The sequence below is a fragment of the Streptomyces sp. NPDC028314 genome (assembly GCF_055565795.1).
The window spans coordinates 171,312-228,982 of record NZ_JBVHTP010000005.1 but is presented as its reverse complement, the minus strand read 5'-3'; the positions used below and the strand labels follow the sequence as shown (position 1 = coordinate 228,982).

The 57,671-nt window shown below is 71.9% G+C and carries 47 protein-coding genes (2 of these 47 cut by a window edge); 29 read left to right on the top strand and 18 right to left on the bottom strand.

Translation table 11 applies throughout. The features are described 5' to 3' along the window. A protein-coding gene (locus ACZ4TG_RS14495) for a penicillin acylase family protein (RefSeq protein ID WP_468162344.1) crosses the window boundary here: on the bottom strand, positions 1-1,891 show its 5' portion. It extends 239 nt beyond the left edge of the window; only the first 1,891 of its 2,130 coding nucleotides appear in the window; the start codon lies at positions 1,889-1,891; its stop codon lies beyond the left edge, outside the window. An 85-nt stretch (positions 1,892-1,976) separates the two neighbouring features. Between ACZ4TG_RS14495 and ACZ4TG_RS14490 the strand changes: the two genes are divergently transcribed. Beyond that, on the top strand, positions 1,977-2,717 hold the full coding sequence (locus ACZ4TG_RS14490; protein WP_468162342.1) for a siderophore-interacting protein: 741 nt from the start codon (positions 1,977-1,979) through the stop codon (positions 2,715-2,717). A 25-nt stretch (positions 2,718-2,742) separates the two neighbouring features. Here the strand turns inward: ACZ4TG_RS14490 and ACZ4TG_RS14485 are convergent, their stop codons facing one another. Beyond that, a complete protein-coding gene (locus tag ACZ4TG_RS14485; RefSeq protein ID WP_468162340.1) occupies positions 2,743-3,249 on the bottom strand; it encodes a DinB family protein in 507 nt (168 codons plus the stop codon). A gap of 92 nt (positions 3,250-3,341) precedes the next feature. Next, positions 3,342-4,145, bottom strand: a complete 804-nt coding sequence (locus ACZ4TG_RS14480) for a GNAT family N-acetyltransferase (protein ID WP_468162710.1) — start codon at positions 4,143-4,145, stop codon at positions 3,342-3,344. Between the two features lie 59 nt (positions 4,146-4,204). On the opposite strand from ACZ4TG_RS14480, the gene ACZ4TG_RS14475 reads away from it, so the two are divergent. From ACZ4TG_RS14475 to ACZ4TG_RS14450, 6 genes are all read left to right on the top strand, one after another. Beyond that, positions 4,205-4,597 carry a cupin domain-containing protein gene (locus tag ACZ4TG_RS14475; RefSeq protein WP_468162338.1) on the top strand — a complete coding sequence of 131 codons (393 nt, stop codon included), beginning with the start codon at positions 4,205-4,207 and terminating at the stop codon, positions 4,595-4,597. 216 nt (positions 4,598-4,813) lie between these two features. Further along, positions 4,814-7,081 (top strand): MMPL family transporter, encoded by a 2,268-nt coding sequence (locus ACZ4TG_RS14470; protein ID WP_468162336.1) that lies wholly within the window; start codon positions 4,814-4,816, stop codon positions 7,079-7,081. Between the two features lie 47 nt (positions 7,082-7,128). After that, the gene (locus ACZ4TG_RS14465; RefSeq protein WP_468162334.1) at positions 7,129-7,683 is read left to right on the top strand and encodes a GNAT family N-acetyltransferase; all 555 of its coding nucleotides are present in this window, start codon (positions 7,129-7,131) and stop codon (positions 7,681-7,683) included. Between the two features lie 111 nt (positions 7,684-7,794). Next, positions 7,795-8,421: a hypothetical protein gene (locus ACZ4TG_RS14460; RefSeq protein WP_468162332.1), complete on the top strand. Its 627-nt coding sequence runs from the start codon at positions 7,795-7,797 to the stop codon at positions 8,419-8,421. 253 nt (positions 8,422-8,674) lie between these two features. After that, positions 8,675-8,842, top strand: coding sequence for a hypothetical protein (locus ACZ4TG_RS14455; protein WP_468162330.1), 168 nt, complete (start codon positions 8,675-8,677; stop codon positions 8,840-8,842). Between the two features lie 82 nt (positions 8,843-8,924). After that, entirely contained in the window at positions 8,925-11,987 is a 3,063-nt protein-coding gene (locus ACZ4TG_RS14450) for a helix-turn-helix transcriptional regulator (RefSeq protein ID WP_468162328.1), read from the top strand. Here ACZ4TG_RS14450 and ACZ4TG_RS14445 read toward each other — a convergent pair. From ACZ4TG_RS14445 to ACZ4TG_RS14435, 3 genes are all read right to left on the bottom strand, one after another. After that, complete coding sequence (locus ACZ4TG_RS14445; RefSeq protein WP_468162708.1) at positions 11,984-12,157, bottom strand: DUF6191 domain-containing protein; 174 nt, start codon at positions 12,155-12,157, stop codon at positions 11,984-11,986. The two genes, ACZ4TG_RS14450 and ACZ4TG_RS14445, sit on opposite strands and share 4 nt — an antisense overlap. Before the next feature lie 42 nt (positions 12,158-12,199). After that, the gene (locus tag ACZ4TG_RS14440; protein ID WP_468162325.1) at positions 12,200-13,411 is read right to left on the bottom strand and encodes a PQQ-dependent sugar dehydrogenase; all 1,212 of its coding nucleotides are present in this window, start codon (positions 13,409-13,411) and stop codon (positions 12,200-12,202) included. Between the two features lie 351 nt (positions 13,412-13,762). Then, a complete protein-coding gene (locus ACZ4TG_RS14435; protein ID WP_468162323.1) occupies positions 13,763-14,770 on the bottom strand; it encodes an aldo/keto reductase in 1,008 nt (335 codons plus the stop codon). 73 nt (positions 14,771-14,843) lie between these two features. Here ACZ4TG_RS14435 and ACZ4TG_RS14430 point away from each other — a divergent pair, with 73 nt between their 5' ends. From ACZ4TG_RS14430 to serA, 6 genes are all read left to right on the top strand, one after another. Next, on the top strand, positions 14,844-15,791 hold the full coding sequence (locus ACZ4TG_RS14430; RefSeq protein ID WP_468162321.1) for a 2-hydroxyacid dehydrogenase: 948 nt from the start codon (positions 14,844-14,846) through the stop codon (positions 15,789-15,791). 275 nt (positions 15,792-16,066) lie between these two features. Next, positions 16,067-18,946 carry a putative bifunctional diguanylate cyclase/phosphodiesterase gene (locus ACZ4TG_RS14425; protein ID WP_468162319.1) on the top strand — a complete coding sequence of 960 codons (2,880 nt, stop codon included), beginning with the start codon at positions 16,067-16,069 and terminating at the stop codon, positions 18,944-18,946. A gap of 227 nt (positions 18,947-19,173) precedes the next feature. Then, positions 19,174-21,060, top strand: a complete 1,887-nt coding sequence (locus ACZ4TG_RS14420) for an acetolactate synthase large subunit (RefSeq protein ID WP_468162317.1) — start codon at positions 19,174-19,176, stop codon at positions 21,058-21,060. A gap of 31 nt (positions 21,061-21,091) precedes the next feature. Further along, positions 21,092-21,616: an acetolactate synthase small subunit gene (gene ilvN, locus ACZ4TG_RS14415; RefSeq protein WP_468162315.1), complete on the top strand. Its 525-nt coding sequence runs from the start codon at positions 21,092-21,094 to the stop codon at positions 21,614-21,616. A gap of 148 nt (positions 21,617-21,764) precedes the next feature. After that, on the top strand, positions 21,765-22,766 hold the full coding sequence (gene ilvC, locus ACZ4TG_RS14410) for a ketol-acid reductoisomerase (RefSeq protein WP_468162313.1): 1,002 nt from the start codon (positions 21,765-21,767) through the stop codon (positions 22,764-22,766). 290 nt (positions 22,767-23,056) lie between these two features. Next, complete coding sequence (serA, locus tag ACZ4TG_RS14405; protein ID WP_468162311.1) at positions 23,057-24,646, top strand: phosphoglycerate dehydrogenase; 1,590 nt, start codon at positions 23,057-23,059, stop codon at positions 24,644-24,646. 66 nt (positions 24,647-24,712) lie between these two features. On the opposite strand, the gene ACZ4TG_RS14400 is transcribed toward serA, so the two are convergent. Next, positions 24,713-26,254, bottom strand: coding sequence for an MFS transporter (locus tag ACZ4TG_RS14400; protein WP_468162309.1), 1,542 nt, complete (start codon positions 26,252-26,254; stop codon positions 24,713-24,715). Positions 26,255-26,343: 89 nt separating this feature from the next. On the opposite strand from ACZ4TG_RS14400, the gene ACZ4TG_RS14395 reads away from it, so the two are divergent. Then, complete coding sequence (locus tag ACZ4TG_RS14395; protein WP_468162307.1) at positions 26,344-26,928, top strand: TetR/AcrR family transcriptional regulator; 585 nt, start codon at positions 26,344-26,346, stop codon at positions 26,926-26,928. Here ACZ4TG_RS14395 and ACZ4TG_RS14390 read toward each other — a convergent pair. Next, complete coding sequence (locus ACZ4TG_RS14390; protein WP_468162305.1) at positions 26,918-27,892, bottom strand: NAD(P)-dependent alcohol dehydrogenase; 975 nt, start codon at positions 27,890-27,892, stop codon at positions 26,918-26,920. The genes ACZ4TG_RS14395 and ACZ4TG_RS14390 overlap by 11 nt on opposite strands. 126 nt (positions 27,893-28,018) lie before the next feature. Next, complete coding sequence (locus ACZ4TG_RS14385; RefSeq protein WP_468162303.1) at positions 28,019-29,302, bottom strand: helix-turn-helix domain-containing protein; 1,284 nt, start codon at positions 29,300-29,302, stop codon at positions 28,019-28,021. Between the two features lie 199 nt (positions 29,303-29,501). Between ACZ4TG_RS14385 and ACZ4TG_RS14380 the strand changes: the two genes are divergently transcribed. Beyond that, positions 29,502-30,428 carry a proline dehydrogenase family protein gene (locus ACZ4TG_RS14380; RefSeq protein WP_468162301.1) on the top strand — a complete coding sequence of 309 codons (927 nt, stop codon included), beginning with the start codon at positions 29,502-29,504 and terminating at the stop codon, positions 30,426-30,428. A gap of 44 nt (positions 30,429-30,472) precedes the next feature. Then, positions 30,473-32,104, top strand: coding sequence for an L-glutamate gamma-semialdehyde dehydrogenase (pruA, locus tag ACZ4TG_RS14375; protein WP_468162299.1), 1,632 nt, complete (start codon positions 30,473-30,475; stop codon positions 32,102-32,104). 135 nt (positions 32,105-32,239) lie between these two features. On the opposite strand, the gene ACZ4TG_RS14370 is transcribed toward pruA, so the two are convergent. Next, positions 32,240-32,941 carry a nitroreductase family protein gene (locus ACZ4TG_RS14370; protein ID WP_468162297.1) on the bottom strand — a complete coding sequence of 234 codons (702 nt, stop codon included), beginning with the start codon at positions 32,939-32,941 and terminating at the stop codon, positions 32,240-32,242. 539 nt (positions 32,942-33,480) lie between these two features. Between ACZ4TG_RS14370 and ACZ4TG_RS14365 the strand changes: the two genes are divergently transcribed. Beyond that, on the top strand, positions 33,481-34,026 hold the full coding sequence (locus tag ACZ4TG_RS14365) for a GNAT family N-acetyltransferase (RefSeq protein ID WP_468162295.1): 546 nt from the start codon (positions 33,481-33,483) through the stop codon (positions 34,024-34,026). On the opposite strand, the gene ACZ4TG_RS14360 is transcribed toward ACZ4TG_RS14365, so the two are convergent. Both ACZ4TG_RS14360 and ACZ4TG_RS14355 read right to left on the bottom strand, forming a co-directional pair. After that, on the bottom strand, positions 34,023-36,053 hold the full coding sequence (locus ACZ4TG_RS14360) for a phosphocholine-specific phospholipase C (protein WP_468162293.1): 2,031 nt from the start codon (positions 36,051-36,053) through the stop codon (positions 34,023-34,025). The two genes, ACZ4TG_RS14365 and ACZ4TG_RS14360, sit on opposite strands and share 4 nt — an antisense overlap. Before the next feature lie 119 nt (positions 36,054-36,172). Further along, positions 36,173-37,186, bottom strand: coding sequence for an NADP-dependent oxidoreductase (locus ACZ4TG_RS14355; RefSeq protein WP_468162291.1), 1,014 nt, complete (start codon positions 37,184-37,186; stop codon positions 36,173-36,175). 101 nt (positions 37,187-37,287) lie between these two features. Between ACZ4TG_RS14355 and ACZ4TG_RS14350 the strand changes: the two genes are divergently transcribed. The 4 genes from ACZ4TG_RS14350 (at position 37,288) to ACZ4TG_RS14335 (ending at position 41,032) form a co-directional block, all read left to right on the top strand. After that, the gene (locus ACZ4TG_RS14350; RefSeq protein WP_468162289.1) at positions 37,288-38,178 is read left to right on the top strand and encodes a LysR family transcriptional regulator; all 891 of its coding nucleotides are present in this window, start codon (positions 37,288-37,290) and stop codon (positions 38,176-38,178) included. A 272-nt stretch (positions 38,179-38,450) separates the two neighbouring features. After that, positions 38,451-38,582 carry a hypothetical protein gene (locus ACZ4TG_RS14345; protein ID WP_468162287.1) on the top strand — a complete coding sequence of 44 codons (132 nt, stop codon included), beginning with the start codon at positions 38,451-38,453 and terminating at the stop codon, positions 38,580-38,582. Between the two features lie 93 nt (positions 38,583-38,675). Then, on the top strand, positions 38,676-39,716 hold the full coding sequence (locus tag ACZ4TG_RS14340) for a 3-isopropylmalate dehydrogenase (RefSeq protein ID WP_468162285.1): 1,041 nt from the start codon (positions 38,676-38,678) through the stop codon (positions 39,714-39,716). Positions 39,717-39,946: 230 nt separating this feature from the next. Then, a complete protein-coding gene (locus ACZ4TG_RS14335; RefSeq protein ID WP_468162283.1) occupies positions 39,947-41,032 on the top strand; it encodes a branched-chain amino acid aminotransferase in 1,086 nt (361 codons plus the stop codon). Positions 41,033-41,116: 84 nt separating this feature from the next. On the opposite strand, the gene ACZ4TG_RS14330 is transcribed toward ACZ4TG_RS14335, so the two are convergent. Further along, entirely contained in the window at positions 41,117-42,547 is a 1,431-nt protein-coding gene (locus ACZ4TG_RS14330) for a cytosine permease (RefSeq protein ID WP_468162281.1), read from the bottom strand. A 156-nt stretch (positions 42,548-42,703) separates the two neighbouring features. Between ACZ4TG_RS14330 and ureA the strand changes: the two genes are divergently transcribed. The 6 genes from ureA (at position 42,704) to ACZ4TG_RS14300 (ending at position 50,221) form a co-directional block, all read left to right on the top strand. Next, positions 42,704-43,414 (top strand): urease subunit gamma, encoded by a 711-nt coding sequence (gene ureA / locus ACZ4TG_RS14325; protein WP_468162279.1) that lies wholly within the window; start codon positions 42,704-42,706, stop codon positions 43,412-43,414. After that, positions 43,411-45,144, top strand: a complete 1,734-nt coding sequence (locus ACZ4TG_RS14320) for an urease subunit alpha (protein WP_468162277.1) — start codon at positions 43,411-43,413, stop codon at positions 45,142-45,144. Before ureA ends, ACZ4TG_RS14320 begins: the two co-directional genes overlap by 4 nt. A gap of 28 nt (positions 45,145-45,172) precedes the next feature. Next, entirely contained in the window at positions 45,173-46,207 is a 1,035-nt protein-coding gene (locus tag ACZ4TG_RS14315; RefSeq protein WP_468162275.1) for an agmatine deiminase family protein, read from the top strand. 15 nt (positions 46,208-46,222) lie between these two features. Further along, the gene (locus tag ACZ4TG_RS14310) at positions 46,223-46,852 is read left to right on the top strand and encodes a TetR/AcrR family transcriptional regulator (protein ID WP_468162273.1); all 630 of its coding nucleotides are present in this window, start codon (positions 46,223-46,225) and stop codon (positions 46,850-46,852) included. Between the two features lie 281 nt (positions 46,853-47,133). After that, positions 47,134-48,756, top strand: a complete 1,623-nt coding sequence (gene cimA / locus ACZ4TG_RS14305) for a citramalate synthase (protein ID WP_468162271.1) — start codon at positions 47,134-47,136, stop codon at positions 48,754-48,756. 118 nt (positions 48,757-48,874) lie between these two features. Continuing rightward, the gene (locus ACZ4TG_RS14300; protein WP_468162269.1) at positions 48,875-50,221 is read left to right on the top strand and encodes a hypothetical protein; all 1,347 of its coding nucleotides are present in this window, start codon (positions 48,875-48,877) and stop codon (positions 50,219-50,221) included. A gap of 51 nt (positions 50,222-50,272) precedes the next feature. Here ACZ4TG_RS14300 and ACZ4TG_RS14295 read toward each other — a convergent pair whose 3' ends face one another. Next, on the bottom strand, positions 50,273-50,896 hold the full coding sequence (locus ACZ4TG_RS14295) for a YceI family protein (protein ID WP_468162267.1): 624 nt from the start codon (positions 50,894-50,896) through the stop codon (positions 50,273-50,275). 265 nt (positions 50,897-51,161) lie between these two features. Between ACZ4TG_RS14295 and ACZ4TG_RS14290 the strand changes: the two genes are divergently transcribed. Together ACZ4TG_RS14290 and ACZ4TG_RS14285 are read left to right on the top strand one after the other, a co-directional pair. Beyond that, a complete protein-coding gene (locus tag ACZ4TG_RS14290) occupies positions 51,162-52,745 on the top strand; it encodes an acyl-CoA carboxylase subunit beta (RefSeq protein ID WP_468162265.1) in 1,584 nt (527 codons plus the stop codon). A 22-nt stretch (positions 52,746-52,767) separates the two neighbouring features. Continuing rightward, positions 52,768-52,968 carry an acyl-CoA carboxylase subunit epsilon gene (locus ACZ4TG_RS14285; RefSeq protein WP_468162263.1) on the top strand — a complete coding sequence of 67 codons (201 nt, stop codon included), beginning with the start codon at positions 52,768-52,770 and terminating at the stop codon, positions 52,966-52,968. Positions 52,969-53,143: 175 nt separating this feature from the next. On the opposite strand, the gene ACZ4TG_RS14280 is transcribed toward ACZ4TG_RS14285, so the two are convergent. The 4 genes from ACZ4TG_RS14280 to ACZ4TG_RS14265 all read right to left on the bottom strand — a co-directional run. Continuing rightward, complete coding sequence (locus tag ACZ4TG_RS14280; protein WP_037792108.1) at positions 53,144-53,725, bottom strand: GTP-binding protein; 582 nt, start codon at positions 53,723-53,725, stop codon at positions 53,144-53,146. Beyond that, a complete protein-coding gene (locus ACZ4TG_RS14275; RefSeq protein ID WP_468162261.1) occupies positions 53,706-54,263 on the bottom strand; it encodes a DUF742 domain-containing protein in 558 nt (185 codons plus the stop codon). Before ACZ4TG_RS14275 ends, ACZ4TG_RS14280 begins: the two co-directional genes overlap by 20 nt. A gap of 93 nt (positions 54,264-54,356) precedes the next feature. Further along, entirely contained in the window at positions 54,357-54,770 is a 414-nt protein-coding gene (locus tag ACZ4TG_RS14270) for a roadblock/LC7 domain-containing protein (RefSeq protein ID WP_030037347.1), read from the bottom strand. Between the two features lie 10 nt (positions 54,771-54,780). Then, a protein-coding gene (locus ACZ4TG_RS14265) for a sensor histidine kinase (RefSeq protein ID WP_468162259.1) crosses the window boundary here: on the bottom strand, positions 54,781-57,671 show its 3' portion. The gene runs 319 nt beyond the window's last position; 2,891 of the gene's 3,210 nt are visible here — the last part of the coding sequence; its start codon lies beyond the right edge, outside the window — the gene reads right to left on this strand; it ends in the stop codon at positions 54,781-54,783.

Below are 57,671 nucleotides of genomic sequence, written 5' to 3'. Positions count from 1 at the left end.
CGTGGTCGCCGCCGAGGCCGGGCCACTCGGCGTCCGGGTCCGGCAGCGCCGCCCAGGGGGCGAGCCGGTGGACCTGCGACCACGGGGTGTCGGGGGTCTGCGCGGCCGCGGTGTCCTCCAGGGCGGCCCGTACGTGGGCCACCCGGTCCAGGCCGGGCAGGAGAGCGGTGGTCAGCAGCCCTTCGAGGGCGTAGCCGACCCGCGGGACCAGGTACAGCCAGGGGTGGAACACCTCCGGACCGCCCGGCGCAGCCGCCAGCCCGGCGAGGGCGGGGTCCGCGGCGAAGCGGCGTACGGTCGCGGTCCGGAAGGCCGAGAAGACGGTGGCGTCGGTGCTGTCGGCCGCCATGTGGCGGTCCCACGCGAGCAGTCGGGCGCGCAGCGCCTCGGCGGCGGGGGAGAGGTCCGCGAGGCCGGGCAGCAGGTCGAGCAGGGGCGCGGCGGAAGCCAGATGCGTGTCCCCGTGTACGTCGGCCATCGCCTTCGGGGACCAGTCGGCGGACCCGGAGAGCAGCTCGCGGATCCGGTTGGCGCGGTGCGGGGGCGCGAACTCCACGCCGAGCGGGGAGGCGATGCCGCGGGCGTTGGCCATGACGGCGAAGCCCTGCACCGGCTCGACCGGGGTCTCGGCCCAGCCCTGCCAGGCGTGGCGCGGGTCCCACGCGGGCACGGGGCGCAGCCGGTTGGCGCGGTCGCGCAGCGGGACGGCGCCGGCCACGCGGTGCAGCAGGCCGCCCTGGGTGTCGGCGGCGTGGACGACGTTGACGGGCTCGGCCCAGCCGTCGAGCGCGCGGTCGATGTCGGCCACGGTCCGGGCGCGCAGCAGGGCGGGGAGGACGGCGAAGCCGAGGTCGCGCCGGACGCGGGGCGGGTAGCGCAGGGAGAGGGTCTGGTCCGCCGTGTCCGTGTGGGTGATCACCGGGCCGCGCGCGGTCTCCAGGACCTCGACGTCGACCGGGTCCGCGCCGGCGACGGTGATGGTCTCGGTGTGCCGGTGGACGGGCTCCCAGACGCCGTCCGGACCCAGGGCCTCCACGCCGTCGCCGTCCGCCGCGGGGCGCAACCGCTCGACGTACAGGTCCTGGTAGTCGGCCATCGCGTTGGTGATCGCCCAGGCGGCGCTGCCGGTGTGCCCGAAGTGGCCGAGGCCGGGGATGCCGGGGACGGCCAGGCCGAGCACGTCGTACTCGGGGCAGGAGAGACGTATCTGCTGGTAGACGCCCGGGTCCTCGATGAACCGGTGCGGGTCGCCCGCGATGATCGCCGCGCCGGTGCCGGTGCGGTCGCCGGGGACCAGCCAGCCGTTGCTGCCGGCGGTGCCGGGGCCGTCGGTGGCGAAGAGGGTGACCGCCTCCTCGCCGAGGGCGCGGGCGACGCGTTCGCGCCAGAGCTTGGTGGCGAAGCCGGCGAAGAGGATGTGGGTGGCGATCCAGATGGAGAGCGGGACCCACGGCTCCCAGGGGGCTGGGGCGTGCCCGGTGCGCGCGAAGCGCTCGTCGCGGAGGGCGCCTTCGGCCAGACCGTCGTTGACGCCGTCCACGTACGCCCGCACCCAGGCCGCCGTCTGCGGATCCAGGGCCTCGTGGCAGCGGCGGGCGGTGTCGTCGAGGCGGGCCTGGCGGGCGAACCGGTCCCAGGCCACGGCGTCCGCGCCGAGCACGGCGGCGCTGGAGCCCTGGGCGCGCAGGCGCTCGACCTCCAGCTGCCAGGCGCGGTCGAGGGCGGTCACGCGACCCTGGGCGTAGGAGAGTCGGAGTGCGTCGGACGCGCGGAGGTGGGGGATGCCCCAGCCGTCGCGGAAGACCGCATACTCGTCGGTGGCGTCCGCGCCGTCCGTGGCGTCCGTCGTGGTCCCGCTGTTCACACTGCTCACACTCTTCCCCAAGTGCATTAGGTTAGGCTGACCTAACTATAGGGCCGAAAATACACGCCGACGGCGGCGGGTGGCGCGCATTCAGGGGAAGGGGTGGCCGGGCATGGCCGTTGTGAAGGGCTGGGAGGGTGTCGTCCTCAAGCTCATGCGGGGCAAGGACTTCACGTTCACCGTGACGGGGGCGGAAGACGTCACGGCGAACTACCGGCGCGTGCACCTGTCCGACGGCGGGCTGCTGGCAGCGGTCGGGGATTCCCTCCACCCCACGATGTGGGTACGGCTGTGGTTCCAGGACGGCGGCAAGCCGCACCAGCGCGCCTACACCCTCGTCGACCCGGATCCGGCGGCGGGCACCTTCAGCCTGGAGTTCGCCCTGCACGACGGGGTGGCCAGCGACTGGGCGCGGGCCGCCGAGCCCGGCGCCACCGTCGAGGCCACCGTCCAGGGCACCGGCTTCACCGCCCCCGCCCCGGCTCCCGAACGCCTGCTGGTGATCGGCGACCCGGCCTCCCTGCCGGCCATCAACTCCCTGCTGGACGCCTACCCGCAGACCCCGGCCACCATCTGGTTCGAGACCCAGCACGGGTCCGACGCCGAGCTGCCCCTGCGCCTGGACACCGCCCGGCACGACATCCGCCGGGCCGAACGCGGAGCGGCCGGCGGGGCGACCCTGGTCGACCAGGTCAAGGCGCAGCTGCCGGAGCTGGTGGAGGACCCCGCCTCGGCCTACGTGTGGCTGGCCTGTGACGCGGCGACTACCCGCACCCTGACGGCGTACCTGCGCAAGGACCTGGCCCTGCCGAAGCAGCGGGTCAACGGCCTGGGGTACTGGCGCGCGGCCTGAGGCGGCTCGGGCGGCCGCCGGGCGGTCAGGCGCCCACGGTGCCGTCGATGGCCTCGCGGAGGAAGTCGGCGTGGCCGTTGTGGCGCGCGTACTCGTGGATCATGTGCAGCATCACGAAGCGGGCCGAGACCTCCTGCTCCCACCGGGGCACGTAAGCCGCGTCATCGAGGGACTCCAGCGCGGCCTCGATGCCGCGGGAGTGCTCGACCTCGGCCTGCCACGCCGCGAAGCCCTCCGCGGTGCTCGCGCCGGTGGTGTCGTAGGCGGCCTGGAAGTCCTGCCGGTCGGACCACACGTGCGGGACGTCCGCCCCGCCTCCGCCCAGGGTGCGGCGGAACCAGTGCCGCTCGACCTCGGCCATGTGCCGGACCAGGCCCAGCAGGGACAGGGTGGACGGCGGGGACGACCGCCGGTGCAGCTCCTCGTCGGTGAGGCCCTCGCACTTCATCGCGAGGGTGGCGCGGTGGAAGTCCAGGTAGGCGCGGAGGGTTTCGCGTTCGGCCCCGGTCGTGGGCGGTCCTGTGCGTTTCATGCACACGATCTTGCCCGCCCGTCCCCCCGGCCGGAAGACCCTCGCCGCCGCCCGGTTCCAGCCGGCGGCGGCCTGCGCGGACGGGCCCCGGGCTACCCCTGCCAGACGTACGGCACCGTCACCCCCAGCACCTCGAACCCCAGCCGCTCCAGGATCGGGCGGCTGTCGTCGCTCGCGTCGACCTGGAGGTAGTCGATGCCGCGGGCCGCCGCCACGCGGGCGCGGTGGGCGACCAGGAGGCGGTAGATGCCGCGCCCGCGCCACCGCGGGTCCGTGCCGCCGCCCCAGAGGCCGGCGAAGGAGGCTCCCCGGGGCATTTCCATCCGGGCCGCGCTGACCGGGGTGTCGCCCGCCATCGCCAGGACCGCCTCGATGGTGTCCGGGGCGTCCCTCAGCATGCTGAGCATCTGCTCCCGGATGCGCGGGCGCTCGGTGCCGAAGGCCCGCGCGTGGGCCTCCATCATCAGGTCCACCCCCGCCTCGTCCGTCACCACCCGCAGGGTGATCCCCTCCGGCGGTTCCACGGGCAGGGCCGCGAGGTCGGCCGTCCGCGCCACCAGGAGCGTCTCGGGCGGCTCCGGTACGAACCCCGCCGCGCGCAGCCGCTGTCCGAGGTCCGCCGGGCGGTCGTAGTCGTACAGCTTCCACTCGAAGTCCGCCGGCTCGCCGGCCGCCGCCCGCCCCGAGTAGTACGCGATCTGCGCCGCGATCTCCGCGTCCGCGGTCTCCTCGTCGAGGTCCGACCAGAGCACGCCGTTCCAGCCGAGGCCGGGCACGGTCTGCCGTACGACCGCGCCCACCTCCTCCACGCGCGCCTGGGCCGCGTCGGGCTGCGCGCCGCGGCGCATCTGGGCGTCGTAACGCGCCCGTACCCTCAGTCGTTCATCCGGTTCCATGCTCATCGGGCCAGCCCACCAGCGCCGACGGGCATGCACAACTGCATTAATCTCACCCCGTGAACGACGACTCCGCCATCTACACCGGCAAGGCCGGCCCCGACGCCGCGGCCGACCGCGGCTGGCTCCTCGGCCACTTCAAGAACCCCGGCGATCCCCGGCACAGCGAGGACGTGGAGATCAAGTGGGGCGTCCACCCCAAGGGCGACGAGCGGGCGCGGTGGGTGACCGGCGAGGAGCGGACCGCCCTCCAGGTGCTGATCAGCGGCCGCTTCCGGCTGGAGTTCCCCGGCCGCACCGTGGTCCTCGCCGAGCAGGGTGACTACGTGGTCTGGGGGCGCGGCGTCGACCACTCCTGGTTCGCGGAGGAGGACGCGGTGGTGCTCACCGTCCGCTGGCCCTCGATCCCCGGCTACCGCGCCGAGGGGACCTCCGACGGGCCGTCCGCCTGACGTGGGTCCCGAATTCCCGCGACCGCTGTGACGATGCACACGAAAGGGGCCAACGATCACGAATCGCTGAGATCGTGGTAGGTGCAGGAGTAGAGGTGTAGACCAATTGTCGGTCCGGGTGACCCCCAGGACACCGGCCGGTCCGCACGCGTTCAAGTGTTCTTTGCGACGGGCCGTCTCCCGGTAAAGATCCGAACCACCAGGGAGCACGTTCCGTTGGCAGCAATCGCACGGTGGTGCATGCGGCACCGACTCGTCACCGTCCTGATCTGGCTGCTGGCCCTCGGTGGCTCCGCCGCGGCCGCCGGCACGGCCGGATCGGCGTTCTCCAACGACTACGAGGTCCCCGGCACCGAGGCCGCCAAGGCCAACGCCCTCCTGCGCGAGGGCTTCCACGGCCAGGGCGGCGACACCGACACCGTCGTGTGGCGGACCCCCGAGCACCAGAGCGTCCGCACTCCCGCCGTGGAACAGCGCATGACCCGGGCGCTGGACGCGATGGCCGGGCTTCCCGGCGTCGGCTCGGTCAGCGGCCCCTACGGCCCCGCCCCCGAGAACCGCGCCCGCATCAGCCCCGACGGGCGCACCGCCTACGCCGTGATCACCTTCGACCGGCAGGCCGACTCCGTCCCCAAGGCCCAGGCCCAGGCGGTCGTCGACGCGGCGAAGAACCCCGCAACCGAGGCCGACGGCCTACAGGTCGAGCTCGGAGGCCGCGCGATCGGCCTGACCGAGACCCCCAGCGCCCACCTCGCCGAGGTCATCGGCGTCGCCATCGCCGCCGTGGTCCTCTTCCTCGCCTTCGGGTCGCTCGCCGCGAGCCTGCTGCCCATCGCGACCGCCCTGGTCAGCGTCGGCACCGCCTACTTCGGCATCACCCTGCTCGGACACGCCATGCCCGTCGCGGACTTCGCCCCGATGCTCGGCACCCTCGTGGGCCTCGGCGTCGGCATCGACTACGCGCTCTTCATCGTCACCCGGCACCGCAAGGGCCTCAAACGCGGCCTCCCGGTCGAACAGGCCGCGGCGGGGGCCGTCGCCACCACCGGCCGCGCCGTCGTCTTCGCCGGGGCCACCGTCTGCATCGCCCTGCTCGGCATGCTCGTGCTCAGGCTGAACTTCCTGGACGGCGTCGCGATCGCCGCCTCCCTCACCGTGGTCCTGACCGTCGCCGCCTCGGTCACCCTGCTCCCCGCCCTGCTCTCGTACATCGGCACGCGCGCCCTCTCGCGCCGAGAACGCCGCAAGCTCGCGCACGAGGGCCCACAGCCCGAGCCGCCCACCGGGTTCGCCGCCCGCTGGTCCGCCTTCGTCGAACGGCACCCCAAGCCGCTCGGCGTCGTCGCCGCCGCGGTGATGGCGGTACTGGCGCTGCCGACCTTCGCGCTCCACCTGGGCACCTCCGACCAGGGCAACAACCCCGCCGCCTCCACCACTCGCAAGGCCTACGACCTGCTCGCCGACGGCTTCGGGCCCGGCACGAACGGCCCGCTCGCGGTGGTCGCCCGACTGGACGGAGCCGGGGACCGGGTCGCCGTCGACCGGCTGGCCGAGGCCCTCCGTACGGCCGACGGCGTGACATCGGCCGGCCCGGCCGTCTTCAACCGGAGCGGGGACACCGCCGTACTGACCGTCGTACCGGACTCCGCCCCGCAGTCCCGGGCCACCAGCGAGCTCGTCGACAGGCTGCGCCAGGACGTCGTCCCGCACGCCGCGAAGGGCAGCTCGATGGAGGTGCACGTAGGCGGAGTGACGGCCGGCTACGACGACTTCGCCGAGGTGATCATCGGGAAGCTGCCGCTCTTCGTCGGGGTGGTCATCGCCCTCGGCTGCGTCCTCCTGCTGCTGGCCTTCCGGTCCATAGGGATCCCGGTCAAGGCCGCCGCCATGAACGTCGCGGCCGTCGCCTCCTCCTTCGGGGTGGTCGTCGCGATCTTCCAGTGGGGCTGGGGCAGCGAATCGATGGGCCTGGGCAGCGCCGGACCCATCGAGCCGTTCCTTCCCGTGATCATGGTCTCGGTGCTCTTCGGACTGTCCATGGACTACCAGGTCTTCCTCGTCAGCCGGATGTACGAGGAGTGGCTGGAGACCGGGGACAACAAGCGGGCCGTCCGCGTGGGCCTCGCCGAGACCAGCCGCGTGATCAACTCGGCCGCCGTCATCATGATCTCGGTCTTCCTCGCCTTCGTGCTCAGCGGCGACCGGATCATCGCGATGTTCGGCATCGCGCTCGCCGCGGCCGTCGCACTCGACGCCTTCGTCCTGCGCACCCTGCTGGTCCCGGCGCTCATGCACATGCTCGGCGGCGCGAACTGGTGGCTGCCCGCCTGGCTGGACCGCAGGCTCCCGCGCATCAGCATCGAACCCCCGGAATGCCGTACGCGTGGGGCACTTCCGGCCCCGCGGGCCGGTGCCGGTGCCGGCGCCGTCAGCGTCAGCGTCACCAGCGAGGATGTCGCCGAGCGCGCCACCGCGTCCCGGTGACCCGGCGTCCCGCCGTTCCGCCGTCCGACACCCAGGGAAGAAGCCGCATGTTCTCGACAGACCTCGCCGACGACGCCCAGCTGTTCCCGCTGGAGATCAGGCACGCCGAGGAGTTCCTGGCCCACATGGACCGCGGCCGCGAGTACATCGGAGAGCACATCGCCCTTCCCGACTTCGCCGCCGACCTCGACTCGGCGCGCGCCTACCTCACCGCCTACGCGCAGAAGACGGCCACCGACACCGGACGCCTCTACGGGATCCGGGTCGGCGGGAAGCTCGTCGGCGGGGTCCTCTTCCGCGTCTTCGGGGCCGACACCGGCAACTGCGAGCTCGGCTGCTGGCTGGAGCCGTCCGCGGCAGGCCGGGGCCTGATCACCAAGGCCTGCCGGATCCTGATCGACTGGGCGGTCCACGAGCGCGGCATGCACCGGGTGGAGTGGCACGCGTCCCGCGCCAACACGAGGAGCATCGCCGTCGCGGAGCGCCTCGGCATGACCCGTGAGGGCGTCATGCGGCAGAACTACCTGTACCGGGGCGTCCGTACGGACACCGAGGTCTGGGCCGTCCTCGCCCACGAGTGGCCCCCGGCCGCGCGGGCCTGATCCCCGCCGGGTGACCCGCCCGGGCCCGCGTCCCAGCTGGGCAGACGTCCCTGCGGGGGCCGCCCGGACCCTCTCAGGAACCTCTCAGAAACGCCGCCTACGGTGCCCCGCATGGACACCACGAAGACCCCCGCCCCCACCGCTCCCGAGGCGGACGCCGCCGAGGACAAGGCGGCAGCGAACACCCCGGCCGACACCGGGGCCGAGACCAAGGGGGCCGACTCCGCCGCCGAGCCGGCGGCCGAGCCGCTCGCCGGGTCCGGTGAGGACCGCGACGAGAACCGCGACGAGAACCGCGACGAGGAGCTCGACGGCGAGGACGGGGAGAGCTCCGAGCCGGTCGGCGCAGTCGGCGCGGCGGCCTCCGCGATCGTCGCCGCGGGACTGGGCGTCGTCGCCCTCAGCGGCAGCTGGGTCTCCCGCGTCGTCGCCGAGCGGCAGAACCTCGTGAACCAGCTCGACCTGACCTCCGGCGCCGACAACAACGCGAAGATCGCCGCCCTGTACAGCGCTCCCTGGCACGCGACGGCCTTCGTCAACGGGGTCTTCTCCGCCCTGTCCCTGCTCCTCGCCGTCTTCGTCCTGGCCCGCCCGGCCTTCGGGGTCCCCGGCCGCACGCTCCCGGCCTGGATCCGCTCCGTCGCCTGGGCCGCCGTGGCGCTCGGCGTCCTGGGCGCCCTGCTCTCCGCGCTCATGTACTTCGACCTCCTCCTCCCCGCGCCGACGACCGCCGGCTAGGCCCTCCACCCCCTGACGTACGGCCCCGCCTAGGCGCCCGGCCTGCCTCCGGCGCCCTGCCTAGGTACCCGGCCCGCCTCCGGCGCCCTGCCTAGGCACCGCCTTAGTCCGCCTCAGGGGCCCACGGCCCCGGACTAAGGCCCGCCGGCCCGCGCAGATGCGGCATGCGCCCGATGTGCCGACACCCCCTGGGAAGCGAATCTTGGATCACACCGAACGAGGTGCCCGAGAAAGCCCGACCAGGGAGTACGAGATGTTCGAGTACGAGATCGCCACCGCCCGCCGCGCCGACCTCATCCGCGAGGCCGCCGAGTACCGGCTGGTCCAGGAGGCCAAGAAGGCGCGCCGCAGCTCCTCGCGAAGCCAGGAACCGGAAAGGGCGGTGAGGAGCCACCGCAGCCGCTTCACCCGCGCCGCGTAAACGGCTCGGCGCGAGCCGCGTGGACCGGTACGTGATGAGAGGCGTACGCATAACCAGTGCCGTTGAGCAGGGCCTCTGTGCGATGCTCGGCGACGTGGAGACCAGATCTGTCAGCCCGGTGTTCGTCGGCCGAGCCGACGAACTGGCCATACTCGTCGATGCCCTGACCCGCGCTGCGGGCCAGGAGCCGCAGGCACTGCTCATCGGGGGCGAGGCCGGAGTCGGCAAGACCCGGCTCACGGAGGAGTTCCTTTGCGAGGCCGCCCGCCACGGCGCGGTGGTGGCCGTCGGGGGCTGCGTGGAGATAGGGGCGGAGGGGCTTCCCTTCGCCCCCTTCTCGACGGCGCTGCGCAGCCTGCGCCGTCAGCTCCCCGAGGAACTGGCCGCCGCGGCCGCCGGCCAGGAGGACGAACTCGCCCGGATCCTCCCCGAACTCGGCGACACCCCCAGGGGCCCGCACGACGAGGAGAGCACCGCCCGGCTCTTCGAGCTGACGGCCCGGATGCTGGAACGGCTCGCCGCGGACCGCACCGTCGTGCTCGTCCTGGAGGACCTGCACTGGGCCGACACCTCCACCCGGCACCTCCTCGCCTACCTCTTCCGCACCCTCGGCACCGGCCGCCTCGTCGTCGTGGCCACCTACCGGGCCGACGACATCCACCGCCGCCACCCGCTGCGCCCGCTCCTCGCCGAACTGGACCGGCTCCGTACCGTTCAGCGGATCGAACTGCCCCGCTTCAACCGGGCCGAGGTACGCCGCCAGCTCGCCGGCATCCTCGCCTCGCAGCCCGACGAGGCCTTCGTGGAAACGGTGTTCGACCGCTCCGACGGCAACGCCTTCTTCGTCGAGGAACTCGTCGCCTCCCGCGAGTGCGGCTGCCGCACCGGACTCACCGAATCCCTGCGCGACCTGCTGCTGGTGCGCGTCGAGGTGCTCCCGGAGGCCGCCCAGCGGGTGGTCCGGATCGTCGCCGAGGGCGGCTCCACCGTCGAGTACCCGCTGCTGCGCGCCGTCGCGCAGCTCAGCGAGGACGAGCTGATCGAGGCCCTGAGGGCTGCCGTCGGCGCCAACATCCTCCTCGCCACCCCCGACGGGGACGGCTACCGCTTCCGCCACTCGCTGGTGCGCGAGGCCGTCAGCGACGACCTGCTCCCCGGCGAGCGCGCCCGTGTCAACCGCCGCTACGCCGAAGCGATGGAGGCCGACGAGACGCTGGTCCGCGCCGCCGAGCGCGTCATCCGGCTGGCCAGCTACTGGTACTACGCCAACGACGTGGCCAAGGCCCTCCCGGCCGTCCTCGCCGCCTCGGTGACCGCCCGCCGCCGGCACGCCTACTCCGAACAGCTGAGCCTGCTGGAACGGGCCATCGACCTGTGGGACAGCGTCCCGGCGGAGATCCGCGAAGCCCTGCGCCCCGCGGACTACACCGACGTGTACCCGCCCTGCGGCTGCGACCCGCAGTCCACCCCGCTCCAGCGCCTCGACCTGCTGGCCGAGGCCACCGTCGCCGCCCGCTTCGGCGGCGAACGCGAACGCGCCCTGAAACTCACCAAGACCGCGCTGCGGATGCTGGAGGAGGACGAGGACCCGCTGCGGGCCGCCTGGTTCTGGACCGAGCGCTCCCGGCTCGTCTCCAGCCTCGCCCGCGGCGACGGCTGGGCGGAGATAGCCCGGGCCCAGGAACTCGTCCGGGGGCTGCCCCCGTCCCAGGTGCACGCCGAGGTACTGGTCCGGGTCGCGGACTGGGGCATGCTCCACAACCCCGGCCCCGACAACCTCGCCGCCGCCGAACGCGCCGTGGAGTACGCGCGCACGCTCGGCGTCGAGGACATCGAGCTCAACGCCCGCATCACGGTGGCCTGCCTGTGCATCGACTCCGGGGACATCGAGACCGGCCTCGCCGAGCTGAACACGGTCAAGCACCGGGCCATCGAACTCGGACTGGTCGTACTCGCCGGACGCGCCCACATCAACCTCTCCTCCCACCTGGAAGCTCTGGGCCGGTCCGGGGAAGCCGTGGACGTGGCCGAACGGGGCACCGAACTCGTCGGCAGATCAAGGCTGCTGGACTCCGAAGCCTGGGTCCGCGGCAATTTGGCGGAGAGCCTCTACAGCCTCGGCCGCTGGGACGAGGCCGCCGAGGAGGCCCGGCAGACCCTCCGGGTGGGCCAGAGCGCCGCCCCGCGTGCCGCCGCGGCCGCACGCCTGTCCTACCTGGCGCTGGCCCGCGGCGAACTGACCGAGGCCGCCAACCAGCTCGCCACCGCCCGCGGCTACTTCGGCACCCACGACGGCCAGCCCCAGCACCGCCTGCCGCTCTACCGGCTGGCGGTCGGCGTCGCCGCGGGCGAGGGCCGGATCAACGACGTCCGGAGCCACCTCGCCGAGGCCATCGCCTACGGGTTCCCGCCCGGCCAGCACCGCTACGCTTGGCCGCTGCTGCTCGCCGCGGCCACCGCCGAGGCCGACGCCCGGGGCCTGCCGGCAGCCGACACCGGCCGGGAGGCCGCCCTGCTGGCGATGCGCACCGCCGCCCGCGCCCTGGCGACCCCGGTACCGGTGTGGGCCGCGCACTCCGAGTACGTCCGGGCCGAGCTGCTGCGCGCCGAAGGCGCCGACACCGTCGCCGACTGGACCGCCGTCGAGCAGGCCGTCCGCCCGCTGGAGCGCCCGTACCTGCTGGCCCGGGCCCGGCACCGGCTCAGCGAGGCCCTGCTGGCGTCCGGCGGCGACCGGGACGCGGCCGCCTGCCTGCTCCGCGAGGCCCACGCCACCGCCGACCGGCTGGGCTCCCGCCGCCTGCGCGAGGACCTCGCCCTGCTGGCGCAGCGCGCCCGGCTCCCACTGGCGGCCGCCGAGCCGCACCGGGCCCCGCCCGTACCGGAGACCGACCCGGTCGAGGCGCTCGGCCTGACCAGCCGCGAACGGGACGTCCTGCGCCTGGTCGCGACGGGCAGCACCAACCGCCAGATCGCGGAGGAACTCTTCATCTCCCCGAAGACGGCCAGCGTGCACGTCTCGAACATCCTGGCCAAGCTGGGCGTGGCGGGCCGCGGCGAAGCGGCCGCCCTCGCCCACCGGCTAAGGCTGTTCGGCCCGGCCGCCCAGCCGGCCGCAACGGCCCCCGGGCACGCGACGCTCTAGTCCGGGGGCTGCTCGGCCGGGCGTATGAGGACCTTGCCGGAGTCGAGGTCTATGGGACCCCGTCCCGGATCGCCGTCGCCGACGTCGGTCCGGGACAGCTCCAGCCGCTTCAGCTCGTCGTCCGTGTGCTTGCGTCCCGGGTTGAACAGCTCCTCGATCATGTTGAACACAGCATCCACCGCGCCTTTCGCCCCCATCCGGGGGGTCGCCGGTTACTGCACCGTAAGTGTCAGGATCCTGTCGTCGCCCGCTTCCGGCGACCCGCGCCCGTCCGTCTCGCTCGTGACCAGCAGCAATGTGTTCCCGCCGAGCGGGACGACGGTCCGCAGGCGGCCGTACTGGCCCTGGAGGAAGGCCTCCGGCTCGGCCGCCGCGGCCGTCCCGGCCAGCGGGATCCGCCACAGCCGCTCACCCTTGAGCCCCGCCATCCAGATCGACCCCGCGGCCCACGCGATCCCGCTGGGCGAGGCGTCGTCGGTCTTCCACACGGCGACCGGGTCGCGGAAGCCGGGTCTGCCGGCCTTCCCCTCGGCCTCCGGCCAGCCGTAGTTGGCACCGGGCTCGATCAGATTCAGCTCGTCCCACGTCTTCTGGCCGAACTCGGCGGCCCAGAGCCGCTTGTCCTTGTCCCAGGCGAGGCCCTGCACATTGCGGTGCCCGTACGAATAGACGACCGAGTCCGCCTCCGGGTTGCCGTGCACCGGATCCCCGTCCGGGGTCATCCGCAGGATCTTGCCGCCGAGGGACTTCTTGTCCTGGGCCAGCGCGGTGTCACCGGTCTCCCCGGTGCCGGCGTACAGCATCTTGTCCGGGCCGAAGGCGATCCGCCCGCCGTTGTGGATCATGCCCTTCGGGATGCCACGGAACACGGTGTCGGGTGCTCCCAACTGCTGCCCGGGGGCTCTCTGGTCGTCATAGCGCAGCCGGGCGATGCGGTTGTCGGACTCGGTCGTGAAGTACACGTACACCAGCCGGTCCGAGGCGAAGCCGGGGGACAGGGCGAGGCCCAGCAGGCCTCCCTCGCCGCCCGGGGCCACCCCGGGGACCTTGCCGATCTGCGTCACCGCACCCGTGCCGGCCTGCACGCGGCTGATGGTCCCCTTGTCCCGCGAGGCGACGAGCAGGTCTCCGCCGGGCAGGGCGGCGACGCCCCACGGGGACTCCAGGCCCTTGGCGACCTCGCCCGTCACCGTGACGGACCCCTTGGCGGGCGGGGCGGACGCGGCCGGGGACCCGGAGGGGCTCGCCGAGGGGCCCGGGGACCCGCCCGCCGGGGACGCCGCACCCGGTGGCAGATGGCCCGGCCGGGCGGCCTCACCGCCCGGCGGCGAGCAGCCGGCCGCCAGCAGAGCCCCGCACCCGGCCAGGGCCACTGCCGCCAGGACCGCCCGGGGCCTGCCGCGCGGGCCGTCGTACGCGCTCATGGGCCGAGGCGGCCCGTCCTGCCGGTCGTCCCGCTGCCGCGGGCCCTCCTGCAACGGCCGCCCCCGCCCGCCGCGGACCTGCCCCTGTCCCCGTCCACCCGGTGCGCCCAGCCCCTGCCCCTGTCCGCCCCGTGCTTCCAGCCCCTGCCACAGTCCGTATCGCATCGCACTGTCCCCTTCCGGTGCTCCGACCGCTCGTGCCTTCCATCCGACTCAACACCGGCGGCAGCACCCGAAGTTCCGCCGCTCGTACACTCGATCGAGTGGATGCGGCGGCCGCCCCGGACAGCCGCACACCAGCGCCCGAGCCACCCCGGCTCAGCCCCGGCCCACCCCCGGCTGACCCCCGGCTCAGTCCCAGGCTCCCACCGCGGTCGGCAGCCCCGCTATCTCGGCCAGGTCCCCGGCCGACAGCCGGACCTCCGCCGCCCGGGCGTTCTCCGCCGCCCAGCACGCCCGCTCCGCGCCCGGCACCGGCACCACGTGCGGCCCCTGCGCCAGCACCCACGACAGCGCCACCTGCGCCGCAGTGACCTCCGGCCCGTGCCGCCGCGCCACCCGCCGCAGCCCCGCCACCAGCACCTGGTTCGAAGCCATCGCCTCCGCTGTGAACCGCGGATGCCTGGCCCGGACGTCCTGCGACTCGAACCCCGCCCCCGGCCGCAGCGTCCCGGTCAGGAACCCGCTGCCCAGCGGCATCGCCGCCAGCAGGCCCACCCCCCGCGCTGCGCACCACGGCAGCAGCTGCCACGCCGCCTCCGGCGACCAGACCGACAGCTCCGCCTGCACCGCGCTCACCGGGAACACCTGCTGGGCGCGCTCCAGGTGCCCCAGGGTCGAGCGGTACCCCCGGTCCCCGCGCCGCCCCGCGCCCGGCCCCGCTCCCGCGCCCAGCGCGCAGAAGCCGAGCGCCCGTACCTTCCCCGCCCCCACCAGCTCCGCCATGGCGCCCCAGGTCTCCTCCACCGGCACGTCCGGATCCACCCGGTGCAACTGGTACAGGTCTATGACATCGGTCCGCAGCCGCCGCAGCGAGGCGTCGCAGGCCCGCCGCACGTAGCCCGGCCGCCCGTCCGCCACCACGTGCTGCTCGCCCGCGCGCAGCCCCACCTTGGCGGAGACGAAGGCCTCCGCGCGCCGCTCCCGCAGCACCCGCCCCAGCACCAGCTCGTTGGTGAACGGCCCGTACACGTCGGCCGTGTCCAGCAGGTTCGCCCCGAGGTCGAGCGCCGTGTGCAGGGTCCGCAGCGACTCCTCGCCGCGGCGGTGCGAAGGCGCGTACGCCCAGCTCATGGGCATGCAGCCGAGCCCGATGGCGCCCACCCGCAGCGCCCCCGCCCCGATCGACCTGCGCTCCACCTCTGCGTCCCCCTCCCGGTCCGGCCCTCAAACTAACGGCTCGATCCGGATCCCTTGGCATAGCCTCGTGATCATGACTGCAACGACCGCGGACGTCTGGCTCCCCTTCCCCGCCGAGGAGATCGACGGCCTCCCCGACTCCTTCCGGTACCGCCACTGGGACGGCGAGGACGAGTTCCCGGCCGATCCGGGCGCATGCGTCTTCTACGTGACCCCCTACATGAAGTCCCCGGCGGTGACCCTGCGCCCGCTCCCGCAGATGCCCGCACTGCAGATCCTGCAGACCCTCACCGCGGGCATGGACCACGTCCTGGGCGGCCTCGGCGACCTGCGGCCCGGCGTCCGGCTGTGCAACGCCCGGGGCGTCCACGAGGCGAGCACCGCCGAACTGGCGCTCACCCTGACCCTCGCCTCGCTGCGCGGGATCCCCGGCATGGTCCGCGGCCAGGACCGGGAGGAGTGGCGCTTCGGCTTCTACGAGGCCCTCGCCGACAAGTCCGTCCTGATCGTCGGCTACGGATCGGTCGGCGCGGCCATCGAGGACCGGCTCGCCCCCTTCGAGTGCGGGCGGATCGCGCGGGTGGCGCGCTCGGCGCGCAGCACGGCGCGCGGCCCGGTGCACGCCCTCGCCGACCTGCCGCGACTGCTCCCCGAAGCCGATGTGGTGATCCTCTCCACCCCGCTCACCGACGCCACCCGGGGACTGGCCGGCGCCGAGTTCCTGAGCCGGATGAAGGACGGCGCCCTGCTCGTGAACGTGGCGCGCGGGCCGGTCGTGGACACCGGGTCGCTGCTGGCGGAGCTGGAGTCGGGCCGGCTGCGCGCGGCGCTCGACGTCACCGACCCGGAACCGCCGCCGCCGGGGCACCCGCTCTGGAAGGCGCCGAACGTCCTGATCACGCCACACGTGGGCGGCAGCAGCTCCGCGTTCGAGCCCAGGGCGAAGCGGCTGCTGGCCCGCCAGCTGACCCGGTTCGCCGCCGGGGAGACCGTGGAGAACACGGTGCTGATCACCGGGTGAACGCGGGAAGGCGCACGCTCCGCAATCATGTGAACGCGGGCCGTGTCCCCAACTCCCCTCTTGGTGACGGAGCGTAGAGGAACTATGTCACTGAGTGACGAAAGTGGTGTATCGTCCGGAACAAGGGGCTGCGCCACGAACGTCTGGCGCTGGGGAGTGATCGGACACTTTGGGGGGCGACGGGCGATGCACGGCCAATGGACGAACAATCCGACGCGGCAGAGCCGCCGCAGGCGACGATGGGGCGCTCCGAAACAAGCCGACGAGGGGGACCGGTGAGCGCCCCGGGGGCGGCGCTCCTGACCCGGTCCCCGATCACGGACGGCGGCGGCAGGGGCCTGGCGGCGCAGCTCCTCCTCGCGGTGGTCAGCGGCGGTTACGCCGTGGGAGCCGCCCTTGGCTGGGGATCGGACGAAGTCGCCAAGATCATGGGCGACTTCGGGCTCAGCACGGCCGGATTACTCGCCGCGGTCTCCTGCTACCACTACGCGCGGACGATCGACCGGCGCGAGCGCCCCGCCTGGCTGATGTTCGCCTTCTCCTCGCTCATGGGCGCCCTCGGGAACGCGGTCTGGGGCTGGTACGAGGTCATCCTCGGCCAGGCCGTCCCGGAACCCTCCCTCGCGGACTTCGCCTTCCTGTGCTTCGCACCGCCCGCCATCGTGGGCCTGCTCGTCCTCGCCAAGCGCCCGGTCACCCGCGCCGGCTGGGTCTGCCTCGCGCTCGACTCCTGGCTCATCGGCGGTTCGCTGCTGACCCTGTCGTGGAGCCTGGCCCTCGCGAACGCCGCGCGCAGCGCCCAGTCGGGCGCCCCCGGCAGCGTCCCGCGCGCCGCGCTGTCGCTCGCGTACCCGCTCCTCGACATCGCGCTCGTCTCGATGGTCCTGGTCCTGCACTTCCGCCGCTCCGCGAACAACCGCTCCGCCGTCAACACGGCCATCGCGGCCCTCGCCCTGACCGTCCTGAGCGACGCGCTCTTCACCTCGCCGCTGCTGAACACCACGTACCGCTCCGGCGAGATCCTCGACGCCGGCTGGTTCGCGGGCTCCCTGCTGCTCGCGTACGCCCCCTGGGGCGCGCGCCGGGCCGAGCCCGACGAGCCGCGCCCGCGGCTCCCGCGCGCGGACCGGCCGCACAGCCGTCCCATCACCGGCTCGCTGCCCGCCCTGACGCCGTACCTCGCCGCCGCGGTCTGCACCCTCGGCATCCTGTACAACGTCGTGGACGGCCGGAAGGTGGACCGCATGGTCGTCTTCACCGGCTGCACGGTCGTGCTCGCCCTGGTCGTCCGGCAGGGCATCATGCTCCTCGACAACATCGCGCTGACCCAGGAACTGGCCCAGAAGGAGAACCACTTCCGCTCCCTGGTCCAGGGCTCCAGCGACGTCATCATGATCGCCGCTCCCACCGGAACCCTGCGCTACGTCAGCCCGGCCGCCGCCGGGGTCTACGGCCGCGAGGCCGAGGAACTGGTCGGCACCGAGCTCGCCACCCTGATCCATCCCGACGACCTCGGCCGCGTGGTCCACGAGGTGCGCCGCTTCCTGGCGGCGCCCCCGGCCGAGGAGCCCACCACCCGCATCGAGTGCCGGTTCAAATCGGGCGGCGGCGAGTGGCTCAATGTCGAGTCCACCGTCAACCGCCACCAGGGCGGGCTGATCCTCAACAGCCGGGACGTCACCGAGCGGGTCCGGCTCCAGGCCCAGCTCCAGCACAGCGCCGAGCACGACCCCCTGACCGACCTGCCCAACCGGGCCCTGTTCACCCGCCGGGTCCGCCAGGCCCTGAACGGCCGCCGGGCCGGCGACCACAGCACCGCCGTGCTCTTCATCGACCTCGACGGCTTCAAGGCGGTCAACGACACCATCGGCCACCAGGCCGGCGACGAGCTGCTCGTCGAGGCCGCCCACAGGCTCCAGGACTCCGTCCGGGCCGGCGACACCGCCGCCCGGCTCGGCGGCGACGAGTTCGCCGCGCTGATCGCGGGCGACGGCAGCCGCGACCGCAGCGCCCGCGAGTACCAGGTCCACGAGATCGCCGACCGGCTGCGCACCACCCTGTCCCAGCCCTACCGGATCGCCGGGAGCGAGGTACGGGTCGCCGCGAGCATCGGCGTGGCCTTCGCCGACCCCGGCATCACCCCTTCGGACCTGATGCGCAACGCGGATCTCGCGATGTACCGGGCCAAGGCGGGCGGCAAGGACCGCGTCGAGCTGTACGCGCCGCAGATGCAGGCCGAGGTCGTACGCAAGGCCGAGCTGGCGGGGCGGCTGCGCACCGCGCTCCACGAGGGCGAGTTCGCCCTGCTGCACCAGCCCGTGGTCTCCCTGGCCACCGGCGAGGTGACGGCCGTGGCCGCGCAGGCCCGCTGGCGCTCCGCCCAGGGGATCCTCTTCACCCCCGCCGAATTCCTGCGGGTCGCCGAGTACGGCGAGGGCCCGCACGGCGCCGGTCCGGACGCCTCGCGCACCGCCGAGCTGGGGCGCTGGCTGCTGGAGGAGGCCGTGGAGCAGGCCACCGAGCGGCACCGGGCCGGGCACGACGTGCCGGTGACCGTCCGGATGACCGCCCAGCGGCTGCTGGACCGCGCCGTGCCGATCGGTTCCCTGGAGGCGCTGCTGAACCGCCACGGGCTGCCCTCCGGGTCGCTGGTGATCGAGCTGGCGGACAGCGACCCGAGAGTGCCCTTCGACGAGCTGGAGCGGCGCCTGGCGGCCTTGCGCCGACTCGGCGTCCTGATCGCCCTCGACGGCTTCGGCAGCGGTTACGCGGCCATCAGCGCCCTCCGCCGCCTCCCGGTGGACATGCTGAAGCTGGACCGGGGCCTGGTCGAGGGCGTGGTCGAGTCGGCCCGCCTGCACAAGATCACCGCCGGGTTGTTGCGGATCGCAAACGACCTGGGCATGCAGTCCGTGGCCGACGGCGTCGACCTGCCCGAGCAGGTGATGGCCCTGCGCGCGATGGGGTGCACCCACGGCCAGGGGATGGCCTTCTCGGGACCACTCGACGAATACAGGCTGCGACGCGCGCTCGTGCGCGGTACGTTCCCAGTACCGGGCGGTACAGCCCAGCCGGCCTTGGCCGGTGGCTCGTCCAGTGGCTCAATGGTCATCCGTAGAGGCTCAAATAATGAGACGCCCGTCCCACCCGCTTGACATCCCCCTCCCGCCGGAGGGAGGGTCAGTGCCATGCGCACCCGAATTCTCGTACTTGGAAAGCGCGTCGGCTGAAGCTGGGACCTGCATGTCCCCGATTCACACGCCCGACGCGCTCCCCTCGCTTGCCTCCCGGCACGAGGGGTTTTTTGTTGCACTGGCACACGCCCCCGGACCCCGTCCGGAGGATCCCCGCTCCTCGTAAAACCCTCAGCTTCGAGAAGAGAATGCCGATGACCGAGCAGGCCACCGGGGCCCACCATCCGCAGCCGCGGCCCCGTACGGGCGGACAGCAGTCCGCCGCAGTTGAGCACGTCACGGGTGCGCAGTCCCTCATCCGCTCTCTCGAAGAGGTGGGGTGCGACACCGTCTTCGGGATCCCGGGCGGCGCCATCCTCCCGGCTTACGACCCGATGATGGACAGCAAGAAGGTCCGTCACATCCTGGTCCGCCACGAGCAGGGCGCGGGCCACGCCGCCACCGGCTACGCGCAGGCCACCGGCAAGGTCGGTGTCTGCATGGCCACCTCCGGCCCGGGCGCCACCAACCTGGTCACCCCCATCGCCGACGCGCACATGGACTCCGTCCCGCTCGTCGCGATCACCGGCCAGGTCTCCTCCAAGGCGATCGGCACCGACGCCTTCCAGGAGGCGGACATCGTCGGCATCACGATGCCGATCACCAAGCACAACTTCCTGGTCACCAAGGCCGAGGACATCCCGCGCACCATCGCCGAGGCCTTCCACATCGCCTCCACCGGCCGCCCCGGCCCGGTCCTGGTCGACATCGCCAAGGACGCCCTGCAGGCGAAGACCACCTTCTCGTGGCCGCCGTCGCAGGACCTCCCGGGCTACCGGCCGGTCACCAAGCCGCACGCCAAGCAGATCCGGGAGGCCGCCAAGCTGATCTGCGCGGCCAAGCGCCCGGTCCTGTACGTCGGCGGCGGCGTGATGAAGTCCGGCGCGACCGCCGAGCTGAAGGTCCTCGCGGAGCTGACCGGCGCCCCGGTCGCCACCACCCTGATGGCGCTCGGCTCCTTCCCCGACAGCCACCCGCTGCACGTCGGCATGCCCGGCATGCACGGCAGCGTCACCGGCGTCACCGCGCTGCAGAAGTCGGACCTGCTGATCGCGCTCGGCACCCGCTTCGACGACCGCGTCACCGGCAAGCTGGACAGCTTCGCCCCCTTCGCCAAGGTCATCCACGCGGACATCGACCCGGCCGAGATCGGCAAGAACCGCGAGGTCGACGTCCCGATCGTCGGTGACGCCCGCGAGGTCATCGCCGACCTGATCCAGGCGGTCCAGGCCGAGCACACCGGCGGCAACGCCGGCGACTACACCGCCTGGTGGAAGGACCTCAACCGCTGGCGCGAGACCTACCCGCTGGGCTACGACCTGCCCGCGGACGGCATGCTCTCGCCGCAGCAGGTCATCCAGCGCATCGGCGAACTCGCGCCGAAGCACACCATCTACGCGGCCGGCGTCGGCCAGCACCAGATGTGGGCCTCGCACTTCGTCAACTACGAGGAGCCCCGCACCTGGCTGAACTCCGGCGGCGCCGGAACCATGGGCTACGCGGTCCCGGCCGCGATGGGCGCCAAGGTCGGCATGCCGGACCGCACGGTCTGGGCGATCGACGGCGACGGCTGCTTCCAGATGACCAATCAGGAACTGGTCACCTGCGCCCTGAACAACATCCCGATCAAGGTCGCGATCATCAACAACGGTGCGCTGGGCATGGTCCGCCAGTGGCAGACGCTGTTCTACAACCAGCGGTACTCCAACACCGTCCTGCACGCGGACGAGACCGGCCACGACACGGTGGGCTCCCAGCTCGGCGAGTCCGTCGCCCCGCGCAAGGGCACCCGCGTCCCGGACTTCGTCAAGCTGTCCGAGGCCATGGGCTGCGTCGCGCTCCGCTGCGAGGACCCGGCCGACCTCGACAAGGTCATCGCCGAGGCCAACGCGATCAACGACCGGACGGTGGTCATCGACTTCATCGTCCACGAGGACGCCATGGTGTGGCCGATGGTCGCCGCCGGCACCTCCAACGACGAGGTCCTGGCAGCACGGGGCGTCCGTCCCGACTTCGGCGACAACGAAGACGACTGAGCCGAGAGAGCCTGAGAGAGAGAACGACCACATGTCCAAGCACACGCTCTCCGTCCTGGTCGAGAACACGCCCGGCATCCTCGCCAGGATCGCCGCGCTGTTCTCCCGCCGCGGGTTCAACATCGACTCCCTCGCGGTCGGCGTCACCGAACACCCCGACATCTCGCGCATCACCATCGTCGTGAACGTCGAGGACCTCCCGCTGGAGCAGGTGACCAAGCAGCTGAACAAGCTGGTCAACGTGCTCAAGATCGTCGAACTGGAACCGCACAGCGCCATCGAGCGCGAACTCGTTCTGGTGAAGGTCCGCGCCGACAACGAGACCCGCTCGCAGATCGTCGAGATCGTCCAGCTGTTCCGCGCCAAGACGGTCGACGTCTCCCCGGAGGCCGTCACCATCGAGGCCACCGGCGGCACCGACAAGCTCGGCGCGATGCTGAAGATGCTGGAGCCCTTCGGCATCAAGGAACTCGTCCAGTCCGGCACGATCGCCATAGGGCGCGGCGGACGGTCCATCACGGACCGCAGCCTGCGCGCGCTCGACCGCAGCGCCTGACCGACCGCCCCGCCGGTCGCCCGACCGATCGCCCGGTGGGCAGTGCGCCGCGAGTCGGCGCTCTGCTCGCATGGCGAGACCGAGAAACTCACATTCCGTTCCCCGCCGTACGGTGGGAGCAACACACGCGCACCAAGGAGATATCCCAGTGGCCGAGCTGTTCTACGAGAACGACGCCGACCTGTCCATCATCGCGGGCCGCAAGGTCGCGGTCATCGGCTACGGCAGCCAGGGCCACGCCCACGCGCTGTCGCTCCGTGACTCCGGCGTCGACGTCGTCGTCGGCCTGAAGGAGGGCTCGAAGTCCAAGGCCAAGGCCGAGGAGCAGGGCCTGAAGGTCGTCCCCGTGGCCGAGGCCGCCGAGTGGGCCGACGTCATCATGATCCTGACCCCGGACCCGCTCCAGGCCGAGATCTACGAGGAGTCCATCAAGGACCACCTCAAGGACGGCGACGCCCTCTTCTTCGGCCACGGCTTCAACGTCCGCTACGGCTTCATCAAGCCCCCGGCCAACGTGGACGTCGCCCTGGTCGCCCCCAAGGGCCCGGGCCACCTCGTCCGCCGCCAGTACGAGGAAGGCCGCGGCGTGCCCTGCATCGCCGCCGTCGAGCAGGACTACTCCGGCAACGCCTTCGCCCTCGCGCTCTCGTACGCGGCCGGCATCGGCGGCACCCGCGCCGGCGTCATCAAGACCACCTTCACCGAGGAGACCGAAACCGACCTGTTCGGTGAGCAGGCCGTTCTCTGCGGTGGCGCCTCCGCCCTGGTCAAGGCCGGTTTCGAGACCCTGACCGAGGCCGGCTACCAGCCGGAGATCGCGTACTTCGAGTGCCTGCACGAGCTGAAGCTCATCGTGGACCTCATGTACGAGGGCGGCCTGGAGAAGATGCGCTGGTCGGTCTCCGAGACCGCCGAGTGGGGCGACTACATCACCGGCCCCCGCATCATCACCGACGCCACCAAGGCCGAGATGAAGAAGGTCCTCGCGGAGATCCAGAGCGGCGAGTTCGCCAACACCTGGATGGCCGAGTACAAGGCGGGTCTGCCGAAGTACAACGAGTACAAGAAGGCCGACGAGGCCCACCTGCTCGAGACCACCGGCAAGAAGCTGCGCAAGCTGATGAGCTGGGTCGACAACGACGAGAGCTGATCTCGACGCGGCGGGGCCGGGACGGCGAGTCCCGGCCCCGCCGCACTTCCGCGCCCCGGCGGTCCGCCCGGCCCGCCGTTGTGGAGGGCTCCGGCGGCGTGGATTGGCCACCCCGGCCAATCTCGGAAGGGTGATCCTTCCGGACAGGCGGAATCCCGTACCGGATCCGCCACTACACTGCTCAACACAACGCGTCAGGCCCACAGTGTCGTGCGTCTTCCACGCGGCTACCCCCTCCACCGCCTGCGGCCGTCGGGACGGCCGTCCGCACTGGACTTGTGAGGACCCACGTGAGCTCGAAACCTGTCGTACTCATCGCCGAAGAGCTGTCGCCCGCCACGGTGGACGCGCTCGGCCCGGACTTCGAGATCCGGCACGTCAACGGAGCCGACCGCGCGGAGCTGCTCCCCGCGATCGTCGACGTCGACGCGATCCTCGTCCGCTCCGCCACCAAGGTCGACGCGGAGGCCATCGCGGCCGCCAAGAAGCTGAAGGTCGTCGCCCGCGCCGGTGTAGGACTCGACAACGTCGACGTCTCCGCCGCCACCAAGGCCGGCGTGATGGTCGTGAACGCCCCGACCTCCAACATCGTCACCGCCGCCGAGCTCGCCTGCGGCCTGCTCGTCGCCACGGCCCGCAACATCCCGCAGGCCAACACCGCCCTGAAGAACGGCGAGTGGAAGCGGAACAAGTACACGGGCGTCGAGCTCAGCGAGAAGACCCTGGGTGTCGTCGGCCTCGGCCGCATCGGCGTCCTGGTCGCCCAGCGCATGTCGGCCTTCGGGATGAAGGTCGTCGCGTACGACCCCTACGTACAGCCCGCGCGCGCCGCCCAGATGGGCGTCAAGATGCTGACGCTGGACGAGCTGCTGGAGGTCGCCGACTTCATCACCGTGCACCTGCCCAAGACCCCCGAGACCCTCGGTCTCATCGGGGACGAGGCCCTGCACAAGGTGAAGCCGTCCGTGCGCATCGTCAACGCCGCCCGCGGCGGGATCGTGGACGAGGCCGCGCTGTACTCGGCCATCAAGGAGGGCCGCGTCGCCGGTGCCGGCCTCGACGTGTACGCGAAGGAGCCCTGCACGGACTCCCCGCTCTTCGAGCTCGACCAGGTCGTCTGCACCCCGCACCTCGGCGCGTCCACGGACGAGGCCCAGGAGAAGGCCGGTGTCTCGGTCGCCAAGTCGGTGCGCCTCGCCCTCGCCGGTGAGCTCGTACCGGACGCGGTCAACGTCCAGGGCGGCGTCATCGCCGAGGACGTCCGTCCGGGCCTGCCGCTCGCCGAGAAGCTCGGCCGCATCTTCACCGCCCTCGCGGGCGAGGTGGCGGTCCGCCTCGACGTCGAGGTCTGCGGCGAGATCACCCAGCACGACGTGAAGGTGCTGGAGCTCTCCGCCCTCAAGGGTGTCTTCGAGGACGTCGTCGACGAGACGGTCTCCTACGTCAACGCCCCGCTGTTCGCCCAGGAGCGCGGTGTCGAGGTCCGCCTGACCACCAGCTCGGAGTCCCCGGACCACCGCAACGTGGTGACCGTCCGCGGCACGCTCTCCGACGGCCAGGAGGTCTCGGTCTCCGGCACCCTCGCGGGCCCGAAGCACCTTCAGAAGATCGTCGGCATCGGCGAGTACGACGTGGACCTGGCGCTGGCCGACTTCATGGTCGTGCTGCGCTACGCCGACCGCCCCGGCGTCGTCGGCACCGTCGGCCGCATCCTCGGCGAGGGCGGTCTGAACATCGCGGGCATGCAGGTCGCCCGCGCCGAGGCGCACGGCGAGGCGCTCGCCGTCCTGACCGTGGACGCCGAGGTCCCGGTGAACGTCCTCGCGGACATCTCCGCCGAGATCGGCGCCGTTTCGGCGCGCACGGTCAGCCTCGGCTGACCTTCCAGCACGACAGGGAAAGGGCCCGGGGCAGACCCCGGGCCCTTTCGCGTTGTCGTACGAGGCTCAGACCGCGAGTGCTTCGTGCGCCTCGGCCGGCTCCTCCGCGGCGGGGGCGGGAGCCGCGATCCCCCGCATCAGAGCCAGCGTGACCCCCGCCGCCGCGAGGAGCAGAAGCGTTCCGCCCCAGGCCGCGTACTGCATGCCGTGGACGAACGCCTCCCGGGCCAGCGTCAGCACCTGCCGGCCCGCCTCCCCGCCGAGCTGCTGGGCGGTGGCGACCGCCCCGCCCAGGGTCTCCCGGACAGCGGGCTGCGAACCGGCCAGGTCGCCGCGGTAGACCGCGGTGCCGAGGCTGCCCAGGACGGCCATGCCCAGCGCCCCGCCGAACTCGGCTCCCGTCTCCAGCAGAGAGGCGGCCGAGCCGGCCTTCTCGGCGGGGGCGGCGCCCAGCGCCATGTCGCCGACCAGGGACATCACGGTGACGATGCCCGAGGCCAGCACCCCGGCGCCGACGAGCAGCAGCCACAGGGAGTCCGTACCGACCAGGCCGATCAGGGCGAACCCGGCGGCGCCGAGGACGAAGCCGCCCGCGATGACGTGGGCCCGGTCGGTCTTCTGGGCCAGGGCCGCGCCGACGGGGGCGGCGGCGCCGATGGCGAGCGAGGGGGCGAGGCTCCAGAGCGCGGCCTCCAGGGTGCCCATGCCGAGCACCGACTGCAGGTACTGGGTGGTGAAGTAGGCCGAGCCCATCACGGCGAAGGCCGAGACGCTCTGGAGCCCGATGCCGGCGCCGAAGCCGCGGCTGCGGAACAGGGCCCGGCTGACCATGGCGTCCTCACGGGTGCGCTGGCGGCGCAGGAAGACGTACCCGAAGCCCAGGCCCACGGCGAGGCTGGCCAGGTAGAGCGGCTCGAAGCCCTCGGCGGCGATCTCCTTGAGGCCGTAGACCAGCGGCAGCACGGCGGCCATCGACAGCGGCACGCTCAGCAGGTCGAAGCGGCCGGGAGCCGGGTCCTTGAACTCGGGGACGAGCACCGGGACCAGGACCAGCAGGAGCAGCATCGCGGGGACGTTGATCAGGAAGACCGAGCCCCAGTGGAAGTGGTTCAGCATGACACCGCTCATGACGGAGCCGAGGGCGATGCCGCCGGTCATGGCGCCGGACCAGATGGCGATGGCCTTGCCGCGCTGCGCGGCGTCCTGGAAGAGGTTGCGTACGAGGGCCAGCGTGGACGGCATCAGGGTCGCGCCGCCGACGCCGAGCAGGACCCGGCAGGCGATCAGCATGTCGGCGCTGGTGGCGTAGCCGGCGCCGATGGAGGCGAGGCCGAAGGCGGTCGCGCCGATCAGCAGCAGCTTGCGGCGGCCGATCCGGTCGCCGATCGAACCCATCGTGATCAGCAGCCCGGAGAGGGCGAAGGCGTAGCTGTCGAAGATCCAGAGCTGCTGGGTGGCGCTCGGGTCCAGCTCCCGCGTGATGGCGGGGATGGCGAAGTAGAGGACGGAGACGTCCATCGAGACCAGGAGCAGGGGCAGCAGCAGGACGGTGAAGGCGGTCCATTCGCGGCGGCCGGCGAGGCGCGCTGAGGCAGCGGGGTTCGTCATGAGCAGTAATGTACAAGCGTCATAAACGCTTGTCTAGTACGGCTGTTTGGAACGTATGTATATGACGCTTGTCTTGCTAGGCTTCCGGCATGGGACATCGTGAAGATCTGCTGGTGGGCGCCAAGAAGTGCCTCCTGGAGAAGGGTTTCGTGCGCACGACCGCGCGGGACATCGTCAACGCCTCGGGCACCAACCTGGCGTCCATCGGCTACCACTACGGCTCGAAGGACGCCCTGCTGACGGAGGCTTACATCGCGCTCGTCCAGCAATGGGGCGACGCCTTCCAGGGCAGCGAGGTCGGCGAGGACGGTTCGCTGGAGCGCTTCCGCGCGGTGTGGGAGGGCGTGCTGTCCGGGCACGAGGAGTCGGGGCCGCTCTGGTCGGCCAGCATGGAGGTCGCCCTGAGCGGCGACCGCCTGCCGGAACTGCGCAAGCTGCTCGCCGCCTCGCAGGGCGAAGGGCGCAAGGGCATGATCGCGATGATGACCGGGCGGCCCGAGGAAGAGCTCACCGAGCGCGACGTGCGCACGCTCGGGGCCTTCTACCAGGCGCTGCTGAACGGCCTGATGATCCAGTGGCTGTTCGACCCGGAATCGGCGGCCACCGCCGAGGAGTTCACCGAGGGCATGCGGCGGGCCGCCGAGGGCCTGCTGGGCGGGCCGGTCACACCGTGATGGTGACCTTCGCGCGGGCGTGCTCCACCTCGACGTAGCGGATGGCGTCGGGCACCTCGCGCAGCGGGTACGCGCGGTCGACGACCGGGGTGAGGGCCCCGGACACGGCGAGTTCCCCGAGCGTCGCCAGGTTCGCGCGGCCCGGGGTCGCCGTGAGCACGAGCAGGCGCCGGCGGGTGAAGCGGGACAGCGCCTGCCCCCGGAGGAGGAGCCCCATCGGCCCGAACAGGCTGCCGCCCTCGAAGACCCCGCCGCCGGACAGGACGAGCGTCCCCGCCGGGGTCAGGGCGCGCCGGCACTCGGTCAGCGTGCGGTTCCCGACCAGGTCGAGGACGAGGTCGTGGCGCACACCGGTGCGGGTGAAGTCCTCCCGGGCGTAGTCGATGACGTGGTCCGCGCCGAGCGAGCGGACCAGGTCCGCGTTCCGGGCGCTGCACACTCCGGTCACCTCCGCGCCGAACGCCTTCGCGATCTGTACGGCGAACGTCCCCACGCCTCCTGACGCACCGTTGATCAGGACCCGCTGCCCCGCCCGTACGCGCCCCAGGTCCCGCAGGCCCATGAGGGCGGTGTTGCCCGCCAGCGGCAGCGCGGCCGCCTGTTCGAAGGTCAGGGCGGCCGGCTTCGGCTCCACCACGCCCTCGGGAGCGCACACGTACTCGGCGAACGCCCCTTCGGCCTCGCCGAACACCTCGTCACCGGGGCGCAGTCGCCGCACGTTGCGGCCCACCGCCTCCACCCGGCCCGCGAAGTCCGTGCCCCGGATCCGCGCCTTCGGCCTGCCGAGCCCGAGCACCAGGCGCGCCACGTACGGATCGCCCCGCATGAGGTGCCAGTCGCGGGCGTTGACCGCGGCCGCGTGGACCCGTACGAGCACTTCGTGTTCGGCGGGCTCCGGCCGGGGAACCTCCCGGAGCTCCAGGACGTCGGGTGAGCCGTACCGGTCCTGGACGATCGCCTTCATCGGGTCTCCGTACTGCACCGGTCGGGTGCGGGATCGATCGGCCGGCCGGGGGCAGGCGCTGCCCGTGACGGTAGGCGAGCGGATCCGGACACGGCTATCGGGGACCGCCCCTAAGGGACGGCGCGCTCAGCCGAGACGCGCCGCCTTGAGGGACATGTGGAGCAGCAGCCGGTCCTCGCCCTCGTCCAGGTCGAGCCCCGTCAGCTGCTCCACCCGGCCGAGCCGGTAGTACAGGGTCTGGCGGTGGATCCCCAGGGCCGCCGCCGCCCGCCCGGCCTGGCCGGCGCAGTCCAGGAACACCTCGGCGGTGCGGGCCAGCTCCCGGTGCCCGGGGCCCAGCAGCGCCCGGGTCGCGGGGTCGTCCGCCGGGTCGGCGGCCAGCGTCGCCAGCATCCGGTACGGCCCGATCGCCGACCAGCGCGCCACCTGCCCCAGCCGCGGCTGCGCGGCCGCCGCCCGGGCCGCCGCCGATGCCTCGGCCCAGGCGTCGCCGAGGGCCGTCAGCCCGCGCCGCGGCTCGCCGATCCCGGCGGCGGCGGGAGGCCCGCCCGGGTGCGGGCCCGGGCGCGGGAGCAGCCGGGCGGCCATGGTCTCGGCCGGGGTGAGGGCGTCCGCCGAGCGGAGCCTGACCAGCACGGCCAGGGCGGTCCGGCCGGGGCCCGCGCCCCCGTCGGCCTCCCGGTCCGGCCCGGGGGGACGCTCCCCGCCCCGGCCCCCGGTGCGGCCCGGCTCACGGCCCGGTCCCGCCTCACGGCCCGGCTCGGCCTCGCGCCCCGGCCAGGGCCACGGCGCCACGCACACGGCCGCCGCGCCCGGTACCGACCCCGGGGCCTCCCCGGCCCACGGCGTCAGGCACACCACCGCGTGCAGCCCCTCCCCGTCCGGGCCCAGGGCGGAGCGCAGCGCCGCGACCGCCATGTCCTGCTGCCAGCCCCGGCCGGCCGTGAGCGCCGCGCGGAATTCCCTCGACAGGTCGGCGCCGGCCTTGGCCTCCTCCGCGAGCAGGATCCCGATCCGCTGGGCCACCTCCATGGCCGCGGCCAGCGCCGCCGGGCCGGGCTCCGCCTCCGAGCCGGGTTCCGCGTCCAGGAGCCACACGTACCCCTGCACGATCCCGCGGTAGCGCACCGGCAGGCAGATCCGGCCCCGGAAGACCCCCGCGTCGGGGGCCGCCGGAATCCGGACCGGCCCGGTGGCGCGGGCGATGCCGAAGCCCTCGAACCAGGACCGGACGGCGGCGGTGGACTGCCGGGTCAGGATCGAGCGGGTGCGTACGGGGTCCATGGCCAGATCGTCGTCGCTGTCGTGCGCGCCGAAGGCGATGAGGCGGAAGTCCCGGTTCTCCAGCGTCGCCGGGGCACCGAGCAGTGCCGAGATCTCGTCCACCAGGTCCTGGTAATCGCCCTTCACCCGGCCATTCTCCCACTCCCCGCACGGGTCTTCAGACATCTGTATGAGATGTCCGGCACGGATGCGTGACAGCTGTCGATAGCAGAGGATCGTGGGGATCCTTAGGTTTCACGGTGGTTTTACTTGCGTTTCTCTTACGTCTGACGCCACGCCGGCGGCGGATCGTATGTCTGCTTCTGCCACCCGTTGGAGGTGCCCCGTGCTGGGTCCCGCGATCCTCGCCGCTTCGCGCAGCGACAAGATGCGCCGAATCGTCTCTGCCGCCCCGGTGACCAAGCCCGTGGTGAACCGGTTCATCCCCGGTGAGACGGTCGACCAGGTCATCCCGATCGTCGAGGACCTCACGCGGAAGGGCCTGGAAGTCACGCTCGACGTGGTCGGCGAGGACATCACCGCCGTGGAGCAGTCCCACGCCGCGCGGGACGCCTATCTGGAGCTCATCGAGCAGCTGGCCGTCCTGGGCCTGGGCGAGACGGTCGAGATGTCGGTCAAGCTGTCGATGTTCGGCCAGGCGCTGGAAGGCGGCCACGAACTGGCCCTCGCCAACGTCCGCCCGGTCGTCGAGGCCGCCGCCGCCATCGGCACCACCGTCACCCTGGACGCCGAGGACCACACCACCCTCGACTCGATGTTCGCCATCCACGAGGAGCTGCGCCGGGACTTCCCGCAGACCGGCTGCGTGATCCAGGCCTACCTCTTCCGCACGGAGGCCGACGCCCGCCGCCTGGCCGCCGCGGGCAGCCGCGTCCGGATCGTGAAGGGCGCCTACAAGGAGCCCGCCGAGGTCGCGTACCAGGACAAGGCCGAGATCGACAAGGCGTACGTCCGGATCATGAAGATCCTGATGGACGGCGAGGGCTACCCGATGATCGGGTCCCACGACCCGCGCCTCATCGCCATCGCACAGGAGCTCGCCCGCACGGCCGGGCGCAAACTGGACGAGTACGAGTTCCAGATGCTGTACGGGATCCGCAGCGAGGAGCACCTGCGGCTGGCCGCCGAGGGCCACCGGATGCGCGTCTACACCGCGTACGGGACCGACTGGTACGGCTACTTCATGCGCCGCCTGGCGGAGAAGCCGGCCAACCTGCTCTTCTTCCTCCGCTCGATGATCACCAAGAACTAGGTCCAGAACCAGGTTCAGAACTAGCTCAAGGAGTTACCAGCCCCATGGATGCTGTGACCCAGGTCCCCGCGCCGGTCAACGAGCCGGTCCACTCGTACGCCCCCGGCAGCGCGGAGCGCGTACGTCTCGAAGAGCAGCTCAAGCAGCTCTCCGAGAACCCGATCGACCTCCCGATGACGATCGACGGCGTCAAGCGGATGGGTGGCGGCGAGCGCTTCGACGTCGTCCAGCCGCACGACCACAAGTCGGTCATCGGCACCTACGCCAACGCCACCCAGGCCGATGCCCAGGAGGCCGTCGACGCCGCCCTGGCCGCCGCCCCGGCCTGGCGCGCGATGTCCTTCGACGACCGCGCCGCGATCATCCTGCGCGCCGCCGAGCTGCTGGCCGGCCCGTGGCGCGAGAAGCTGGCCGCCTCGACCATGCTGGGCCAGTCGAAGACCGCCCAGCAGGCCGAGATCGACACCCCGTGCGAGCTCGTCGACTTCTGGCGCTTCAACGTCCACTTCGCCCGCCAGATCCTGGCCGAGCAGCCGGCCGCGAACAGCGCCGGCGTGTGGAACCGCAGCGACCACCGCCCGCTCGAGGGCTTCGTCTACGCGATCACGCCGTTCAACTTCACGGCCATCGCCGGCAACCTGCCGACCGCCCCCGCCCTGATGGGCAACGTGGTCGTGTGGAAGCCGTCCCCGACGCAGACCCACTCCGCGGTCCTGCTGATGGAGCTCCTGGAGGCGGCCGGTCTGCCCAAGGGCGTCATCAACCTGGTGACCGGCGACGGCATCGCCGTCTCCGAGGTGGCCCTGAACCACCCCGAGCTGGCCGGCATCCACTTCACCGGCTCGACCAAGACCTTCCAGTACCTGTGGAAGACGGTCGGCAACAACATCGAGAAGTACCGGTCCTACCCGCGCCTGGTCGGCGAGACCGGCGGCAAGGACTTCGTCGTCGCGCACCCGTCCGCGGACCGCGGCATCCTGAAGACCGCCCTGACCCGCGGCTCCTTCGAGTTCCAGGGCCAGAAGTGCTCGGCCTCCTCGCGCGCCTACGTCCCGGCGTCGATCTGGAACGACGGCTTCAAGGAGGCCTTCGCGGCCGAGGTCGACGGCATCGCCATGGGTGACGTCCGCGACCTGACGAACTTCATCGGCGCCGTCATCGACGAGCGCTCGTTCGCCAAGAACAAGGCCGCGATCGACCGCGCGAAGTCGGACCCGACCTGCACGATCGTCGCGGGCGGCACGTACGACGACTCCGAGGGCTACTTCGTGCGCCCGACCGTCATCGCGTGCACCGACCCGGAGAACGAGGTCTTCACGACCGAGTACTTCGGCCCGATCCTCGCGATCCACGTCTACGAGGACGAGAAGTTCGACGAGATGCTGGCGCAGATGGAGTCGGTGTCGGCGTACGCCCTGACCGGCGCCGTCATCGGCCAGGACCGCTTCGCGGTGGCCGACGCGATGGAGAAGCTCCGCTTCGCGGCGGGCAACTTCTACATCAACGACAAGTCGACCGGCGCCGTCGTCGGCCAGCAGCCCTTCGGCGGCGGCCGCGCGTCCGGTACGAACGACAAGGCGGGCGCGGCCTCCAACCTGCTGCGCTGGACCTCGACGCGCTCCATCAAGGAGACGCTGGTCCCGCCGACCGAGTACGGCTACCCCCACATGGGCTGACCGCCCCCAGCTGAACCCCGCCCTCGCTCCGGTACCCCCAAGTCCGGAGCGAGGGCGGTTCCAGTTTCCCCGCCGGGCAGGATCCCGGAGCGGTCTCCGCCGGGACCTTGGTGCCGCCCAGCGGGCCAGCGGCGGCTAGACCTCCACCAGGACCTGGTCCAGGGACTTGCGCAGGAGGTCCGGGACCTCGCAGTCGTCGGCGGGGTAGCCGACCGGGATGACGGCGAAGGCCTTCTCGTTCTCCGGGCGGCGCAGGACGTGGGAGAGGAAGCGCATCGGGCTCGGGGTGTGGATCAGCGCGGCGAGGCCGCTGAGGTGGAGGGCGGACAGGAGCATGCCGACCGCGATGCCGACCGATTCGTCGACGTAGTAGTGCTTGCGCTTCGTGCCGTCGGGCCCGAGCCAGTACCGCTGCTGGAAGACCACGATCAGGGCCGGCGCGTCGGTCAGGTGGGTCTTGACCGCGTCGGTGCCGATCGGCCGCAGGGCGGCGAGCCATTCGTCGCCGAGCCGGCCGTCGTAGGAGATCTGCTCCTCCTGCTCGGCGGCGGACCGGATCTGCTGGCGCACGGCCGGGTCCTTGACCAGTACGAAGGTCCACGGCTGCTGGTGCGCCCCGGACGGGGCGGTGGCGGCGCAGGCGATCGCGTCGCGGACGACCTGCTCGGGCACCGGGTCGGGGGAGAAGTGGCGGACGGTCCGCCGCTCGTCCATCCGCGCCCGCAACTCCGCGGCGCGGGCCAGGGATTCCCGGCCCGGCATGCGGGCGGGCCGGTAGGGGGCGGGCCGGTACGGCTGGCCATGGGTGGGGGTCCACTGCTGGGTCTCAGGCGACATGGGCAGATCTTCACGCGGGGGAACCGCCGGGGGCCATGGTCCCGTCATGATCCCCTGTCCGTTGTGTACGGACAGGGGGGCTATGACCATGGCGAACGTCGGACGATTCGTGGACCGGCCTCCTCCTTCGACGCCCGCGGCCCTGGCGGCCTCGTCGCCCTCGCGCCCGGGGCCCCGGTCCCGGCCGACAGCCTCGGCGGGCTCACCGCCCGCGGCTGGACCACCCTGGCCGCGCACGGCGCACGGACCGCCATCGACCTGCGCAAGGAGGACGCGACGGGGATGGACCACGCACCGCACCCGGCAGCGCCGACCACCCTGCGGCTCCCTCTCGACGGGATCGGCACCGGGACCTGCGGGAGGTGCGGTGGGGGACTCCGGGTTTCGGAACCCCCGCGCATTTCCGGCCTTTCCCGGAGCACGCGGGGTGCGCCCGCGCAGGGGCGGCCCGACAGGCCCGACAGGCCCGACAGGGGCACCGGGTCACGGAGGCCTTACCCCGCGCAAGAACCGGCTCGGCTGCGCGGCAGACTGGGGGCATGAGCGATCCGTACACCCGCCTCGCGCACACCTCACAGCTGGGCCCGGACGACCTCGCCGGGATCCGCGCCCTGCTCGACGCGGCCTTCGAAGGGGACTTCTCCGACGCGGACTTCGAACACGCCCTCGGCGGGATGCACGCCCTGGTCCACCGGGACGGGGAGCTCGTCGCGCACGGCAGCGTCGTCCAGCGCCGGGTGCTGCACGGGGGCCGCGCCCTGCGCACCGGGTACGTGGAGGCCGTGGCCGTACGGGCCGACGTACGCCGCCGCGGGATGGGCGGCGCCGTGATGGCCGGGCTGGAGCGGGTCATCGGCGGCGCCTACGTGCTCGGCGCGCTGTCCGCCTCCGAGGCCGGGGCCGCCCTGTACGAGAGCCGGGGCTGGCGCCCGCACCCCGGGCCGGTCGGGGTGCTCGGACCGCACGGCCCCGAGCGGCTCCCCGAGGAGGAGGGCTCGACCTACGTCTGGACGCCGCCCGGCGGCGCGGCGCTGGATCCCGCCGGGCGGATCGACTTCGACTGGCGCGACGGGGACGTCCTCTAGCTGCCGCTGATGCTGGCGGCGCCCGTCTCGATGTGCCCCGTGTAGCGGCGCGACCAGGTGCCGTCGGAGTCGGCCAGGATCGTGAAGTCGTACCAGCCCTTGTTGTAGGCCACCGCGTTGAAGTAGTCCTCGCGCGAGGAGTTCGCCGGGACGGTGTACGTCCAGGGGCCGTCCGTACGGTAGGCGTTCGAGCGGATCGTGAAGGTGACCGGCGAGGCCGAGGTGTTGGTCATCTTGAAGTAGATCGCGGTCTTGCCGGTGCCCGGCTCCACGGCGAAGCGGGACGCGACCTCGATGGCCTTCCCGGCCTTCGAGGCGTCGCCGATGAACCGCCGCAGGAAGCGGTTGGGGCCGTACATCGAGATGTCGTACTTGCCGGAGCCGCTGCCCAGGCCGATGCTGAACCAGTCCGTCGAGGTGGCTCCCGGGCCCACCGTGTACTGCCAGGCGCCCGTGTCGCGGTGCTGGTGCGGGTGGATCGAGAAGTGCGCGGGCCGCTTCGCCTGCGCGCCCTGGTTGGTCATCGAGAACCAGGCGAGGATCCTGCCCGCCGCACCGAACTCGAAGCGGTCCAGGTTGCCGTTCACCTGGTAGGGCAGCGCCCGCGCCGGGCGGGTGCCGGCCTCCTGCGCGGGCAGGGCGTTGTCCTGCGGCGCCGGGTTGGGGAGCGGGCCGCAGGTCGCCTGGCCGATGACCTTCGCGGTGGAGGGGAGGCCGGCGGGGATCCCGTAGACGGGGTGCGCGAAGTCGAAGACGCCGGTCAGGTCGCCCACCACCCTGCGGCGCCAGGCGCTGATGTTCGGGCAGGTCGCCGGGGTGCCGAGGGCCGCCGTCCAGGTCTCCATGAACCGCAGGACCGAGGTGTGGTCGAAGACCTCGGAGCTGACCCAGCCGCCGCGGGTCCACGGCGACATCACGATCATCGGCACGCGGAAGCCGAGCCCGACCGGGATGCCGTCGATGTACTCGTCGGGAGTGCCGGGCGGGGCGACGGGCGGCGCGACGTGGTCGAAGAAGCCGTCGTTCTCGTCGTAGTTGAGGAACAGCACGGTGGAGTCGAAGACCTCCGGGTTCGCGGCCAGCGCGCGGTAGACCAGGTCCACGAAGTGCGCGCCGTCGCCGGGCGGGGCGTACGGGTGCTCCGAGAAGGCCTCGTTCGCGACGACCCAGGACACCTGCGGCAGGGTCCCGGCGACCACGTCGGCGCGGATGGCGGCCGCGATGTCGTCCGGGGTGGAGCCGGTCACCCGGGGGACGGAGCCCATGCCGCGGTCCCACAGCGGGTTGCCGGGGGCCGCGTCGGTGAACTTCTTGAAGTAGGCGAGCCCGTTGTCCCCGTAGTTGTCCTGGGCGTTCTGGTAGACCTTCCAGCTCATCCCGGCGCGCTGGAGGGCCTCCGCGTACGTCTCCCAGGTCAGCCCGGACTCGTCGCCGCCGTCCTTGCTGCCCGCGTCGACCTTGCCGCTCCACAGGAAGGTGCGGTTGGGGCCGGTCGCGCTGAGCGCGGAACAGAAGTACGCGTCGCAGATCGTGTAGTGGTCGGCCAGCCCGTAGTGGAAGGGGATGTCGCCGCGGTCCAGGTAGCCGAGGGTGCGGGTGTTGCCGACGCCGGCGACCCAGTTGTCCATCCGGCCGTTGCTCCAGGCGGCGTGCTGCGAGGTCCAGCTGTGCGGGAGGTCGCCGGTGCACTGGGCCAGCGTCTCGCTGTCGGCCCCGCCGGCCGGCGGGGTGGCGGACAGCTTCCACGGGTACTGGCGGCCGCCCCAGTTCGGCTGGTTGAAGGTGCCCCAGCCGCCCGGGATGTTGCCGGCGGAGCGGTCGCCGAAGCCGCGGACGCCCTTGAGCCTGCCGAAGTAGTGGTCGAAGCTGCGGTTCTCCTGCATCAGGATCACCACGTGCTTCACGTCGGTGATGGTGCCGGACGCGGCGGCCGCGGCCGCCGAAGCCGGTGTGACGGCGGGCAGGGCGGCGCCCGCCATCAACCCGGCGCCGATACCCACGAAACCTCTGCGGCTGATCGGTGTCACTGGCTACTCGCCTCCAACTCGGGTGCCCCGCAGGCACATTGACCGCAAGGTTGGCGGGAGGCGGGCCAAAGGTCTACATCCGTGCGGTAAGAGTTCGGTGAACTTCCGGGTGGCTGGAATCAGTCCTTGAGACGTACGAGCATCTTGCCCAGGTTGTCCCCCCGGAGGACCCCCAGGAAGGCGTCCACCGTGTGATCAATTCCCTGTACAACGGTGGTGTCGGTACCCACTCGGCCACTGCGCAGATGCGGGACCAGGAAGTCCTCCAGCTCCTCCTGCAGATTGGTGTGATTGCGAACCAATACCCCTTCCAGGCGGAGCGACTTGTGTACGACCTCGAAGAGGTTCCGGGGCGCGGCCGGGGAGCGGTCCCCGTTGTACATCGAGATCGCGCCGACCCACGCGATCCGCCCGTACTCGCGCAGCGAGTCGATCGCGCCCTCCAGGTGGCCGCCGCCGACGTTGTCCACGTAGACGTCGATGCCGTCCGGGGCGGCCTGCGCCAGCTGCTCGCCGACCGGCCCGTCGTGGTAGTCGAAGGCCGCGTCGAAGCCCAGCACCTCGGTGAGGTGCCGCACCTTCGCCGCCGAGCCCGCGCTGCCGACGATCCGGCGCGCGCCCAGCAGCCGAGCGATGTGCCCGGTGGCCGTGCCGACCCCGCCCGCGGCGGCGGAGACGAAGAGGTCCTCGCCCTCGCGCAGGGCCGCCGTCCGGGTGAGGGCGGCGTACGCGGTGAGCCCGGTGCCGCCGAGGATGCTCAGGTAGGCCTCCAGTGGGACGCCCGCGTGGTCGCGGAGCTTGCGGGTGCCGTCGGTGCCGAGGCCGACCAGGGCGTGCGTGCGCCAGCCCGAGCGGTGGAAGACCAGGTCCCCCTCCGCCAGCCCCGGGTCGCGGGAGGCGATCACCCGGCCCACCGCGCGGCCCTCCAGCGGGGCGTGCAGCTCGAAGCCGCCCTCGCCGCCGTCCATCAGGCCGCGGTGGTACGGGTCCACGGAGAGCAGCAGGTTCTCCACCAGGGCGGTGCCCGGGGCGGGGGAGGGGACGGGGGACTCGGCGTACGTGAACTCGGCCGGGGTGGGGAAGCCGGTGGGGCGGGCGATCTGGTGGACGGCGAAAGCGGTGTTCGTGGTCATGGGCAGGACGTTAGGAAGGAATCTCCCGGCCGGGCAGGGGGTTGCGCTCATGGAACCCGCACATCCATGAATGACGCTCATAGGACGAGGTGGCAGCGCCGATGGCAGGCACCCCGGGCGAGCTCGCCCCACAGGAACTCAGGGTCCTGGTGGCCGTCGCCGACACCGGCGGGTTCTCCGCCGCGGCCGCCGTCCTCGGCATCGGCCAGTCCGCGGTCTCGCACTCGGTGCGCGGCAGCGAGGCCAAGGTCGGCGCCGTGCTCTTCGAACGCGGGCGCGCCGGGGCCTGCCCCACCCCCGCGGGCGAGCGCGCCGTCGCGCTCGCGCGCCGCATCCTGCGGCTGTACGAGGTACTGGGCGCGGAGGCGCGCGGCGCGGCCGGCGGCTCCGCCGGGAGCGTGGCGGGCACGCTGCGCATCGCCGCGTTCCGCAGCGCGGCCCTGCACCTGCTGCCGCCCGCCCTGGAACGCCTGACCGCCCTGCACCCCGGGATCCGCCCCGAGGTCCGGGTGGTGCGCGAGCTCGGCGCCGGCACGGCGGGGGAGGTGCTGGCCGGGCGGGCGGACCTCGGGATCGCCACGCTGGGCGCGGGGGACGACGTACGGCCGGGCCTGCTGACCGGGGTGCTCGCGCGGGAGGCGTACGCCCTGGTCCACCCCGCCGGGCACCCCGACCCGAGGTCGCTGCCGCTGCTGGACTGGGACGAGAACTGCGGCGCGTACACCCGCGAGTGGTGGCGGGCCCAGGACTGGATCCCGCCGGCCACGGTCAAGGCCGAGGACGACGCGATGGTGCTGACCATGGTCGGCCGGGGGCTCGGGATGGCGATCCTGCCCGAGCTGTCGCTGCGCGAGGCCACCGACGCCGTGGACATCACCGGTCTGGGCCCCCAGGGGCCGGTGAGGCGCGTGGGATACGTCACCACCCCGGAATCCGCCTCCACCCTCGCCGTCAGGGCTCTGATCAGGGAACTCCGCCGGGACAAGGGCTGAAACGGACCTCCCGGAGGCCCTCGTGGAGGGGCCTTACGGGGGGTTGTCCGTCTCAGATACTAGGAAGTCCGAGTAATTGCGGAGACATACAGCCGGACCTGCCCTAGCTTTGTAGGAGCCGAACGTCTCGCCGATCCGGCGAATGGCGGTCGAGAGCGCGCGCCCCCTGGCAGGCAACCCCTGCGGCGCACCGCTCCCCGCCTCTTCCGGCGCCTTGAAGGAACCCCTCATCCGTGGCCCCGCCACGCCGTGATCTCAAGGAGTCGATCTCCATGACGCCCACCTCCACCGCCGTCCGGCGCGTCCGTCACACCTCCTCCGCCGACGCCGACCGCAAGAACGCCGCCGCCGCCCTGCAGCGCGCCCTGGACCGCCGTGACAACGGCGGCTCGACCGGCCACTGAGCAAGCCCCGGACCCCGGACATGTTGCGTTCACACAGGTCCACATGGTGGACGCAATATGTCTGAGGGCTGGGACAGGGAGTACGGTTCCGACATGTCGACCAGCATCAATCTCGCAGTGATCCCCGGTGATGGCATCGGCCAGGAAGTCGTGGCTCAGGGCCTCAAGGTCCTTACCGCGGTCCTGCCCCAGGATGTGAAGCTGGAGACCAAGGAGTACGACCTCGGCGCCCAGCGCTGGCACCGCACCGGTGAGACCCTCCCGGACGCGGAGCTCGACGCCCTGCGGCACCACGACGCGATCCTGCTGGGCGCCATCGGCGACCCCTCGGTCCCGTCCGGCGTCCTGGAGCGCGGCCTGCTGCTGAAGCTCCGCTTCGCCTTCGACCACTTCATCAACCTGCGCCCCTCGAAGCTCTTCCCCAACACGGCCACCCCGCTCGCCGGCCGTCCGGAGATCGACTTCGTCGTGGTCCGCGAGGGTACCGAAGGCCCGTACACCGGCAACGGCGGCTCGCTGCGCACCGGCACCCCCGCCGAGGTGGCGACCGAGGTCAGCGTCAACACCGCCTACGGTGTCGAGCGCGTCGTCCGCGACGCCTTCGAGCGGGCGAACGCCCGCCCCCGCAAGAAGCTGACGCTGGTCCACAAGAACAACGTCCTCGTGTACGCCGGCCACCTGTGGAAGAACACCTTCGACAAGGTCGCCCAGGAGTACCCCGAGGTCACCACCGACTACCTGCACGTCGACGCCGCGACGATCTTCTTCGTCACCCAGCCCGAGCGCTTCGACGTCATCGTCACGGACAACCTTTTCGGTGACATCCTCACCGACCTGGCCGCGGCCGTGACCGGCGGAATCGGCCTCGCCGCCTCCGGGAACATCAACCCGACCGGCGCCTTCCCGTCTATGTTCGAGCCCGTCCACGGCTCTGCGCCGGACATCGCCGGCACCGGCAAGGCGGACCCGACCGCGACGATCCTCTCGGTCGCCCTCCTGCTGCGCCACCTCGGCTACGAGGCCCAGGCCGTCCGCATCGAGGACGCGGTCTCCGCCGACCTGGCCGAGCGCGACGGGACCTTCCGCTCCACCGACGCGATCGGCGACGCCCTCGCCGCTCGAGTAGCCGGCTGACCCGGCCGCCCCATCCCAGGAAGCCGCCGGGTCGCGATCACCGCACCCGGCGGCTTTTCCTGTGCGGCCCCGGGTGCCACCATCTCCCCTGGGCCGCAATCTCCCTGTTCCTCCGAAGCCACCCCGCGGGCGATAATCGAACGCGAGGCCGCGGAATGCGGGGATGCTCGGACGTCCTAGTACGCCGTGAGCGCGGTCCGCCATACACAACCGGTGAAGGACAAGCACTCATGACGACGCCCACGATCGAGCTCAAGCCCTCCTCGAACCCGCTGTCCGACGCGGAGCGCGAGGCGATCCTGGCCAGCCCCGGCTTCGGCCGCCACTTCACCGACCACATGGTGACGATCAAGTGGACCGAGGGGCGCGGCTGGCACGACGCCGAGCTGGTCCCGTACGCGCCGCTGTCGATGGACCCGGCGAACATGACGCTGCACTACGCGCAGACGATCTTCGAGGGACTCAAGGCCTACAAGCAGCCCGACGGCACCGTCGCCACCTTCCGCCCGCAGGCCAACGCCGAGCGCTTCCAGGCCTCCGCCCGCCGCATGGCGATGCCGGAGCTGCCGGCCGAGCTGTTCATCGAGGCCTGCGACGCCCTCATCAAGCAGGACCGCGCCTGGGTGCCGGACTCCGGCGAGGCCTCCCTGTACCTGCGCCCGTTCATGTTCGCGTCCGAGGTCGGCCTGGGCGTCCGCCCGGCCAACGAGTTCCTCTTCATGGTCATCGCCTCGCCCGCCGGCGCGTACTTCCCCGGTGGCGTGCAGCCGGTCTCCGTCTGGCTCTCCGAGGAGTACGTGCGCGCCGTCAAGGGCGGCACCGGCGCGGCCAAGACCGGCGGCAACTACGCGGCCTCCCTCGTCGCCCAGGCGCAGGCCGCCTCGCACGGCTGCGACCAGGTCGTCTGGCTGGACGCCGTCGAGCACCGCTGGATCGAGGAGATGGGCGGGATGAACCTGTACTTCGTCTACGGAGACCGGATCGTCACCCCCGAGCTCACCGGTTCGCTGCTGCCCGGCATCACCCGCGACTCCCTCCTCACCATCGCCCGCGACCTCGGCTACACCGCCGAGGAGGGCCGCATCTCCACCGAGGACTGGAAGCGCGACAACGAGAACGGCACCCTCACCGAGGTGTTCGCCTGCGGCACCGCCGCCGTGATCACCCCGGTCGGCTCGGTCAAGTCCGAGCGCGCCAACTGGACCCAGGGCACCGGTGAGCCCGGCGAGGTCACGATGAAGCTCCGCAAGGCGCTCCTCGACCTGCAGACCGGCCACACCGCCGACGCCCACGGCTGGATGCACCCGCTGGGCTAGCCCCTGCCGGAACCCTTGTCGTACGAAGGCCCGCGCCCCCTGCATCAGGGAGCGCGGGCCTTCGCACGTCGGGCGGGGCAGGCCTCACACCGCGGCCGGCTCCTCGGCGGCGGGCGCCCCGGCAGGGGCGGGCACGGCGACGGCGCGGGCGGTCAGCGCCGTGTAGACGAGGCCGCCGACCAGCCCGGAGAGGACGAAGGAGCAGTCAACGCCGCCGGTCAGGGCCAGCAGGGGTCCCTCGTAGAAGGGGGTGGTCACGGCGAGCAGGCCGACCCCGGCGCCGATGGCCCAGGAGGCGGTGGCGGCGGGGTTCCAGCCGCCGCGGTACCAGTAGATCCCGCCCACCGAGCGGCGGTTGAAGACCTGGAGGGCGTCGGCGTCGTAGTGCCCGCGGCAGCGCACGTAGCCGATCAGGGTGATCACGGCCCACGGGGTGCCGATCGCGGTCAGCAGCAGCACGAACGAGGTCATGGCGGACTGCGCGTTCCACTCGAAGGAGCCGACGAACACGAAGGCGGTGGCCACGGCCGCGGCGACCAGGGTGGCCGTCGTACGGGTGGCCTTGGGGACGATCGCGTCGAGGTCGAGGCCCATGGAGTACAGCATCAGCCCGGCGTTGCCCACCGAGCCGGCGGCCGCCGCGGCGAGCAGCGGGACCAGGTACCAGAACGGCGCGGCGTCGACCAGCGGTCCGGCGTACTCGGTGCCGGCCTTGGCGGCGAGCGCGGTGTAGGTGCCGAAGAGCTGCGGGATCAGCAGGCCGATCAGCAGGCCGAGGCCGGTGGACCAGAGCACCTTGCGGGAGCCGTGCCGGCGCGGGGAGATGTAGCGGGTGTAGTCGCCGAGCAGGGTGATGAAGGCGACGGGGCCGCTGAGTCCGGCCGCGACGGCGGCGAACAGCCACGTCGGCCAGAAGGAGCCGAGGAGGTAGGAGGTCTCCGGCGGCGCGGCGGTGGTGAAGTCGGGGGCGTAGGCGAGGAGGCCGACGGCCAGCAGGACCACCATGCCGACGGACAGGATCTTGCTCATGCGCAGCAGCAGCCGGTAGCCGAACACGGCCCCGACGACGGTACAGGCGGCCAGCACCCCGTACATCACGGCCCGCGAGGCACCGCTGTCGGGCAGCCCGGTGAGCCGGGACAGGGCCCCGACCATCACGTCGCCGCCGATCCACAGGGTCAGCGCGGTGTAGCCGAGCGAGAGCAGCAGGCCCACCACGGAGCCGACCAGCCGGCCGCGGACGCCGAACTGGGCGCCGCTGGAGGTCGAGAGGTTGGTGGCCGTGCGCAGCGACACCAGGGCCAGCGGGGCGGTGAAGGCGATCCCCACGAGGGTGCCGGTCACGATGGCGGTCACCGAGGGCCACAGGCCCAGCCCGAAGGAGGGGGGCAGCCAGCCGAAGACGATCACGCCGAGGCAGAGGTTGGAGCCGAGGAGGATCGAGATCAGGTCACGGGGACCGCTCGTCCGCTCCTCCTCCGGGATGGTGTCGACACCGCGCTGTTCGATGGGCATGGAGGGACTCCCTTGGCAGGGCGGGGGGCGGTTCGCAAATGTTTGAGCGACACTCAATGTGACCTAAGCCCTGGTCTCAGGTCAATGCTTCATTGCACGGAAATGAAGAGTTAGAGTGATGCTCTAACCCATCGACTCAAAAGGTGGTGGATCGGCGTGCGGCTGACCCCTACGGAGCGCGACCGGCTGCTGCTCCGCAGCGCTGCGGAACTGGCCAGGGCCCGACGGGCCCGCGGACTGAAGCTCAACGTCCCCGAGGCCACCGCGCTCATCGCGGACACGGTCTGCGAGGCCGCGCGCGACGGAAAGCGCCTGGCGGAGGCCATCGAGGAGGCCCGCCGCGTGCTGGGCCCCGACGACGTACTGCCCGGCGTGGCCGACGTGGTCACCGAGGTGCACGTGGAGGCCGTCTTCGACGACGGATCCCGCCTCGCGGTGGTCTCGGCCCCGATCCAGGGCGCGGTGTCCCTCGGCGACCGGGCCCCCGGCGCGGTGGTACCAGGCCCCGGCGCCCCCCAGCCGGAGCCCACCGCCCACCTGCGCGTGCGCAACACCGCCCCCGTGCCGGTGAGCGTGACCTCCCACTTCCACTTCTTCGAGGCGAACCCGCGCCTCGACTTCGACCGCGCCGCGGCCTACGGCATGCGGCTGTGCGTGCCCGCGGGCTCCTCCGTACGGTTCGACCCGCACGGCGAGGGCGAGGTCGGGCTGGTCCCGATCGGAGGCGAACGCATCGCCGTCGGCTTCGCCGGGCTGGTGGACGGCCCGCTGGACGCGCCCGGCGCGAAGGAAGAGGCCCTGCGCCGGGCCGCCGCCTGCGGCTACCTCGGCGTACGTGACACCGGCAGCGAAGGAGCACAGGCGTGAGCCGCCAGACCCCCCACAGCGACCACTGCGCACCCGGCAGCCGGCACATCGACCCGCACGAGTACGCCTCCGTCTTCGGCCCCCGCGCCGGCGACCGGGTCCGCCTCGGCGACTCCGGCCTGACCGTCCGGGTCGAGCACGACGCCCAGAAGCCCGGCGACGAGTTCCTGGCCGGCTTCGGCAAGACCGCCCGCGACGGCCTGCACCTCAAGGCCGCCGCCGTCCGCGAGACCTGCGACGTCGTCATCAGCAACGTGCTGGTCATCGACGCCGTCCTGGGCATCCGGAAGGTATCGATCGGCATCCGTGAGGGCCGAATCCACGCGATCGGCCGGGCGGGCAACCCCGACACCCTCGACGGGGTGGACGTGGTCGTCGGCACCGGCACCTCGATCGTGTCCGGCGAGGGCCTGATCGCCACCGCCGGGGCCGTGGACACCCACGTCCACCTGCTCTCCCCGCGCATCATGGAGGCCTCGCTCGCCGCGGGCGTCACCACGGTCATCGGCCAGGAGTTCGGGCCGGTCTGGGGTGTCGGCGTCAACTCCCCGTGGGCGCTGAAGCACGCCTTCAACGCCTTCGACGCCTGGCCCGTCAACATCGGCTTCCTCGCCCGCGGCTCCTCCTCGGACCCCGCGCCCCTGGTCGAGGCCCTCGCCGAGGGCGGCGCCTCGGGCTTCAAGGTCCACGAGGACATGGGCGCCCACACCCGCGCCCTGGACACCGCCCTGCGGGTGGCCGAGGAGCACGACGTACAGGTCGCCCTGCACAGCGACGGCCTCAACGAGTGCCTCTCCGTCGAGGACACCCTGCGCGTCCTGGACGGCCGGACCATCCACGCCTTCCACATCGAGGGCTGCGGCGGCGGACACGTCCCCAACGTGCTCAAGATGGCGGGCGTGCCCAACGTCATCGGCTCCTCCACCAACCCGACCCTGCCCTTCGGCCGGGACGCGGTGGCCGAGCACTACGGCATGATCGTCTCCGTCCACGACCTCAAGCCGGACCTGCCGGGCGACGCCGCCATGGCCCGGGACCGGATCCGGGCCGGCACCATGGGCGCCGAGGACGTGCTGCACGACCTGGGCGCGATCGGCATCACCTCCTCCGACGCCCAGGGCATGGGCCGCGCGGGCGAGACCATCCGCCGCACCTTCGCCATGGCCGCCAAGATGAAGGGCGAGCTGGGCCCCCTGGAAGGCGACGGCGAGGGCGACGACAACGCCCGCGTCCTGCGCTACATGGCCAAGCTGACCATCAACCCGGCCATCGCCCACGGCCTGGCCCACGAGATCGGCTCCATCGAGGTCGGCAAGCTCGCCGACATCGTGCTGTGGCGCCCGCAGTTCTTCGGCGCCAAGCCGCAGCTCGTCCTCAAGTCGGGCTTCCCGGCGTACGGGGTCACCGGCGACCCCAACGCGGCCACCGACACCTGCGAACCGCTGGTGCTCGGACCGCAGTTCGGCTCGTACGGGGCCACCGCGGCCGACATCTCCGTCGCCTTCGTATCGGCGGCGGCCGCCGCGCTCGGCTCCGACGAGATGCCGACCCGGCGCCGCCGGGTGGCCGTCCGCGGCACCCGCGGCATCGGCCCGGGGAACCTCCTCCTCAACTCCCGGGTGGGCGCGGTCGACGTGGACGCGCGCAGCGGGCTGGTCACCCTCGACGGTGACCCGCTGCGCTCCGAAGCGGCCGATTCGGTCTCCCTCAACCGCCTGTACTTCCTGTAAGCCGGCACAGCCCTTAAGGACCCCTGCCATGACCAAGCCTGTGAACCACGGATTCCGGATGCCCGCCGAGTGGACGCCCCACGAGCGCACCTGGATGGCCTGGCCGAGCCCCAACCCCACCTTCACCAACGAGCAGGAGCTCGCCGAGGCCCGCGAGGCCTGGGGAGCCGTCGCCCGCGCGGTCCGCTCGTACGAGCCCGTGACCCTCGTGGTCTCGCCCGGTGACGCCGAGAGCGCCCGCGCGGTCGTCGGCGAGGACGTACAGCTGGTCGAGCGCGAGCTCGACGACGCCTGGATGCGCGACATCGGCCCGACCTTCGTCACCAACGAGGCCGGCGAGCTGGCCGCGGTGGACTGGACCTTCAACGGCTGGGGCGCCCAGGAGTGGGCCCGCTGGGAGCACGACTCCAAGATCGCCCGCCACGTCTCCGACCTGGCCGGCACCCGCACCTACAGCACCCCCCTGGTCAACGAGGGCGGCGCCATCCACGTCGACGGCGAGGGCACCGTGCTCCTCACCGACACCGTGCAGCTCGGCGCGGGCCGCAACCCCGACTGGACCCGCCAGCAGGTCGAGGAGGAGATCCACGCCCACCTCGGCACCACCAAGGCCATCTGGCTGCCCTACGGCCTGGCCGGCGACTACGGCACCTACGGCACCCAGGGCCACGTCGACATCGTCGCCGCCTTCGCCCGCCCCGGCGTGGTCATGGTCCACACCCAGCCCGACCCGGTCCACCCGGACCACGAGCGCTGCAAGACCATCGCCGCCATCCTGCGCGCCTCCACCGACGCGCGGGGCCGGCAGCTGGAGGTCGTGGAGATCCCGGCGCCGACCGTGCTGGAGGAGGACGGCGAGTGGGTCGACTACTCGTACATCAACCACTACCTCTGCAACGGCGGCGTGGTGCTGTGCGCCTTCGACGACCCGCGCGACGAGGAGGCGGCCGAGATCTTCCGCGGTCTGTTCCCCGAGCGGACCGTGACACTGGTTGACGCACGTACGATTTTCGCCGGGGGTGGCGGTATCCACTGCATCACCCAGCAGCAGCCGAAGGTCTGACCCGAGGCGGACCTCATGAAGGAGTGGCCCATGGTGGCGGGTGGAGTACCGGTACGGGCGGCGCGCAAGAACGCGCCCCCGCGCGAGGACGTACTCGTCGCCGCCATGGCCATGATCGCCGAGCGCGGCCTGGAAGGGCTGACCATGGCCGGCCTCGGCCGCGAGGTCGGCATGAGCAGCGGCCACCTCCTCTACTACTTCGGCAGCAAGGACGAGCTCCTGCTGCAGACCCTGGAGTGGAGCGAGGCCGCCCTCGGCACCGCGCGGCGGGCGCTGCTCTCGCGCCGCGGCTCGGCCCGCGAGCGGATCCAGGCCTACGTCGACCTGTACGTGCCCGAAGGCCCCCGGGACCCGCACTGGACCCTGTGGCTGGAGGTCTGGAACCGCTCCCAGAACGCGGGCCCCCAGGAGCGCGAGCGCCAGGCGGCCATCGAGGGGGCCTGGCACCGCGACCTGGTCGCCCTCCTCGCCGAGGGCATCTCGCGCGGAGAGTTCCGGGCCGTGGACGCGGACCGGTTCGCCGCCCGCATCAGGGCCCTGCTCGACGGGTTCAGCATCCAGGTCGCCGTCGGGCTGCCCGGGATAGGGCGGGCCGACATCCTGGACCACGTCACCGAGTTCCTGGACGAGGCGCTCGTATCGTGAGACATCGGTCCGCGCGTGCGGACGCTTGTGACACACTGCGGACGTGCCTGCTCAGCTCATGATTATGGACAGCAGCGCGCCGGTCCGCAGTGACCGCTGAGCCGTGGAAAAACCATGGGAAAGCGGCCACCGTGCCTCAGACCCGCGCGCAGACCTCTCGCACCCGCGAGAGGTCTTTTCGTTTCCCGGCTCCATTCCTGCCGGGAGCCGGCAGCGCGCGATGATGGGGGCAGTGGATCCCCGGTCTCCGGAACCACTCATCCGACAGGAGTCAGATCAGCATGACGACGACAGAGGCGACTGCGCCGACAGAGGCCCTCGACGACAGCTTCCATGTCTTCGACACCACCCTGCGCGACGGCGCCCAGCGTGAGGGCATCAACCTCACGGTCGCGGACAAGCTGACCATCGCCCGGCACCTGGACGAGTTCGGGGTGGGCTTCATCGAGGGCGGCTGGCCCGGCGCCAACCCCCGCGATACGGAGTTCTTCGCCCGCGCCCGCGCCGAGATCGACTTCAAGCACGCCCAGCTGGTCGCCTTCGGCGCCACCCGCCGGGCCGGCGGCACGGCCGCAGCGGACCCCCAGGTCCGCGCCCTGCTCGAATCCGGCGCCCCTGTGATCACCCTCGTCGCCAAGTCCCACGACCGGCACGTCGAACTCGCGCTGCGCACCACCCTCGACGAGAACCTGGAGATGGTCCGGGACACCGTCTCCCACCTCGTCGCCCAGGGCCGCCGGGTCTTCGTCGACTGCGAGCACTTCTTCGACGGTTACCGCGCCAACCCCGAGTACGCGAAGGCCGTCGTACGCACCGCGCACGAGGCCGGCGCCGACGTCGTCATCCTCTGCGACACCAACGGCGGCATGCTGCCCGCCCAGGTGACCGCGGTCGTCGCGACCGTCCTCGCCGACACCGGCGCCCGCCTGGGCATCCACGCCCAGGACGACACCGGCTGCGCCGTCGCCAACACCCTGGCCGCCGTCGATGCGGGCGCCACCCACGTCCAGTGCACCGCCAACGGGTACGGCGAGCGCGTCGGCAACGCCAACCTCTTCCCCGTCGTCGCCGCGCTGGAGATCAAGTACGGGCGTACGGTGCTCCCCGCCGGCGCGCTCGCCGAGATGACCCGCATCTCCCACGCCATCGCCGAGGTCGTCAACCTGACCCCCTCCACGCATCAGCCGTACGTGGGCGTCTCGGCCTTCGCGCACAAGGCGGGCCTGCACGCCTCGGCCATCAAGGTCGATCCCGACCTCTACCAGCACATCGACCCCGAACGGGTCGGCAACACGATGCGCATGCTGGTCTCGGACATGGCCGGGCGCGCCTCCATCGAGCTCAAGGGCAAGGAGCTCGGCGTCGACCTCGGCGGCGACCGCGCGCTGATCTCCCGGGTCGTGGAGCGGGTCAAGGAGCGCGAGCTCCAGGGCTACACGTACGAGGCCGCCGACGCCTCCTTCGAGCTGCTGCTGCGCGCCGAGGCGGAGGGGCGGGCCCGCAGGTACTTCCGGATCGAGTCCTGGCGCGCCATCGTCGAGGACCGCCCGGACGGCACCCACGCCAACGAGGCCACGGTCAAGCTGTGGGCCAAGGGCGAGCGGATCGTCGCCACGGCGGAGGGCAACGGCCCCGTCAACGCGCTGGACCGGGCGCTGCGGGTGGCCCTCGAACGCTTCTACCCCCAGCTGGCCAAGTTCGAGCTGATCGACTACAAGGTCCGCATCCTGGAGGGCAAGCACGGCACGGACTCCACGACGCGCGTGCTGGTCTCCACCACGGACGGCGCCAGCGAATGGTCCACGGTCGGCGTCGGCACCAACGTCATCGCCGCCTCCTGGCAGGCCCTGGAGGACGCCTTCACGTACGGCCTCCTGCGCGCCGGCATCGAACCGGCCGAGTAGCCCCGGCGGGCCCGCCCCCACCTCGCCGGGCTCCGGCCCGGCGAGGTCATCGGCCGCGAGGAACCGCCCTTATGTCCTGCTCACACAGGAAAGTGCCGGTTCGGGTAGCGTCGTGGATATGAGGACCAGGCTGATATCCGCACTTTCCGGTCTGCTGCTGGCCCTGTCAGCGACTGCCCTCGTGGTCGCCCCGCAGGCGTCGGCCGCCACCGGAGTCGCCGCCGTGGGGGAGGCCCTCAAGGAGGGGCCCGTCTACGTGGATCCCGGAGCCCGGGCGCAGCTGTCCGAGAGCCAGGCCGACGCCCTCGCCCAGAAGATCAAGGACGCCGGTAAACCGGTGTTCGTCGCGGTGCTCCCGGCCACCGCCGAGTTCCCGGCGGACAAGGTGCTCGGAGCGGTCCGTGCGGAGACCGGGATCACCGGCCTCTACGCCATCCGGCTCGGTGACGGCTTCAACGCCGGCGCCGACCCGAGGGTGATGCCGGCCAACGCCGTCCAGAACCTCACCGCGGCCGTGAAGACGGGCGCCCCCGTGGACGCGAACACCCAGCTCACCAACTTCGTCGACCAGGCACTCGCCCAGGCCAAGGGCAACGCCCCCGCCTCCTGGGGCAGCACGGGCGAGGCCGACGGCGCCCCGGTCGGCGGGCTGATCACCCTCGCCGCGGTGGCCGCGATCGGCGGCGGTGGCGCGTACGCCCTGGTCCGCCGCAACCGGCAGAAGAAGGAAGAGCAGCGCCGCGAGGCGATCGCCCGGCTCGGCGTGGTCGTCGACGAGGACATCACGGCCTTCGGCGAGGAGCTGGAGCGCCTCGACTTCCATCCCGGCGAGCCCGGCGCCGACGACTCCATGCGCAAGGACTACGAGCAGGGCCTGGACTCGTACGAGAAGGCCAAGCAGATCATGGCCTCCGTCCAGCGCCCCGAAGAGGTGCAGGGCGTGACCCAGGCGCTGGAGGACGGGCGCTACGCGCTCGCCTGCCTCGACGCGCGCCGCCAGGGCCGGCCGGTGCCCGAGCGCCGCTCGCCCTGCTTCTTCGACCCGCGCCACGGCCCGAGCATCGAGGACGCCTCCTGGGCCCCGGCGGGCGGGGCCGCCCGTACCGTGCCCGTCTGCACGGCGGACGCCGTACGGCTGCGTGACGGCCTGGACCCGTCGGTCCGTACGGTCGACACCGAGCGCGGGCCGCGCCCCTACTACGACGCCGGCCCGGCGTACGGTCCCTGGGCCGGCGGCTACTTCGGCGGCGGCATCCTGCCCGGTCTGCTGGTGGGCACGATGCTCGGTTCGATGATGTCCAGCCCCGCCTACGCCGCGGACTTCGGCGGCGGCACGGGCGGCGGCTACGAGGGCGGTGACTTCTCCGGCGCCGACTTCAACCCGTCCGACTTCGGCGGCGGGGACTTCGGCGGAGGCGGCGGCTTCGACGGCGGAGGCGGGTTCGACGGCGGGGGCGGCTTCTAGGCCAGGGCCTGGCCGCCCCCCGGGCCCGCGCGTCGGCCTCGGCCGCTGCGGTCAGGCCTGCTTGATGGCCGAGATGTCGAAGGTCAGCTTGACCTTGTCGCTGACCATCACACCGCCGGCCTCCAGCGCGGCGTTCCAGGTCAGACCCCAGTCGGAGCGCAGGATCTCGGCCGAGCCCTCGAAGCCGACGCGCTCGTTGCCGTAGACGTCGGTGGCGGAGCCGTTGAACTCCAGGTCGATGGAGAGCGGACGGGTGACGTCCTTGATCGTCAGGTCTCCGGTGATCCGGTACGCGTCCCCGCCCAGCTGGGCCGCGCCGGTGGAGCGGAAGCTCATCAGCGGGAAGGCCTCGGCGTCGAAGAAGTCGCCACTGCGCAGGTGGCCGTCGCGGTCGGCGATGCCCGTGTCGACGGAGGCGATCTTGACGTCGATGGAGGCGGTGGAGCGGGACGGGTCGCCGCCGTCGAGGTGCAGGGTGCCCTCGTGGTCGGCGAAGCCGCCGCGGACGTTGGTGACCATCGCGTGCCGGACGGTGAAGCCGATGCTGCTGTGGGCGGCGTCGATGACGTAGTCGCCGGTCAGCGCGGCGAGCGCCGGGTCGACGTCGAGCGTGGCGACGGCGGCGGTGCCCTCCTGGGACTGCACGGTCTGGCTGCGGCGGGTGAAGAGACCCATGACTTCCTCCTCGATAAGGGGTGCGTTCCAGCCGCACCTGCTTGTTGAATGTTCAACGAGGTTGACCGTAGACCTATTCCGTTCAAATTTCAACATCTAGGGTCGTGTCGCGCGGTTTTGTTGGACCTCCACAAAGGCCCAAGGTCCCGGCTGGTGGAGTCCGTGCATCGCCCGGCAGTTCTGTCCGGGCCGTACAGCGGATGGCTCCCGAGACTGTGTGGAACCAACGGAGGGTTTTCGTGCCGTCACTTCGTAAGGTCGGTACATGACCGTTGTGGACCAGACTCCGAGCGAGCCGACGGACGCCCGCGGGCGCGTGGCCGAGCTGCACTCCCTGCGCGAGGAGGCGCGGCGCGGACCCAGTGACCGGGCTACCGAGGCGCAGCACGCCAAGGGCAAGCTGACGGCGCGCGAGCGCATCGCCCTCCTGCTCGACGAAGGTTCCTTCAGGGAGGTCGAACAGCTCCGCCGGCACCGGGCGAGCGGGTTCGGCCTGGAGGCCAAGAAGCCCTACACGGACGGTGTCATCACCGGCTGGGGCACGGTCGAAGGCCGCACGGTCTTCGTCTACGCACACGACTTCCGGATCTTCGGCGGCGCGCTGGGCGAGGCCCACGCCACGAAGATCCACAAGATCATGGACATGGCCATCGCGGCCGGTGCGCCCCTGGTCTCCCTCAACGACGGCGCCGGCGCCCGTATCCAGGAGGGCGTCTCCGCCCTCGCCGGCTACGGCGGCATCTTCCAGCGCAACACCAAGGCCTCGGGTGTCATCCCGCAGATCTCGGTCATGCTGGGCCCCTGCGCGGGCGGCGCCGCGTACTCCCCGGCGCTCACGGACTTCGTCTTCATGGTCCGCGACACCTCGCAGATGTTCATCACCGGCCCGGACGTCGTCCGCGCGGTGACCGGCGAGGAGATCTCCCAGAACGGCCTCGGCGGCGCGGACGTGCACGCCGAGACCTCCGGCGTCGCGCACTTCGCGTACGACGACGAGGAGACCTGCATCTCCGAGGTGCGCTACCTCATCACGATGCTCCCCTCCAACAACCGCGAGAACCCGCCGGTCCACCAGACCGACGACCCGCGCGACCGCCGCTCCGACGTGCTCCTGGACCTGGTGCCCGCCGACGGCAACCGCCCGTACGACATGCTCAAGGTCATCGAGGAGCTCGTCGACGACGGCGACGTCCTGGAGATCCACGAGCGCTGGGCCCGCAACATCATCTGCGCCCTCGCCCGGATGGACGGCCAGGTCGTCGGCATCGTCGCCAACCAGCCCGGCCACCTCGCCGGCGTCCTGGACATCCACGCGTCCGAGAAGGCCGCGCGCTTCGTCCAGCTCTGCGACGCCTTCAACATCCCGATCATCACCCTGCTGGACGTCCCCGGCTTCCTGCCGGGCGTCGACCAGGAGCACGGCGGCATCATCCGCCACGGCGCCAAGCTGCTGTACGCGTACTGCAACGCCACCGTGCCGCGCATCTCGCTGATCCTGCGCAAGGCCTACGGCGGTGCCTACATCGTCATGGACTCGCAGTCCATCGGGGCCGACATCACCTACGCCTGGCCCACCAACGAGATCGCCGTCATGGGCGCCGAGGGCGCCGCCAACGTCATCTTCCGCAAGCAGATCGCGGACGCCGAGGACCCCGAGGCCATGCGGGCCCGGATGGTCAAGGAGTACAAGGCCGAGCTGATGCACCCGTACTACGCGGCCGAACGCGGCCTCGTGGACGACGTCATCGACCCCGCCGAGACCCGCGAGGTCCTCGTCAGCGCCCTCGCGATGCTCCGCACCAAGCACGCCGATCTGCCGTCCCGCAAGCACGGCAACCCGCCTCAGTAGAAGCGAAGGAGACCTGCCACCGATGAGCATCACCGCCGACACCCTGCTGAAGGTCGAGAAGGGCAACGCCGAGCCCGAGGAGCTGGCCGCGATCACCGCGATCCTGCTCGCCCGTGCCGCCGCCGCCCCGGCCCAGGCCTCGGCCCGCGCCGCCCGCTCCCAGGCCGGCTGGCGCCGCCTGGAGCGCAGCTCCGGCTTCCAGGCCCCGCACAGCTGGCGCTAGCGCCCAGGAACGCACCCACAAGAGCGCCGAGGCAATGCCTCGGCGCTCTTGTGCGTCCTGCGTGCCCCCGTGCCCATGAAGGGCGTTCACGCAAAAGGCCCCCCGCACTCCTCGGAGCGCGGGGGGCCTTTTGCGAACGTCTCTGCGAACGCCTCTGCGGACGTCTCGCCGACTGCTACCGCAGGCGCGCCATCAGGGCGTGCTCGACCAGGGTGATGAGCGCGCTCTTGGCGTCCGCGCGGTGGCGGGCGTCGGTGGTGATGATGGGGGCGTCCGGGCCGATCTGCAGGGCCTCGCGGACTTCCTCCGGGGTGTAGGGCTGGTGCCCGTCGAAGCCGTTCAGGGCGATGACGAACGGCAGGCCGCTGTTCTCAAAGTAGTCCACGGCCGGGAAGCAGTCCGCGAGGCGGCGGGTGTCCACGAGCACCACGGCGCCGATGGCACCGCGGACCAGGTCGTCCCACATGAACCAGAAGCGGTCCTGACCCGGGGTACCGAAGAGGTACAGGATCAGGTCCTGGTCGAGGGTGATGCGGCCGAAGTCCATGGCGACCGTGGTGGTCGTCTTGTCACCGGTGTGGGTGAGGTCGTCAATGCCGGCGGAGGCACTGGTCATGACGGCTTCGGTGCGCAGCGGGTTGATCTCGGAGACCGCGCCGACGAACGTGGTCTTGCCCACGCCGAAGCCGCCCGCCACCACGATCTTCGCGGAGGTGGTGGAGCGAGCCGCTCCGCCGTTAGAGCTTGCGAAGTCCACTGAGCACCCTTTCGAGCAGTGTCACATCTGGCTGGCCGCCGGCAGACTCGTCGCCGCCGGGCTGATGAATGGCGACAAGGCCCGCCTCCGCCAGGTCGGCGACGAGGATTCGGGCGACACCAAGAGGAATGGAGAGAAGTGCCGAGATCTCCGCGACGGATTTGATCTCCTGGCACAGACGGCAGATGCGCTGGTGCTCGGGCAACTGCCCTTGCAGCCGCGCGGGATCGGCCGTGGTGCTGACCAGCGCCTCGATGGCGAGCTGGTAGCGCGGCCGGGTACGGCCGCCGGTCATGGCGTACGGACGCACCAGCGGGTTGTGCGCCTTCGGAGCCGGCGGCCGCGAGGAGCGGACGGGCTGCTGCGAAGGCCGGTAAGGCTGCTGGGGCGGCTGGGGCTGGCCGTACGGCTGCTGCTCGTACGGGTTCTGCTCCGGCACGGGCCGGCTGGGAGCGGAGGGAAAGTTGAAGCGGTTCTGGTCGTGCCCACCCTGCGGCTGCTGCGCGCCGCCATAAGGATGTCCTCCGGGTGTTGTCACGTTTCCTCCTCCGACTCCAAGAACGCAGTACTCCCTGTGGAACCGCGCCACCGCACCCTATGGTGCGATGACGCGAAACGCACTGCCTGTCTGCTAGTTGAGAAGACTTCCCTGCAGCTCGGCACGCAGGTCCGGGGTGAGGACACTGCCCGCTCGATCCACAAGGAGGGCCATCTCGTAGCCCACCAGGCCGATGTCGCACTCGGGGTGCGCGAGCACCGCGAGCGAGGATCCGTCGGAGACGGACATGAGGAAAAGAAACCCCCGGTCCATCTCGACGACCGTCTGGTTGACGGCGCCGCCCTCGAAGATGCGGGAGGCGCCGGCGGTCAGCGACGTCAGACCGGAGGCCACGGCCGCCAGCTGATCGGCGCGGTCGCGCGGGAATCCGTCGGACATCGCCAGAAGGAGTCCGTCGGCGGAGACCACCACGGTGTGGGACACCCCAGGGGTGTTGTCCACGAAGTTGGTGATCAACCAGTTCAGGTTCTGTGCCGCCTGGCTCATCGGGCTCACACTAACGCTCCTGGTCATAGCTGTTACTTGACTGCTCGGAACCCGCGCTGCGTCCCTGCTGGACACCGCGTCGCAGGTTGCTCAACCTGCCACGGACGTCCTCCGGCGCGCGGGAGACCTGGGGGCCGCCCTGCGGGGTCGTCTCCGCAGCACCCTCGACCAGGTTGGCCTTGGGCACCCGCCGAGGGAGACCGGACGGGGTGACCCCGCCCGCCTTCGGCTCACGGAGCTTGGAGGCCTGCTGCCAGCGCTCGTCGTTGTTCGAGCGCCAGTCCTCAGGGCCTGCCGATTCCTTCGGGGCCGTCTCCGGTTCGGCGGGCTGCTGCTTGCGCTGCGGCCGCTGCTCGAAGAGGGATCCGCCGGACTCCGCTTCCTGCTGTGCCGGCTGCCACTGCTGCTGGCTGCCGCGGCGCGGCAGGCCCGCTCCGGTCATCTTGTGACCGGTGTCGGCAGCGGCGCCCGGACGGTCGAAGCCTACGCGTTCCGCGGCCGGTTCGGGAGCGACCGGGGATTCCGATTCGGTCCCGTAGCCCTGCTGGTAGCCGCCCGAATAGGAGTTCTGTTCGGGCCACTCCGCCTGCTGGGCCTGGGGTTCGTAGCCGCCGTCGTAGGACTGCGCGTCCTGCCGCTGGTCCTGGTATTCGGCTTCCGGATAGGTATACCCCTGCTGCGGGTACGCCTCGTAGGCCTGCTGGGGCTGCTGAGCCTGCTGGGACTCGTACGCGGGGTCGTAGCCCTGCTCGGGCTGCTGCTGGTAGCCCTGGTAGGGCTGGTACCCGTGCTCAGGCTGCGGTTCCGGATAATCCTGGACGGACGGATCGTCCTGATCGGCGTACTGCTGATCCGGCGGGAAGCCGACCTGGGCGGCCAGCGCGGCCCGGCGCTCCTGCTGTCCCAGGGAGCGGCCGACCGGGTTCGGACCCTGGCCCTCCGCGCCCTGGGCGTCGTAGCGCGAGTCGTCGAAGCCGAGCTCCGCGGCGGTGCGCAGCGGAGCGGCCTGCTGGGCCCGCTGCTCCGGGATGATCTGGGAGACGGTGAAGTCGTCGTCCGGTATGCCCTCGCCACCGCCACCGTGGGTGATGGCGTCGGGGAGCATGACCAGCGAGGTGGTGCCGGCGGCCTCGCCCGAGGGGCGCAGCTGGACGCGGATGCTGTGGCGGTCCGCCAGCCGGCCGACCACGAACAGACCCATGCGCTGCGAGATCGCGGCGTCCACGGTCGGCGGGTTGGCCAGCTTGTGGTTGATGTCCGCGAAGTCCTCGGCGGTGAGGCCGATGCCCTTGTCGTGGATCTCGACCATGACGCGGCCGTCGGGCAGACGCGTGGCGTTGACGCGCACCTTGGTCTGGGGGGAGGAGAACGTGGTGGCGTTCTCCAGCAGCTCGGCGAGCAGGTGCACGAGGTCGGTCACGGCCTGGCCGTGGATCTCGGCCTCGGAGACGCCCGACAGCTCGATGCGCTCGTACTGCTCCACCTCGGAGGAGGCGGCGCGCAGGACGTCCACGAGCGGGACCGGCTGGTCCCAGCGGCGGCCCGGCTCCTCACCCGCGAGGATGAGGAGGTTCTCGCCGTTGCGGCGCATACGGGTGGCCAGGTGGTCCAGGCGGAAGAGGTTCTCCAGCTGGTCCGGGTCGGCCTCGTTGTTCTCCAGGTCCGTGATGAGGGTCAGCTGGCCCTCGATCAGCGACTGGTTGCGCATGGAGAGGTTCGTGAAGATCGCGTTGACGTTCCCTCGCAGGAGCGCCTGCTCCGCGGCGAGCCGGACCGCTTCCCGGTGGACCTGGTCGAAGGCGCGGGCGACCTCGCCGATCTCGTCCTGGGAGTCGATCGGGATCGGCAGCACCCGGGTGTCGACCTTGCCCGGGTCGGTGCGCGAGAGCTGGTCGACGAGCATCGGCAGGCGCTGCTCGGCGATGTCGAAGGCCGAGGTGCGCAGGCGGCTCATCGCGCGGCCCATCTGGCGGGCCATCATGCCCGCCATGATGAAGGCGGCGAGCAGGGCGACGACCACGATGGCGCCGGTCAGGATGGCGTCGTTGCGGGACTCGTCGGAGACCGCGACGGCGTCCTTGACGGCCTTGTCGAGCAGTTCCTTCTCGATCTCGGCGTAGCCGTCGAACTTGGCGGTGGCGGCGGCCTGCCAGGCCGTCGCGGTGGTGCCGTTCTGGGCCAGCTTGGTGTTCTTGTCGCCGCTGGCTATCGCCTCGGTCATGCCCGTCAGCGCCGAGCCGTTGACCACGGGCGGAGCCTTGAAGGGCGGGCCGCCGGCCTGCTCGGCCTGCTGCTTCGCCTGGGCGAGCTTGGCGGCGCCCTCCTGGGACTTCTTGCCCATCACCTCGCGCAGGCGGTTGGTGTCCTCGTCGGTGCCGGCGGCGACGTACTCACCGATGGCGATTTCCTCGAGGTAGGCGTACGAGGAGAAGGCGACGAGCTGGGACTTGCGGATGTCCTCGTTCTCGTTCGGCCGGACCAGCAGGTGGGTGCCGACGGAGCGCTGGAGCGAGTTCGCGGCCTTGGCCAGCTCGATCGCGTAGACCATGCGGCCGTAGCTGGTCACATTGCCGGTGCCCAGGCCGAGTTCGTTGGAGAACTGCATGAGGTAGTGCTGGACCAGCACATAGCCCTCTTCGGTGGGGATGGGGCCCAGCGAGTTGGGGAGGTTCTTCTTCGCCGACTCCGGCGTCACCACGTAGGCCGTCTTGCGGACCTGCTCCAGCTTGGGCTCCTCCTGGCGGAAGAGCTGCAGGCGGCGTTCCATGCCCTGGTTCTTCGGGAGGTCCTTGGCGGCCTCCGCGAACTTGGCCTTGGCCGCGTCGGTGGCCGCGTACGCCTTCGTGACGGCCGCGCTGTTGCGGTCGCCGCTCAGGAGCGGCTGCGCGGTGAGGTCACGTT

What these genes read in the sequence shown, in the direction of transcription:
- ACZ4TG_RS14490 (WP_468162342.1), top strand. Translation starts at nt 1,977, where the DNA reads ATGGCCGTTGTGAAGGGCTGGGAGGGTGTCGTCCTCAAGCTCATGCGG.
- ACZ4TG_RS14485 (WP_468162340.1), bottom strand. Translation starts at nt 3,249, where the DNA reads ATGAAACGCACAGGACCGCCCACGACCGGGGCCGAACGCGAAACCCTC.
- ACZ4TG_RS14480 (WP_468162710.1), bottom strand. Translation starts at nt 4,145, where the DNA reads ATGGAACCGGATGAACGACTGAGGGTACGGGCGCGTTACGACGCCCAG.
- ACZ4TG_RS14465 (WP_468162334.1), top strand. Translation starts at nt 7,129, where the DNA reads ATGTTCTCGACAGACCTCGCCGACGACGCCCAGCTGTTCCCGCTGGAG.
- ACZ4TG_RS14460 (WP_468162332.1), top strand. Translation starts at nt 7,795, where the DNA reads ATGGACACCACGAAGACCCCCGCCCCCACCGCTCCCGAGGCGGACGCC.
- ACZ4TG_RS14455 (WP_468162330.1), top strand. Translation starts at nt 8,675, where the DNA reads ATGTTCGAGTACGAGATCGCCACCGCCCGCCGCGCCGACCTCATCCGC.
- ACZ4TG_RS14450 (WP_468162328.1), top strand. Translation starts at nt 8,925, where the DNA reads ATGCTCGGCGACGTGGAGACCAGATCTGTCAGCCCGGTGTTCGTCGGC.
- ACZ4TG_RS14440 (WP_468162325.1), bottom strand. Translation starts at nt 13,411, where the DNA reads ATGAGCGCGTACGACGGCCCGCGCGGCAGGCCCCGGGCGGTCCTGGCG.
- ACZ4TG_RS14430 (WP_468162321.1), top strand. Translation starts at nt 14,844, where the DNA reads ATGACTGCAACGACCGCGGACGTCTGGCTCCCCTTCCCCGCCGAGGAG.
- ACZ4TG_RS14420 (WP_468162317.1), top strand. Translation starts at nt 19,174, where the DNA reads ATGCCGATGACCGAGCAGGCCACCGGGGCCCACCATCCGCAGCCGCGG.
- ilvN (WP_468162315.1), top strand. Translation starts at nt 21,092, where the DNA reads ATGTCCAAGCACACGCTCTCCGTCCTGGTCGAGAACACGCCCGGCATC.
- ACZ4TG_RS14400 (WP_468162309.1), bottom strand. Translation starts at nt 26,254, where the DNA reads ATGACGAACCCCGCTGCCTCAGCGCGCCTCGCCGGCCGCCGCGAATGG.
- ACZ4TG_RS14395 (WP_468162307.1), top strand. Translation starts at nt 26,344, where the DNA reads ATGGGACATCGTGAAGATCTGCTGGTGGGCGCCAAGAAGTGCCTCCTG.
- ACZ4TG_RS14390 (WP_468162305.1), bottom strand. Translation starts at nt 27,892, where the DNA reads ATGAAGGCGATCGTCCAGGACCGGTACGGCTCACCCGACGTCCTGGAG.
- pruA (WP_468162299.1), top strand. Translation starts at nt 30,473, where the DNA reads ATGGATGCTGTGACCCAGGTCCCCGCGCCGGTCAACGAGCCGGTCCAC.
- ACZ4TG_RS14370 (WP_468162297.1), bottom strand. Translation starts at nt 32,941, where the DNA reads ATGTCGCCTGAGACCCAGCAGTGGACCCCCACCCATGGCCAGCCGTAC.
- ACZ4TG_RS14365 (WP_468162295.1), top strand. Translation starts at nt 33,481, where the DNA reads ATGAGCGATCCGTACACCCGCCTCGCGCACACCTCACAGCTGGGCCCG.
- ACZ4TG_RS14355 (WP_468162291.1), bottom strand. Translation starts at nt 37,186, where the DNA reads ATGACCACGAACACCGCTTTCGCCGTCCACCAGATCGCCCGCCCCACC.
- ACZ4TG_RS14350 (WP_468162289.1), top strand. Translation starts at nt 37,288, where the DNA reads ATGGCAGGCACCCCGGGCGAGCTCGCCCCACAGGAACTCAGGGTCCTG.
- ACZ4TG_RS14345 (WP_468162287.1), top strand. Translation starts at nt 38,451, where the DNA reads ATGACGCCCACCTCCACCGCCGTCCGGCGCGTCCGTCACACCTCCTCC.
- ACZ4TG_RS14340 (WP_468162285.1), top strand. Translation starts at nt 38,676, where the DNA reads ATGTCGACCAGCATCAATCTCGCAGTGATCCCCGGTGATGGCATCGGC.
- ACZ4TG_RS14335 (WP_468162283.1), top strand. Translation starts at nt 39,947, where the DNA reads ATGACGACGCCCACGATCGAGCTCAAGCCCTCCTCGAACCCGCTGTCC.
- ACZ4TG_RS14330 (WP_468162281.1), bottom strand. Translation starts at nt 42,547, where the DNA reads ATGCCCATCGAACAGCGCGGTGTCGACACCATCCCGGAGGAGGAGCGG.
- ACZ4TG_RS14315 (WP_468162275.1), top strand. Translation starts at nt 45,173, where the DNA reads ATGACCAAGCCTGTGAACCACGGATTCCGGATGCCCGCCGAGTGGACG.
- ACZ4TG_RS14310 (WP_468162273.1), top strand. Translation starts at nt 46,223, where the DNA reads ATGAAGGAGTGGCCCATGGTGGCGGGTGGAGTACCGGTACGGGCGGCG.
- cimA (WP_468162271.1), top strand. Translation starts at nt 47,134, where the DNA reads ATGACGACGACAGAGGCGACTGCGCCGACAGAGGCCCTCGACGACAGC.
- ACZ4TG_RS14300 (WP_468162269.1), top strand. Translation starts at nt 48,875, where the DNA reads ATGAGGACCAGGCTGATATCCGCACTTTCCGGTCTGCTGCTGGCCCTG.
- ACZ4TG_RS14295 (WP_468162267.1), bottom strand. Translation starts at nt 50,896, where the DNA reads ATGGGTCTCTTCACCCGCCGCAGCCAGACCGTGCAGTCCCAGGAGGGC.
- ACZ4TG_RS14290 (WP_468162265.1), top strand. Translation starts at nt 51,162, where the DNA reads ATGACCGTTGTGGACCAGACTCCGAGCGAGCCGACGGACGCCCGCGGG.
- ACZ4TG_RS14285 (WP_468162263.1), top strand. Translation starts at nt 52,768, where the DNA reads ATGAGCATCACCGCCGACACCCTGCTGAAGGTCGAGAAGGGCAACGCC.
- ACZ4TG_RS14270 (WP_030037347.1), bottom strand. Translation starts at nt 54,770, where the DNA reads ATGAGCCAGGCGGCACAGAACCTGAACTGGTTGATCACCAACTTCGTG.